The sequence below is a fragment of the Dictyobacter vulcani genome (assembly GCF_008974265.1).
Lineage (GTDB): Bacteria > Chloroflexota > Ktedonobacteria > Ktedonobacterales > Ktedonobacteraceae > Dictyobacter > Dictyobacter vulcani.
On record NZ_BKZW01000001.1, the window covers coordinates 749,731 to 807,401 of the forward strand.

Annotated in this window: 48 protein-coding genes and 1 pseudogene (1 of these 49 running past the window's edge); 25 read left to right on the forward strand and 24 right to left on the reverse strand. The window is 46.2% G+C overall.

The window, feature by feature from the left end; genetic code table 11:
* From KDW_RS03145 to KDW_RS03175, 7 genes and pseudogenes are all read right to left on the reverse strand, one after another.
* Positions 1–3,726 carry the 5' portion of an SbcC/MukB-like Walker B domain-containing protein gene (locus tag KDW_RS03145; RefSeq protein WP_151754615.1) on the reverse strand. It extends 681 nt beyond the left edge of the window, so 3,726 of the gene's 4,407 nt are visible here — the first part of the coding sequence; it begins with the start codon at positions 3,724–3,726; its stop codon lies beyond the left edge, outside the window.
* 25 nt (positions 3,727–3,751) lie between these two features.
* On the reverse strand, positions 3,752–5,047 hold the full coding sequence (locus KDW_RS03150) for a TIGR02678 family protein (RefSeq protein WP_151754616.1): 1,296 nt from the start codon (positions 5,045–5,047) through the stop codon (positions 3,752–3,754).
* Positions 5,028–6,617 (reverse strand): TIGR02677 family protein, encoded by a 1,590-nt coding sequence (locus KDW_RS03155; RefSeq protein WP_151754617.1) that lies wholly within the window; start codon positions 6,615–6,617, stop codon positions 5,028–5,030. The genes KDW_RS03150 and KDW_RS03155 overlap by 20 nt, the downstream gene beginning before the upstream one ends.
* Before the next feature lie 454 nt (positions 6,618–7,071).
* Positions 7,072–8,331 (reverse strand): imidazolonepropionase, encoded by a 1,260-nt coding sequence (gene hutI / locus KDW_RS03160; RefSeq protein WP_151754618.1) that lies wholly within the window; start codon positions 8,329–8,331, stop codon positions 7,072–7,074.
* An 81-nt stretch (positions 8,332–8,412) separates the two neighbouring features.
* Positions 8,413–9,887 (reverse strand): annotated as a pseudogene (gene hutH / locus KDW_RS35745) (histidine ammonia-lyase).
* Between the two features lie 103 nt (positions 9,888–9,990).
* On the reverse strand, positions 9,991–11,646 hold the full coding sequence (hutU, locus tag KDW_RS03170; RefSeq protein WP_151754619.1) for a urocanate hydratase: 1,656 nt from the start codon (positions 11,644–11,646) through the stop codon (positions 9,991–9,993).
* A 50-nt stretch (positions 11,647–11,696) separates the two neighbouring features.
* Entirely contained in the window at positions 11,697–12,998 is a 1,302-nt protein-coding gene (locus tag KDW_RS03175; RefSeq protein ID WP_151754620.1) for a formimidoylglutamate deiminase, read from the reverse strand.
* A gap of 287 nt (positions 12,999–13,285) precedes the next feature.
* Here KDW_RS03175 and KDW_RS03180 point away from each other — a divergent pair, with 287 nt between their 5' ends.
* The 4 genes from KDW_RS03180 to KDW_RS03195 all read left to right on the forward strand — a co-directional run bounded on the left by KDW_RS03180 (position 13,286) and on the right by KDW_RS03195 (position 16,567).
* Entirely contained in the window at positions 13,286–13,987 is a 702-nt protein-coding gene (locus KDW_RS03180; protein ID WP_151754621.1) for an IclR family transcriptional regulator, read from the forward strand.
* A 221-nt stretch (positions 13,988–14,208) separates the two neighbouring features.
* Positions 14,209–14,595 (forward strand): FixH family protein, encoded by a 387-nt coding sequence (locus KDW_RS03185; protein ID WP_151754622.1) that lies wholly within the window; start codon positions 14,209–14,211, stop codon positions 14,593–14,595.
* Positions 14,596–14,744: 149 nt separating this feature from the next.
* Positions 14,745–15,827: a sensor histidine kinase gene (locus KDW_RS03190; RefSeq protein ID WP_151754623.1), complete on the forward strand. Its 1,083-nt coding sequence runs from the start codon at positions 14,745–14,747 to the stop codon at positions 15,825–15,827.
* Between the two features lie 5 nt (positions 15,828–15,832).
* On the forward strand, positions 15,833–16,567 hold the full coding sequence (locus tag KDW_RS03195; protein WP_151754624.1) for a response regulator transcription factor: 735 nt from the start codon (positions 15,833–15,835) through the stop codon (positions 16,565–16,567).
* A 98-nt stretch (positions 16,568–16,665) separates the two neighbouring features.
* Here the strand turns inward: KDW_RS03195 and KDW_RS03200 are convergent, their stop codons facing one another.
* The gene (locus KDW_RS03200; RefSeq protein WP_151754625.1) at positions 16,666–17,127 is read right to left on the reverse strand and encodes an LLM class flavin-dependent oxidoreductase; all 462 of its coding nucleotides are present in this window, start codon (positions 17,125–17,127) and stop codon (positions 16,666–16,668) included.
* A gap of 56 nt (positions 17,128–17,183) precedes the next feature.
* The gene (locus KDW_RS03205; protein ID WP_162004905.1) at positions 17,184–17,999 is read right to left on the reverse strand and encodes a PhnD/SsuA/transferrin family substrate-binding protein; all 816 of its coding nucleotides are present in this window, start codon (positions 17,997–17,999) and stop codon (positions 17,184–17,186) included.
* An 840-nt stretch (positions 18,000–18,839) separates the two neighbouring features.
* Between KDW_RS03205 and KDW_RS03210 the strand changes: the two genes are divergently transcribed.
* From KDW_RS03210 to KDW_RS34810, 3 genes are read left to right on the forward strand one after another with little or no spacing between them, the layout of a single operon-like run.
* A complete protein-coding gene (locus KDW_RS03210) occupies positions 18,840–19,040 on the forward strand; it encodes a hypothetical protein (protein WP_151754627.1) in 201 nt (66 codons plus the stop codon).
* Between the two features lie 47 nt (positions 19,041–19,087).
* Positions 19,088–19,654 (forward strand): putative sulfate exporter family transporter, encoded by a 567-nt coding sequence (locus KDW_RS34805; RefSeq protein WP_162004906.1) that lies wholly within the window; start codon positions 19,088–19,090, stop codon positions 19,652–19,654.
* A 14-nt stretch (positions 19,655–19,668) separates the two neighbouring features.
* Positions 19,669–20,331 carry a putative sulfate exporter family transporter gene (locus KDW_RS34810; protein WP_162004907.1) on the forward strand — a complete coding sequence of 221 codons (663 nt, stop codon included), beginning with the start codon at positions 19,669–19,671 and terminating at the stop codon, positions 20,329–20,331.
* Here the strand turns inward: KDW_RS34810 and KDW_RS03225 are convergent.
* From KDW_RS03225 to KDW_RS03235, 3 genes are all read right to left on the reverse strand, one after another.
* Positions 20,212–21,225, reverse strand: coding sequence for a hypothetical protein (locus tag KDW_RS03225; RefSeq protein ID WP_151754630.1), 1,014 nt, complete (start codon positions 21,223–21,225; stop codon positions 20,212–20,214). The two genes, KDW_RS34810 and KDW_RS03225, sit on opposite strands and share 120 nt — an antisense overlap.
* Before the next feature lie 359 nt (positions 21,226–21,584).
* Positions 21,585–22,271, reverse strand: a complete 687-nt coding sequence (locus tag KDW_RS03230) for a plasmid pRiA4b ORF-3 family protein (RefSeq protein ID WP_151754631.1) — start codon at positions 22,269–22,271, stop codon at positions 21,585–21,587.
* A gap of 23 nt (positions 22,272–22,294) precedes the next feature.
* Positions 22,295–22,921, reverse strand: a complete 627-nt coding sequence (locus KDW_RS03235) for a calcium-binding protein (protein ID WP_162004908.1) — start codon at positions 22,919–22,921, stop codon at positions 22,295–22,297.
* A gap of 392 nt (positions 22,922–23,313) precedes the next feature.
* Between KDW_RS03235 and KDW_RS03240 the strand changes: the two genes are divergently transcribed.
* The gene (locus KDW_RS03240) at positions 23,314–23,532 is read left to right on the forward strand and encodes a type II toxin-antitoxin system HicB family antitoxin (protein ID WP_151754633.1); all 219 of its coding nucleotides are present in this window, start codon (positions 23,314–23,316) and stop codon (positions 23,530–23,532) included.
* Between the two features lie 46 nt (positions 23,533–23,578).
* Here KDW_RS03240 and KDW_RS03245 read toward each other — a convergent pair whose 3' ends face one another.
* The 5 genes from KDW_RS03245 to KDW_RS03265 all read right to left on the reverse strand — a co-directional run bounded on the left by KDW_RS03245 (position 23,579) and on the right by KDW_RS03265 (position 33,127).
* Positions 23,579–25,003 (reverse strand): tyrosine-type recombinase/integrase, encoded by a 1,425-nt coding sequence (locus tag KDW_RS03245; RefSeq protein ID WP_151754634.1) that lies wholly within the window; start codon positions 25,001–25,003, stop codon positions 23,579–23,581.
* A 91-nt stretch (positions 25,004–25,094) separates the two neighbouring features.
* Positions 25,095–26,435 (reverse strand): integrase catalytic domain-containing protein, encoded by a 1,341-nt coding sequence (locus KDW_RS03250; protein WP_151754635.1) that lies wholly within the window; start codon positions 26,433–26,435, stop codon positions 25,095–25,097.
* 1,091 nt (positions 26,436–27,526) lie between these two features.
* Entirely contained in the window at positions 27,527–28,120 is a 594-nt protein-coding gene (locus KDW_RS03255) for a hypothetical protein (protein WP_162004909.1), read from the reverse strand.
* Between the two features lie 29 nt (positions 28,121–28,149).
* Positions 28,150–31,221, reverse strand: a complete 3,072-nt coding sequence (locus tag KDW_RS03260; protein ID WP_151754637.1) for a HEAT repeat domain-containing protein — start codon at positions 31,219–31,221, stop codon at positions 28,150–28,152.
* Positions 31,222–31,225: 4 nt separating this feature from the next.
* A complete protein-coding gene (locus tag KDW_RS03265) occupies positions 31,226–33,127 on the reverse strand; it encodes an NACHT domain-containing protein (RefSeq protein WP_151754638.1) in 1,902 nt (633 codons plus the stop codon).
* Between the two features lie 593 nt (positions 33,128–33,720).
* On the opposite strand from KDW_RS03265, the gene KDW_RS03270 reads away from it, so the two are divergent.
* From KDW_RS03270 to KDW_RS03290, 6 genes are all read left to right on the forward strand, one after another.
* On the forward strand, positions 33,721–35,361 hold the full coding sequence (locus KDW_RS03270; RefSeq protein WP_151754429.1) for an IS1634 family transposase: 1,641 nt from the start codon (positions 33,721–33,723) through the stop codon (positions 35,359–35,361).
* Between the two features lie 284 nt (positions 35,362–35,645).
* Positions 35,646–35,855, forward strand: coding sequence for an LEM-3-like GIY-YIG domain-containing protein (locus KDW_RS35750; RefSeq protein ID WP_371876232.1), 210 nt, complete (start codon positions 35,646–35,648; stop codon positions 35,853–35,855).
* Positions 35,852–36,517 (forward strand): helix-turn-helix domain-containing protein, encoded by a 666-nt coding sequence (locus KDW_RS03275; RefSeq protein ID WP_151754639.1) that lies wholly within the window; start codon positions 35,852–35,854, stop codon positions 36,515–36,517. The genes KDW_RS35750 and KDW_RS03275 overlap by 4 nt, the downstream gene beginning before the upstream one ends.
* A gap of 114 nt (positions 36,518–36,631) precedes the next feature.
* Complete coding sequence (locus tag KDW_RS03280; protein ID WP_151754640.1) at positions 36,632–37,477, forward strand: hypothetical protein; 846 nt, start codon at positions 36,632–36,634, stop codon at positions 37,475–37,477.
* 78 nt (positions 37,478–37,555) lie between these two features.
* Complete coding sequence (locus KDW_RS03285; protein ID WP_151754641.1) at positions 37,556–38,152, forward strand: hypothetical protein; 597 nt, start codon at positions 37,556–37,558, stop codon at positions 38,150–38,152.
* Positions 38,153–38,171: 19 nt separating this feature from the next.
* Positions 38,172–38,390 carry a type II toxin-antitoxin system HicB family antitoxin gene (locus KDW_RS03290; RefSeq protein WP_151754642.1) on the forward strand — a complete coding sequence of 73 codons (219 nt, stop codon included), beginning with the start codon at positions 38,172–38,174 and terminating at the stop codon, positions 38,388–38,390.
* Between the two features lie 279 nt (positions 38,391–38,669).
* Here KDW_RS03290 and KDW_RS03295 read toward each other — a convergent pair whose 3' ends face one another.
* Both KDW_RS03295 and KDW_RS03300 read right to left on the reverse strand, forming a co-directional pair.
* Positions 38,670–39,398 carry a hypothetical protein gene (locus tag KDW_RS03295; RefSeq protein ID WP_151754643.1) on the reverse strand — a complete coding sequence of 243 codons (729 nt, stop codon included), beginning with the start codon at positions 39,396–39,398 and terminating at the stop codon, positions 38,670–38,672.
* A gap of 17 nt (positions 39,399–39,415) precedes the next feature.
* On the reverse strand, positions 39,416–39,928 hold the full coding sequence (locus tag KDW_RS03300) for a hypothetical protein (protein WP_162004910.1): 513 nt from the start codon (positions 39,926–39,928) through the stop codon (positions 39,416–39,418).
* Between the two features lie 357 nt (positions 39,929–40,285).
* Here KDW_RS03300 and KDW_RS03305 point away from each other — a divergent pair, with 357 nt between their 5' ends.
* From KDW_RS03305 to KDW_RS03340, 8 genes are all read left to right on the forward strand, one after another.
* Positions 40,286–41,428 carry a tyrosine-type recombinase/integrase gene (locus tag KDW_RS03305; protein ID WP_151754645.1) on the forward strand — a complete coding sequence of 381 codons (1,143 nt, stop codon included), beginning with the start codon at positions 40,286–40,288 and terminating at the stop codon, positions 41,426–41,428.
* 454 nt (positions 41,429–41,882) lie between these two features.
* Positions 41,883–42,245, forward strand: a complete 363-nt coding sequence (locus KDW_RS03310; protein ID WP_151754646.1) for a helix-turn-helix transcriptional regulator — start codon at positions 41,883–41,885, stop codon at positions 42,243–42,245.
* Positions 42,246–42,494: 249 nt separating this feature from the next.
* Positions 42,495–43,997 (forward strand): tetratricopeptide repeat protein, encoded by a 1,503-nt coding sequence (locus KDW_RS03315; RefSeq protein WP_151754647.1) that lies wholly within the window; start codon positions 42,495–42,497, stop codon positions 43,995–43,997.
* On the forward strand, positions 43,991–44,728 hold the full coding sequence (locus KDW_RS03320) for a tetratricopeptide repeat protein (RefSeq protein WP_162004911.1): 738 nt from the start codon (positions 43,991–43,993) through the stop codon (positions 44,726–44,728). The genes KDW_RS03315 and KDW_RS03320 overlap by 7 nt, the downstream gene beginning before the upstream one ends.
* On the forward strand, positions 44,725–45,000 hold the full coding sequence (locus tag KDW_RS03325; RefSeq protein ID WP_151754649.1) for an AICE-type RepA C-terminal domain-containing protein: 276 nt from the start codon (positions 44,725–44,727) through the stop codon (positions 44,998–45,000). The genes KDW_RS03320 and KDW_RS03325 overlap by 4 nt, the downstream gene beginning before the upstream one ends.
* A gap of 295 nt (positions 45,001–45,295) precedes the next feature.
* Positions 45,296–46,039 (forward strand): TIGR04255 family protein, encoded by a 744-nt coding sequence (locus KDW_RS03330; RefSeq protein ID WP_151754650.1) that lies wholly within the window; start codon positions 45,296–45,298, stop codon positions 46,037–46,039.
* Entirely contained in the window at positions 46,039–46,602 is a 564-nt protein-coding gene (locus KDW_RS03335) for a hypothetical protein (protein WP_151754651.1), read from the forward strand. The genes KDW_RS03330 and KDW_RS03335 overlap by 1 nt, the downstream gene beginning before the upstream one ends.
* A 4-nt stretch (positions 46,603–46,606) precedes the next feature.
* Positions 46,607–47,065: a hypothetical protein gene (locus KDW_RS03340; RefSeq protein WP_151754652.1), complete on the forward strand. Its 459-nt coding sequence runs from the start codon at positions 46,607–46,609 to the stop codon at positions 47,063–47,065.
* A gap of 426 nt (positions 47,066–47,491) precedes the next feature.
* On the opposite strand, the gene KDW_RS03345 is transcribed toward KDW_RS03340, so the two are convergent.
* Genes KDW_RS03345 through KDW_RS03365 form a run of 5 tightly spaced genes read right to left on the reverse strand, consistent with a single transcriptional unit; the run spans position 47,492 to position 55,377 of the window.
* The gene (locus KDW_RS03345; RefSeq protein ID WP_162004912.1) at positions 47,492–48,967 is read right to left on the reverse strand and encodes a hypothetical protein; all 1,476 of its coding nucleotides are present in this window, start codon (positions 48,965–48,967) and stop codon (positions 47,492–47,494) included.
* Positions 48,964–50,589 (reverse strand): AAA family ATPase, encoded by a 1,626-nt coding sequence (locus KDW_RS03350; RefSeq protein ID WP_151754654.1) that lies wholly within the window; start codon positions 50,587–50,589, stop codon positions 48,964–48,966. Before KDW_RS03350 ends, KDW_RS03345 begins: the two co-directional genes overlap by 4 nt.
* The gene (locus tag KDW_RS03355) at positions 50,577–52,532 is read right to left on the reverse strand and encodes an HsdM family class I SAM-dependent methyltransferase (RefSeq protein ID WP_151754655.1); all 1,956 of its coding nucleotides are present in this window, start codon (positions 52,530–52,532) and stop codon (positions 50,577–50,579) included. Before KDW_RS03355 ends, KDW_RS03350 begins: the two co-directional genes overlap by 13 nt.
* Before the next feature lie 2 nt (positions 52,533–52,534).
* The gene (locus KDW_RS03360; protein WP_162004913.1) at positions 52,535–53,827 is read right to left on the reverse strand and encodes a restriction endonuclease subunit S; all 1,293 of its coding nucleotides are present in this window, start codon (positions 53,825–53,827) and stop codon (positions 52,535–52,537) included.
* Between the two features lie 11 nt (positions 53,828–53,838).
* Positions 53,839–55,377, reverse strand: a complete 1,539-nt coding sequence (locus KDW_RS03365; protein ID WP_151754657.1) for an HsdM family class I SAM-dependent methyltransferase — start codon at positions 55,375–55,377, stop codon at positions 53,839–53,841.
* Between the two features lie 561 nt (positions 55,378–55,938).
* Between KDW_RS03365 and KDW_RS35755 the strand changes: the two genes are divergently transcribed.
* From KDW_RS35755 to KDW_RS03380, 3 genes are read left to right on the forward strand one after another with little or no spacing between them, the layout of a single operon-like run.
* The gene (locus KDW_RS35755; RefSeq protein ID WP_151754658.1) at positions 55,939–56,286 is read left to right on the forward strand and encodes a transposase family protein; all 348 of its coding nucleotides are present in this window, start codon (positions 55,939–55,941) and stop codon (positions 56,284–56,286) included.
* Entirely contained in the window at positions 56,249–56,560 is a 312-nt protein-coding gene (locus KDW_RS03375) for a transposase (RefSeq protein WP_126625229.1), read from the forward strand. The genes KDW_RS35755 and KDW_RS03375 overlap by 38 nt, the downstream gene beginning before the upstream one ends.
* A 53-nt stretch (positions 56,561–56,613) precedes the next feature.
* Positions 56,614–57,336 carry an IS3 family transposase gene (locus tag KDW_RS03380; RefSeq protein WP_269822468.1) on the forward strand — a complete coding sequence of 241 codons (723 nt, stop codon included), beginning with the start codon at positions 56,614–56,616 and terminating at the stop codon, positions 57,334–57,336.
* Positions 57,337–57,671: the final 335 nt, after the last annotated feature.

Here is a 57,671-nt window from a genome sequence, read left to right on the forward strand (position 1 = left end):
CACATGATTAATTTCCTGCACCCATTCTTCCGCTTCAAGAATCTGTGTCCGAATGGCCTCAGCAATCTCCTGGAGCAAAAAGTCCTCAAAAAGCTGGCGCTCTTCCGCACCAAGTAAGGTCCGATGTATTTCGATACGTTCGCCGAGAAGTTCTAAGAGTTCAACAGGTCGGCCCCGATTCTCATTTAAAAAGCTGATCTGCCCCTGGTCATCTAGATCGGGACCATACTCGAGCAGGAATGGTTGCTCATGGTTGAATGTACGAACAAGCGCGTTATACGCTTCTCGATATACATGCTCCAATGACTCACGGCGTGCAGCGATATCGCTCTCACGCGTCATTTCTCCAAGCAACAACTGACCGGCCCGGAGATAATCCTCATCCTGAGCCGCAAGATATGCCTCTTGCAACTGCTCAACCGGGTAGGCCGCCAGCAACGTCGAAAAGTCATGCTGCCGCCGCAGGCGCTCATGCTGCACAAGTTGAAGTTGTGCTTCTGTCTCTGTCAGCAACGTCCTCAAGTTCTGGATACGCTCGTCAAGACGTGCATGCGTAAGTCTCTCCGTCTCCAACTCTCTGGCCAATACTCCATTACGTTCACGAAGTTGGGACAAACGAGTCGTCAGCTCTTCAACATTAGAGGAGGCGGCGACATGCTGAAGCTCCGTCAACTCGGCACGTATCTGGACCGCTTGCTTCTTGATCCGATCATACAAATCGGCTACATGCTGCTCATTTTCCTGAGAACGTGTTGCCACAGCGCGGATCTGGCCACACTCTTCCCAGGTCTGCTGCAGTTGAACAAATTGACTTTGCAAGGTACGAGCTTGATTTTGGAGCTGTACCATTGCCAGCAATGTCTGTTGGATCTGCTCTCCACCACGAACCAATCCATCATGACCTTCGACAAGCCTCTCTAACTGACCACGTTGCAGATTGTACTGCTGACGCAATTCCTGGGTTTGTTGATGGGATTTCTGATATCTATCGCGATTCTTTTCCAGCACGGTTCGGCTCTGTGATAATGACACAAAGCTATCCGCCAGACCGCTTTGTGGAAGTACCAACCGCACGTTCATCTGCTGCTCCCGCAAATCAGCCAGGAGATGCTCATGATGGGCAAGTCTGGTGGTCAATTCAGCAAATTCTTGCTCCAACCGGGCTTTCTGCTCTGACAATACCTGCAATGCTTCTTCTCGAGCACGTAAACGAGTAGCCTTACCAATATAATGTGCCTGGCCAGATCCAGCATGTCCTGTCAGCAGCCCGTGGCTCCAAAGACCCTGCTCCTGCATCTGATATGGAAAAGCCTCATCATCACTAAACCGGGCAAGAACCGTGAGCACATCTCTTGCGGTTTCCTGCCATATAGCGAAATCTGCTAGCGTATCCTGACGTTCACGTAACGCTTCATCGAAGCGCAGGTGGCGCAAGAGAGAATTGGAAGTACTGGTTGCTACGTCTGAGGCGAACGATCTCAATTGCAAACGACAGTCACTGAGATCGGTCTGAGCAAGAATGAGATCTGCTTGTTCACATTGCCGGGCAGGAACAACCAGAGCATCCAGTAAACCGGCATCTGTCAACATCTGCTCGATACGTCCAGCCTGCTCTGCCTCAAGATCGGGCGAGAAGTCCAGCAATTCATAGAGCGGCAGTGAAGCAATACCTTGTGCAGACAGTTGGGCACGAGCCGCGATGCGTCGCTCAGTACGAGCAGGAGCATATTCTGGCTCAGCCAGCTTTTGTTCATAAAGCGCGGACACATCCCTGATCTCCTGACCCTTGCCTCCAACGCTCATTTGCAAATCGTGTAATGCGTCCTGAGCCTGCTTTGCTTGCTTCACAAAGCTCTGCTCTAACTGCTCAATTAACTGCCGATATGACTGAAGGGCAGCCGCCACCTGATCCACAATCATCGAGGGGGACGGCTCACCACCAGAATCATCAAGCGCAAACTGGGCATCGTCCAGCATCGAGGACAACCCGGCTCGAGTCGCCAGTGGCTCTAATGTCTGGGCCAGCATATATAACGCATCATCTGTCCGATCCTGGGCGGATTGGAATTGTTGCCGCGCTTCATCAAGCTCTTGAAAACGTGCAGCTTCAAGATTACGCATATACTGTATCTGGGCATCCAGCTTTTCACACTGCTGATGCAAGGACTCAATTTGCTTGAGCAGCTTGACGCGCTCCTGAGCAGGTTCACTCAATAACGTAAAGAACGCCAGAGGAACCTCAGGGAACGCCCCTGCATCCACGGTTAGAGCGGCTATCTGGCTCAAGGCCTCTTCGAGCTGGAATGCCGCCATCTCCCAGACCGCCTCGGTACGCGCGATCGTCACTAATCCCCGCAACTGCGTCACACTAGCGCTCTGCACCTCTCCGAATCTCTGATATTGACGATTCAGGCTCTCGGTGCTGGCCTGCACTGCCTGGCGTGCAGAATTCAAGCTCTGCTCCTGTAACTGTAGCTGGGTCTCAACCTCATGCAAACGTTCACGGACAGCACTGAGCTGTGTCGCAATCTGTAATCCTTCATTGACCTGTAGAGCTGCAATCTGTCCATCCACCTGATATGCTTCGGTCTGAAGCACCTCTATTCTAGCTTCGATGTTAGTCTGATCACGTTCAGCTGCCGTTAAATCCCGGCGCTGCCGCGTTGACCGAGCCTCAACAGTATTTTCAGCCAGACGAGCACCCAGGTAGTCACACGCCGCCAGTTGAGATTGCGCCAATGCCAGTTGCTGGCGGGCCAGATGCAACCGTTGAGCAGCATCATACGCCTCCTGAATTTGCTCAATCTCATGCTGGATACCATCAATTCTCTCAATCGTCCCAATCACATGCGCTGTTGTTTCCGCAGGAATCTTACGCAAAGACATTTTTAGATAATCATGGACCCGCGAAAAGTTTAGCTCAGTGCTCAAATTCGGACGTCTCAGGACCAGCAAGAGGTTTATCAGGGCTCCAAAATCCTTCACTTCCTGATAGCCAAACAGGTAACGCGCAACCTGCCGTTCATAGTCAGCCTGCGAATCACACACTATCCCATGACCTTCCAGTATTTGCTTGAAACGCTGATGATCATAAGCGCGTTTTTCATGCTTAGAGCCCGTCTCATAGAGAGTATCAAACTCATAACCCAGGCGCGACCCGTCTGTAATCAGGAAGCGTAACGGACGTATGCGCTCGGTCGTGTTGACATTGCCAGCGATACTTACACCGATCGTCAGGAAACGGGTCTTCTCACGCTCACCATTCTCCCAGCGCTGGCTGATCTCAGGAGCAATGGGAGGGTGATCAGGATCACACCACTCAAATTCCAGAGCAATATAAGCCGTACGACGCTCATGGTTAAAAGGGGTCGCGGAATCAGCACCACCCAACACATAATACTCGATACGGCGTTCGCGTCCACCAAACGTATCCAGACGATTGGGGCGCAGATCGCCATCCAGAGCCAGTGGTAAGGCGGCCGTCAAAACAGTTGATTTGCCACTGGCATTCTCACCAGCCAGGAAGAGCCGGCCATGGGGAATCTCGAATTCCTGCTGTCCATAGAGCCAGAAATTCGTGAGTATGATACGCCGCAGGCGATAGCCAGTTGGACCTCCATCCAGGTCTTGCAATATATCCACAAAGTTCGTAATCTGACTGTTTCGTGTACTCGGCTTCGCGCCATCAGGAAACTGTTCAGCAATAGAATCAAAAGTGCGTTGCATACATCCTCATCTCTCTCCAAGACTATTATCGTTTGCGATTATTTTTTCCACGATTACGTAGCGTAGTAGTCGTATTTGCCGTTCCCGCAGCAGGCGCTTCATAGGTTGCGCGATAACGAGCTGCAGTGGGAAGCACAAGAACATGGCCAGAATCACCGGGACCACGGATGACCCCCATCTGCCGCATCTTACGGTAGACATCATTTAACAGGCTCTGGGAACTACGGCTACGTGCTTCATTTCCCCAGTTATCACCATAGCGTTCACGTACACTATAGAAAAGAGCGGCCATATCTTCAGTTGCCACCAGAAGACATCCATTGGCATCAGGTCCACTCCAGATTCCTTGCTGAATCTGCTCCCGAATGGCCGTGCAAAGCAACAGGGCAATCTGATCATTCGTTCCATATGGCGTGAGAACGCTTACCGGACCATTATTACTTCCGCTCGCGCGCACAATACAGGCATAGTCATGCCGTAAATCCAGCAGCCAGCCAAACGTAGCTAACAGTTCAGTCGCAAGCCGGTCGGCATGTTGCTGCACAGCCACAAATGCGGCTGGATCATCAAACTTAAAGAGCGCAGGTCCCAACAGTAACGCACGCCATGCCCGTATGAGATCGGGCACGCCGCTGACCATCGATATACGAGACGGCTTCACTATTGCCCCCGCGTCAGCAAGCTCCTCTGCAAGTTGAGTGACCTGGTCAATACGTAGAGAGGCAATCAGAGAGCGACTGACCTCGGTGAACTCGTAGAGTACGTCAGCATCGACCACCTGTGCCACCCATTCACGGGCCTGCCCATCAACGAGTTGTAGTCCTCCCAGACCCTCCAGATAATTCAAAGCCCGTTGAATACTATAACGATCACCAGGACGACGGAAATCAAATGCACCTCCATCTCCCATAGCTTGCTCCTGAATTTGTTCCGCGAGTTGGGATAACAAAAACTGCTGGTCGTTCCCACGTCCACTCAGCTGGCGATTCTCCGCATACCATAAGATCCATGTCAGACAAGCAAAATCACGCGGCTCTCGCAAACGATCATAAAGATAGCCAGGTGTTGTGGCGCTCAGTCGACGCTCCAGGCGAATCACCTTACTACTCCGTTGGATACGCCATCCGGTATGTTGATCATGCCAATTCTGAAGTCGATAATAATGGTGCTGCACCAGACGAAAGAGGTCACCCTGTTTCGCCTGTATCAACTCTCGCTCCAGTAGAACGACATGAGCCTTGATCAGATCAGCCGGCAGAGTTTGATCAGATACCCCATTCAGCCTTCCAGGCACAACCTGCTCATCTATCAACATCTTCATCCTCCCTCTCCTTACTATCACGTGCGGAAACAGCCACAAGTGCAGGCATCATCCGTCGTTCCAGACAATATCGCGGGAGCAAAAGTACACCATCAGAGGCTTTGAGCAATGTATATTCAGCCTCATCTGGATTGAGTAGCACCACAATTGAATCGTCAAGCGCACGACACTGGTGGGATGGTTGACCCAGGCAACTATCAATAATATCCAGCAGGATCGTACGTTCCTGCGCAGTCACTTTCTTCAATGTCCCAATATCCAGGCGCTCCTGTGCAAACAAACGGTTAAAACGTCGGAGCTGTTCCTGCAAGCGTTCCTCATACTGCTCAATAAGATTCTGCGTCAACAGGCGGTTATCAATAATTGGATCTTCTCGTGCCTGCTCGCCACGATTCGTGCGACTCACCGGGCGTAAATATAACGTACTGGCAGGCTCCTCCTGCCACGCTATCGCTTGATCAGGCATATAGAGATCATTGGGGGTACCAGCCAGACCCTCAGAAAGATGGATCGGTAAAGGATGAGCAAAGGCTACCGAGAAGAGTTGTTGCGCGGTCTCACCATCACGAGCCTGTAAAAATGTATGGGCCAGGGATTGCAATTGTTGCGCATAGTTCGCATTGGGGCGGGATGCGGAGGCGAGAGAAGCCGCGCGACGCACAACTTTATCTACTTCCGCCAGTGCATTACGCCGGAAAGAATCCGCATTCTTTCCAGGAGCAAACCAGCCAGCCAGCGCATCAACTTGTTTCTGCGCGTCCAGACGCAATTCATCTACTGTTCGCACCTGGTCTAGCGTTGGTGCAGGCGGATTCAAGTAATTTGCCAGCAAGGACACAAATGGCTCCAATTTACCGAGTGCACGCCACTGCGCCAGTTGCTCACGTATGCGAGGTCCATAGAGGGTCAACGCCTGGGCAAAACCATGCACATAAGCGACTACCGCGGACTTATAGTGCTGATATGCCTCCAGGTCAGGTTTACTGGACTGTGAAGCACTGATCATATTCGCAAGATACTGCGCCGCCTCGCGAGCCATGGTATTCCATATTTCAAACGCACGCTGCCACTCATCAGCGATTTCCTGACACTGCGATGTATTTAATACAGCAAGATCCTGTTGTAGCATCTCATCAATACGTATGAGCATATCCCACAAACGTGATAGATCACCCTGACGAAGGGCACCACTACTGGCATTAGCCCGGGTCTGTTCCGCCAGGAACGTCTCAATTGCCATTGCCTCCGGCGTTGCCTGATACAACAAAGCCGGTGAGAGAAAACTTGCGATCGACGTAGCCCGGCTAGAGTCATAGATCGTCGTCAGGCATCCCCATTCTTTAAGCGCCACTAAATCATTCTGGCACTGCTCTAACGAGTATTCAGGATCTAACTGCTCGCGAAGAGCATCCCGCACTTCATGGGCGGTTAATTGATAGCGATACAACTCACGGTGATGATGCCAGAAAGTACGCATAATCACACGATACCACCGTACACGACTCGAAGATACAAGATAGCTAAAAATCGTCAGGCGATCAGTTAAATTAAAGACGGTGTTCGCCTCAATATGTTAATATTAAAGACTGTCGCTAATATTTCACTATTCTCCATACATCCAATCCCATGGACGCATTTTTACAAACAGATATAATGCGTAATAATACAAAATGCTAACAATCATCTGAAATATTATAATTACTCAGGCTTATGATTACTATAGGAAAAGGGGATCGGGTATTTCCTTCAAAAAGAGAACGGTGGCACAAGCCTGCAAGATCCTGGCGGATATGTTCTTGTGGCAGCATTTGAAACCGGGAGCAAACCATTCAACTCTATTTACGCTCTCAGCTCTTCCCTGGCTTGCTAAAGCTCTTATCTCCTCTTCCATCGTGTTCTTAGTTTACCAGATTTGTCCAATCTTTCGAAAGGATATCTATACAAATGGTACCTTTCTATTGGAAGGTACCATTTACCTGAGCAATTTACAGCTGGTTTGCGGCCGCATCGCCACTTTTCAGCGTTTAGAGCACAAGAATAGATTGAATGAGGTTGGTGCCAAAATGGTAGCCAATTTCGTGATAGTCACGGATTGACCAGAGGGCCAGTTCACAGCATTTGCCAATTTCAATGCTACCCGTCTGGTCCTGCAGAGCGAGGGCACGAGATCCGTTGATGGTGGCGGCAGTTAACGCTTCTTCCAGGCTCATGCCCATGGCAGACATGGCCAGCCCTAGCATCATCTGCATGTTTTCGCTGTATGAGGTACCAGGATTATAGTCTGTTGCCAGGGCAACCGTGAGGCCGTGGTCGAGGAGGCGACGAGCCGATGGATAGGGGCTGCGCAGCGTATATGAGCAGCCTGGAAGCAAGGTAGCGACCACGCCGGACTCACGCATGGCGTCCAGGTCGGCATCGCTGGCATAATCCAGGTGGTCAGCTGAGACAGCTCCCAATTCAGCGGCCAGCTGGCTGCCTCCTGATGGACTGAGCTGGTCGGCATGGACTTTGAGTTGGTAGCCCAGTTCACGAGCACGTGTCAGGATGCGGCGGCTCTCGTCCAGGGAGAAGGCTTCACGTTCACAGTAGACATCGCAGAAACGAGCCTGTCTGGCAAAGGCTGGCAACATCTCTTCAACTACCAGATCAACGTAGGCGGCGCGCCGGTTGCGGTATTCAGGTGGAACGCTATGAGCACCCAGAAAAGTGGGCACGATGCGGATATGCTCATGAGGGGAGGAGGAACTATCATTCAGGTCGTTGATGATGCTCAGGCAGCGCTCTTCCGCCTCCAGGTTTAAACCATAGCCGGTTTTGATCTCAACGGTTGTCGTGCCATGCGCACGCACGGATGCCAGTCGCGCTCGCGCCAGATCCGACAGCATCTCTGTACTGGCATTGCGCGTGGCATTCATGGTCGTCAAGATGCCGCGTCCCTGCCTTAGCAGCTCGCCATAGCTGATCCCTTCGCGCCGCAGATGAAACTCTTCGGATCGATCACCCGCAAACACCAGGTGGGTGTGTGAGTCAACAAAACCAGGTGTCACCACGCAGCCATTTGCATCTACGACTGTGATATGCTCTTGTTCCGAGCAAGCAACAAGTTCATCAATTTCCTGACTGGGACCAATCCAACTAATCTTCCCCTCAGTATCAACCATTATAGCGGCATCATTGAGTACTTGTAATGGACCGCTTGCTCCAGCAATGGGAGCCTGAGCCACGCTGACGAGCTGTCCAATGTTACGAACAATAGCCCTGGCTTGTAGCTGCTGCTGTTCCACTTACCTGTTCCCTTCCTTCAAAAAAGGACATATATGGAGTAGCAGGCATATATAGTTCGGTACTCCATATAGTAGCTTCTCTTATTCGATTTCAGCCACCTGGCCGGATTGAATGAGCTGGACGAGTTTCTCGATATCATAGGAGAGTACGCGGTCCTCTTTCAGGGTTGTGACGTGCTGGCGCACCAGATCTTTGGCCTTCTTCACACCTTCTCCTGGCGCGAGCGGCAGGCGGAAGTCGAGCAGTTGGGCCGCACAGAGCAGTTCTATGGCCAGGACCTGCTGGGTCTGTTCGATGATGCGGCACAGCTTGTGGGCACTGGTGACGCCCATGCTGACAAAATCTTCCATACCAGCTGATGTCGGGATCGAATCGATGCTGGCAGGATGGGCCAGGACCTTGATTTCGTTGACCAGTGAGGCGGCAACATATTGCGCAATCATTAAACCTGAGTGCAGACCCGGATGGGGAGTAAGGAACAGTGTGGTCTCCGCTCCCTTCTCTTCCCAGTCATGGGGGCCAATAACGTTGTAGACGCGGCGCTCGGAGAAACTGGCTAGCTGGGCCAGCGCAATGGCCAGCATGTCCAGGGCCAGGGCCAATGGCTGGCCGTGAAAGTTACCGCCGCTGAGGACATCGCCCTCAGCAGGAAAAATAAGAGGATTATCCGTGACAGCATGCAGTTCGCGCTCAAATATAGTGGCACAATACTCAATGGCATCGCGTACGGCCCCGATGACCTGGGGGCACAGCGCAGCGTATAGGGATCCTGGACGCGTGCGCAGTTCTGGTGACTGGCATGGATCTCGCTATTGCGCACCAGCCGCTTGAGTCGGGTCGCACTGACTATCTGTCCTACCTGCCCCCGCCGCTGGTGGATACGTGGGTCCAACGGCACATGGCTACCAAGCAGTCCTTCCAGGCTCATGGCGCAAGCCACTTCGGCACTACGCACAGCTTTCTGCGCATCGACAATGGCCAGGACTGCAATGGCCTCCATCAGATGTGTGCCGTTGATCAGGGCCAATCCTTCTTTTGTGTGGAGACTGATCGATTCCAGTCCTGCCCGTTGCAGAGCCTGACCACCACTCAGCTTCTCCCCCTGGTAGATCGCTTCACCTTCACCGATCAGGGTCAGAGCAAGGTGTGATAAAGGAGCCAGATCCCCACTGGCACCCACAGAGCCACGTGAAGGAATCACGGGATAAATACCCGCATTGAGCATGGCGGCCAGCAGCACAACAATCTCAGCATGGACACCGGAATGTCCACGGGACAGGCTGGCAGCCAGCAGAACCATCATGGCACGGGTGACCTCCTCTGTGAGCGGCTCGCCGACGCCAGCGGCATGACTGCGAATCAAATTATATTGTAGTTCGACCTGTTGATCAGAGGAAATACGCATTTTGCTCAGGTGACCAAAACCGGTCGTGATCCCATAGACCTTCTTGCTATCGTCCACAGCCAGTCTGTCGATAACCATGCGCGCGGCCTTAATCTTTTGTAAGGCCTCATCGCTAATGCTAATGGGTGCATGACCCCTGGCTACCGCCACGATATCGGCAAAACTCAATGCGTCGCCACTAATACTAACCTGCGTTGGAACTACTGAAAGATAATCTGCGTTCAATGAAACGTCCTTTCTGACACCCGGGAGATTATCCTTGCATCGGGATCTTTACATGATATTTTTGCGCGTGTGTCACGGCCTCTTCATAACCAGCATCAACATGGCGGATGATGCCCATACCAGGATCATTGCTGAGAACGCGGGCGAGCCGTGCCGCTGCTTCTGCTGTGCCATCTGCCACGCTTACCTGTCCGGCGTGCAGTGAGTAGCCGATACCAACACCACCGCCATGATGCAGAGAGACCCAGGTAGCACCAGAAGCGGTATTGACCAGCGCATTGAGGAGCGGCCAATCAGCAATCGCATCACTACCATCCTTCATGCCTTCGGTCTCGCGATAGGGTGAGGCCACCGAGCCACTATCGAGGTGATCACGTCCAATTACAATGGGTGCTTTTACAATCCCTTTCGCCACCAGTTCATTGAAGGCCAGACCTGCTTTGTCACGTTCACCATAGCCAAGCCAGCAGATACGGGCAGGTAGGCCCTGGAACTGAACCTTCTTGCGCGCCAGTGTCAACCAACGTTTCAGGTGCTCGTCTTCGGGGAAGAGTTCCAGCAGGACCTCGTCTGTGCGGTAAATATCCTCGGGATCGCCTGAGAGCGCCACCCAGCGGAACGGCCCTTTCCCACGGCAGAAGAGCGAGCGAATATATGCTGGTACAAAGCCCGGGAAATCAAGGGCGTGCGTTTCGCCTGCCTCTAATGCCTGCCCACGCAGGTTATTACCATAGTCAAACACAACCGCACCACGTTTCTGGAGATCCAGCATCGCGCGCACGTGGACCGCCATCGATTCTTTCGCACGCCGAATATAGGTCTCTGGATCCTGTTTACGCAGGTCTTCAGCCTCCTCCAGGGAGAGGCCAGCCGGAATGTAACCATTGAGAGCATCGTGGGCCGAGGTTTGATCGGTGACCATGTCTGGAATAATATTGCGCCGAACCAGTTCAGGATAGATCTCTGCGGCATTGCCCACCAGGCCGATTGAGATTGGCTGACCCTTGTCACAGGCCTCATGTACCCGTACCAGTGCCTCATCCAGCGTGTAGGCAATCTCATCACAATAGCCAGTGGCAACACGGCGCTGGATATGTGACTCATCGACCTCTACAGCCAGACAGACACCATCATTCATGGTCACCGCCAATGGCTGAGCACCACCCATACCACCCAGACCGGCGGTCAGCACAAATTTCCCTTTGAGTGAGCCGCCGTAATGCTGGCGGGCCGCCTCCGCAAAGGTCTCGAAGGTTCCCTGCAGGATTCCCTGAGAGCCGATATAGATCCAGGAGCCAGCGGTCATCTGTCCATACATCGTCAGGCCCAGAGCCTCCAGACGACGGAACTCTTCCCAGTTGGCCCAGTGGGGCACCAGGTTTGAATTGGCGATCAAAACACGTGGCGCATCAACATGGGTACGCATAATTCCGACTGGCTTGCCCGACTGCACCAATAGGGTCTCATCGTTCTCCAGTTGTTGCAATGAGCGCACAATCATCTCATATGCTTCCCAGGAACGAGCGGCCCGGCCTGAACCACCATACACCACTAGATCGTCTGGACGTTCCGCCACATCGGGATCCAGGTTATTCATCAACATGCGCATGGCCGCCTCTTGTTGCCAGCCCTTGCAGCTAAGAACTGTACCCCGCGGCGCGCGAATCTGTGTTCGCTGTGACATATTTCCAGTTTCCTTTCACTGGTGAAATAACAATGTAGACACAAGTTCTCTCAACACCAAGCCGACCAGACCTTCTGGCCTTGAACCCATGTTTGCTTGATGACCTGGCTTGAGGAAACACCAAAAAAGAGCGTATCTAACACATCTTCAGACGTCCAACCAGCCAATGCTGGCGTATTCAGATCGATAGCAATAAAATCGGCTGCCTGCCCGGATGCAATCTGCCCACTTTGTAATCCTAACGCCTGAGCACCAATTTTAGTGCCATATGAAAAAAGCAAGGAACCAGGTGAGTCCAACTCGTCAGGGACCAGGACACGACGACGCTGATACCGCATGCGGGCTGAATATTCAGCCCAGCGTAGTTCTTCAAACGGATCAAGGCGTGTATTGCTATCAGAGCCAATGGCCAGTGGAATGTTGGCCTGGCGCAACTCATTATACGGGGCAATGCCATCGCCTAGATCACCCTCGGTCGTGGGACAGACACAGACAGTGGAACCTGCTCGCGCCAGGAGTTCTATCTCCTGCGCATTGGCATGGGTGGCATGTACAACCGTTGTTAGATGACTCAGGGCTTCGCTGCGCTGCAACAACTCGATTGGTGTACAGCCCTCAGCAGCCAGGCATTGTTCGATTTCAGCCTGTTGTTCATCAGCATGGATATGGAATGGAAGGTGGTACTGGCGACTATAGTTTGCGATGGCACGAAGCCAATCCGCAGGGACGGCCCGTACCGAATGAGGGGCGACTCCGAAAGGAATACCAGTTACGCGCAAGGCCTCGGCTCGTGTGAGATATGCATCAAGCGAGCGATCACAGAAACGGCGTTGATACGTATCGGGAGGTTGATGAAAATTCCCCTGCGCATAGGCTGTGAGCAGTAAGACGACCCGGATACCTGCATCACGCCCGGCCTGCACTACCATTTCAGACAGGATATTGGAATTCTCATAAGGCTGGCCGTCAGGCTTGTGATGCACATAATGGAATTCACCAACGCTCGTATAGCCGGCTGCCAGCATCTCGCGGTAGACCTGCAATGTTTGCTCGTAGATCAGATCAGGGGTCAGACGCTGAACTGCCGTGTACATCGCATGGCGCCACGTCCAGAATGTATCATTGGCTGAGAGCCGACGATGGGTATGGCCACGCAACGCCCGCTGAAAAGCATGACTATGTGTATTAACAAAACCAGGCAACAATACCATGCCCGGTAACACCTCAGTTACCTCTTCCCCACTCTCTCGATCAGTAATTGAAAGAATGAATCCCTGATCGGAGATATTCACAACCTGGCCGGACATTAAACCTTGCGGCGTATAGACATAATCAGGAGCAAGACGCTTCATTGAACCACTCCATAGCCAAAGACTATAGCTGCTTATCCATACAATTATTCCATTGAGTGAAAGTTAGTGTCACTTAATGAAAATTTAACATGAAGCGCAGGTACCTGTCAAGGTCATAAACAACGCAATCGAGTAGCCGGATTGCTTTCTTGACGCTGGCACAAAATATATGCTATATTGCCGGGGTTGAGATCTTCTTTTCATTCAGTGAAAATCGTACTGTCTCATAGAGAGACGTGGCGTAATGTATTGAAGGACGCCCCTGCTCGCACAACAAGGAGCACACATTGAAAGAAGCCCTGGATATGACCCAGGCCGTTGGTCCGGTCGAAAGAGTTCTTCACCTCCTGATCTGCTTCCAAACCCATAACGATGGTTTATCCCTGACTGAATTAGCAAAGATGACCAATCTTTCTCCGGCAACCGCCACACGCCTACTCAGGGTCCTGGAACGCTATGAATTTATCCACCGGGGTCCTGACCGCCTCTATCGTCTGGGTCCACAGGTCATGCAACTGGGCCTGGCAGCGCTGCAAGACATGTCACTATATGAAGTATCTCGTCCGCACCTGCGTCAACTGGCCGAAGAGACTGGTGAGAGTACCCATCTGGGCATCCTGCTGGGTGAAGGTCGTGTGCTCTATGTTGATCAGGTCTCTAGCCGTCAGGCGGTTCAGGCTGGCAGGTGGGTAGGCAGAACCGTACCGGTCAGCAACACCGCCATCGGCACCGCCATCCAGGGTCATGTTGACCAGCATGGCTATGTCGCCCGCCGAGACGCTGTCGAGCCCGAAGTCTCCTCTGTAGCCGCCCCTATCTACGACCAGACCACGCACATTGTGGGAGCCATCAACGTCATCGGCCCCACCTATCGCATCTCCGACGAACAATTGACCCACATCGGCACCCTCGTCGCCGAGCACGCTCGCCAGATCTCCCTCGCACTCGGTGCTTCAATAGACATCATCACATCAAAAGAAATCATATGATAGTATCTGCAATTCATAGGCTGATAGCCACCATTCTACAATTGGATGCGCGCGAACCATCCGGGTGGGATGGAGGACACATTCCCGACGCGGTTCATATCCCACTATGACTTGTTGAAAGCGAACAACATACTTTCCATTTTTTCACCCGTTTGAGAAAGTGCAAACTTAGTGATACTATTAGGATCGAGGATTTTTTCTTGTAAACATGGTGGAGTAGTATGCACATCAGACCATTTTTCTGGTTCGTGTTGCTGATAGCATGCGTAAGCACATTAGCGCTGGCTTTTTTTTATCAGCCTTACTCACCTGCATTTCTGCAGGTACACATAACACAAAAACAATTTGTATCAACCGGTCAATCAAGCTTAGAATTGCATTTCTCTGATCCTGATGGCTTACCTATCGATCAAGCTCAGGTCATACCCAGCGCGCACATGACAAATATGGATATGACTGCCCTGCAAAGTAACGTGGTGCCCCATGGACATGGGATCTATGAAGTGAAGCTCGCTCTGAATATGTCTGGTCCCTGGTCCATCACCGTCAAGGCACAGGCACAGGGTTTTATACCCCAAAAGCAAACATTACAAGTGACAGTGCTTTGATATCTTTCTTTCCATTGTGCGGCAGCATAGTACACCATTATTCATTCTTATAAACCGTTTCACATCTGTTCTATGATAAAATCAGGGCAATACAAACAATACCCAGCAGGAAAACAACATTGAGGACTAGAAGGTGAGCCATATTTTCAGTGAATAAATTCTTCCATTTCCTGACTCACTGGCTTAAAAGCTGGCACTTATCTTTATTTGAAAAGGTGATTCTGGCGAATAGCTTTATGCTTATTGGAGAGGCGCTGGCTGCTCTCTGGGTTACCAGTCATCAACTTGAGGCCCATCATTATCTCATCGATACAATCTTCATTCTATTAGCTACGCTCTTTACGCTTTTCGTCAATATTTTTTTATTGCGCGCTAGCTTTCAGCCACTCTTTGAATTGCTCAATACGATTCGGGCAATTGAATCCGGCAAAATGCACCAACGTGCAACGATTTCAACCGCTTCCAGGGAGATTGGTGAACTGGCACGATCTTTTAATCGTATGCTGGATCGCCTTGAAGATGTACGACGTGAGCAAACACAAGTTATTTTACAAGCACAGGAAAATGAACGCCGACGCATTGGTATGGAACTACATGACGAAGCAGGACAAAACTTGACAGCATTACTCATTCATGCTGAAGTACTTCATCAGCATTTCCATCAACTTACTACATCAGAACAAACAATACAAACAAAAAAAGAATTAACTACGGAGCTACAACATCTGGTACATTTAACTCAGCTTTCCCTGGAAAATGTACGCATCCTGGCTCAGCAGTTACGCCCCAGTGTGTTGGATGATCTCGGGTTACTGGCAGCCCTTCACTGGTTAGGCGAGGACAGTGGACAGCGTTTACTTCTCCAGGTCGAGTTAGATTTACAAGTACATGAATCGCTCGCTAAACGTTTATCTCCAGCCTATGAGACCGCTCTTTTCCGCATCGCGCAAGAAAGTCTGACCAATGCTGCTCGACATGCCCGGTCTCAAACAGTGTTTATTTCCCTCTATATACAGCAACAACATATTTATCTCATAATTCAAGATGATGGAATTGGCTACCAACCATCCCAAAAGATGGGAAATGGGGTCTTAGGTATGCGCGAACGTGCAACCTCTTTAGGAGGAACGCTTACGATCACCCCTCATCTGGAGGGACTGGGAACAACTGTACAGGCGATTTTACCTCTCGCACCAGATTTTATTGCGGTTATAAAGGATAATAAAGGATAAGATGTATGGCAGGCGAGAACCAAGCACACGCAAAAATTCGGATTCTCCTGGCCGATGATCATGATTTATTACGCCAGGGTCTAAAGTTGCTATTTGAAGCTCAATCAGATATGGAGGTAGTCGGAGAAGCCCGTACAGGCAAAGAAGCCATCTCTCAGACGCGGTTACTAGCCCCTACTGTGATCGTGATGGATATTAGTATGGCAGATATGGATGGGCTGGAGGCCTGTCAGTACATTCGTAAGCATTATCCCACCACTCAGGTGCTAATACTCACTATGCATGAGAGTGAGGAATATTTCTTGCATGCGTTGCGAATTGGTGCTGCTGGCTATCTCATTAAGAGAGCGGCTCCAGGCGAATTGAGCACAGCCGTACGCACGCTAGCACAGGGAGAAGTCTACCTTTATCCAGGCCTGGCGAAAACACTTATTCGGGCCTATATTTCTACCCATAACCAGACAGGAATTCTTCCTACCAGAGGGCAATGCAGTGGGAAAGAAACACACATCTCACTAGGCCATGCATTAGATGTACTCACACCACGCGAAGTTGAGGTACTAAAGTTTGTAGCAGAAGGCAAAACGAATCAGGAAATTGCTGATATGCTGGTACTGAGTGTCAAAACAATTCAAGCTCATCGGGCCAATGTCATGGAAAAGCTTGGCCTTCACAATGTTACTCACCTGGTTCGCTTCGCCATTTATCACAACTTGATTCCAGCAGAACCCTACTTATAACCAGAGAAAACACAATAAAGAGCTATCAATTTCAAAATCACAAAGATTTTGGGTGAGGTAATAAGCCATGGTGGCAGGCTGTCTCCCCTTGGTGCGGTCTACAACCATTTTGAGCCGTGTTTCCTGCAATCACTCCTTCTTTCACGTCGGCAACCTTGTCTACTCCACGTACCTCGCTGCCAAGTTGCATATAACGTGCCGCAAGTGATCGTGCGGCGCGTCTGTTCTTGCGCTTCTCGTTCAGTTTCAGCAGCATAGACAAAGCGTAGGACGGAAACAAAGCCTGATTTCACGCCCAACGTATTCTGATAGCGGCTTATGATTTTTTGATGACGTGAAACTGGCCCCACCCTTGGAACGAGGATCTGACACCCAATCTGTCCCGCTACTTCAGGAGTCCCATTCCCAGCAGCCAACCAGAGCAGTTGACGCGCATTCTGAACGGGCCGGGGATGAATATCAACACCTTTATACTGGTAGTATTTCCCTTCGAACCGGTACAACTCTGGCACCTCTTTACCGGGAAGGATATCAAAATTATAGAAAAGCGAGAAACGCATAGCTTCCCTCCACCAATTCTTCCTCACGTAACGTGCGAATTACAAGTTCATCAACGCTAACCGATACCAATATCTTGCTGCCTAGTATTCAGTAGCATACGAGGATTGCTACCATCCTCAATACTTCTGCGTAAGGATTGAGAGTACATGCTGGAGACAGGATGAAAACGCTCGATCTGTCCCTCCCGCAGTTGCTGCGCGAAGAAGGGGTCCTGATGTATGCTCAGGAGTGCTTCCTGGACTCTGAGCTTTATCGAAGGTTCCAGGTGAGCAGCCAGCACGACAAGGGGACTGGTGGTATAGCTATATGTGCCGATAACATGCAATTGCGCAGCTATGTGTGGGCTGTTACGCCATGTCAGTTCCAGCATCCGGCCCTCGATGGCGCTTGCATCCACCTTGCCATCCAGCACTAATGGCATTGATTGGGCCTGAGAAGTGGTTTCAACCATGTTGCAGAAATGTATCGGCAAGATACCTTGCTCGTCGCGAAACTGATCCTCTACCTGAGACATCCCCACATGATACGCCCAGGTGGCATATTCCAGATCACTGAGCGAGGTGAGGTCACTTTCTTTGCGGACGATAACATCAAAAAAGGTGGGCATGAAATCTTGTTCGTGCTCGCTCGGCTGCAGCGGCATGGCAATCAACTCGGCCGACTTGGGATAGAGGCTCTGGAGTTGGAGATAAGCATTCGCACTCATAAAACCGGCATCAGCATATCCTCCCTCGAAATCATCCAGGCTCTCTCCGTTCAAAAGAATAGTTGGTATGTGTAATACACGTTCAATGTATTCTGTAATGTACTGATAGGTCTTGTACATTGTCGGCATCAGAAACGTCTCAAAAATAATAGTGGTATCATTCATCGGCTGTCTCCAGGAGAGAAAGAGCCAGACACTCTTTCTACTGCAAAATTTATGCAAGAAGCGTCTCGCAAACATATCTTCTCAAACAGATTTTCGGGTTCCGTCAAGCTCTTGCGTATAGAACTGAGAAAAAGCTATACATTCGCTAAAAAACGATGGCGAAAGTAAAAGCGTAAGACGGTCAGCAGGAGGGAGACAACTACCAACAACAGAGACAAACGAAGTAATAATGGCAGTTTTGACGAAGATAAAGTGTAGCAACAATGCATGCCTGGTCCCATAAACACCAACACTGATGGGGGCGATGCTCCATAGCGGACGTGTTCTTACCCACGGTAACATGACACGATGCATGTGTAGGTTCAAACGATACCGTTTCATGTTCAAATCCTGCTCTCAATGCCTCTGACAGTTGTTTTCAATGTGCCGGGCAATTATTTCGATTAAATTGATCAACAATGTCAAGTATAGAAAAGAAAAAAGATTCTGTCAAGCTTCTTGCGTGCATGCGAATAAGAAGATAGACAGTATTTTTCATGCTCACGTCATTCATCCACCACTCAAAAAACAGTAGCAGTGGCATATACAAGTGGATATTCAGTGTAGCGCAAAATACACATGACCAGATTCATCATGGAGAAGATTTACCTGATAAAACGGGTTGACAAGTCAGCAATTATACGTACAATTATATATATGATATTCTTGATCTATAAAGTCAGGAATACCAGGTATACTGGCTTTCGATTCTCATGGTGATGATGGGTATCATTACAGATATTGGACCATCCTGGCCACATCCATGTTTTTATCTGGTGACACCTATGAAGGAGTGAAAAAATGACAACAGAAAGCACTGATGACAAGACAACAGCGCCAGTAGATGAAACAGCTCAGGTGCAAGAAGGCACAGGCGCAGCAATCCACGTTCCAACTCAAAACACCTGGTACAGGTATTTTAACGAAGATTGGCTGGCGACCCTATTTGGATTGCTGCTGGTCATTCTACTCGTCGTCGGTTTACTTCATTCTATTCCTTAATCTTTTTGTTGGCTCGTCCATCTGACAAACCAGTAAAGGAGAAAACTTTGAGCACACAACTCCGTGCTGAACCCGTTGCTAGCGGCCACCCGGCTGCGCGTGGCCTGGAATTTGTTATTTCGCTACTGATCGTCGTTGCTTTGAGTGTGGCAGTCTGGTGGTTGACGAAACAATTTCCACTGCTCTTCACCGGAAATCTAAACCGTATCTTGAAAACCATTGATTTCCCGGTCTATGCCATTATTCTCGGTTTTGTGGCCCGCAGCCTTTTGAGTCTGCTAGGTTTACAGGACCGGCTGTCGGGAGCCTTTCGGACCGAATTTTTTCTAAAAACCGGCGTTATTTTATTGGGTGCCAGTATCAACCTGGTCAATCTCGTCAAAATTGGTGTAGGTGGTATCATTCAATCGATTATCTTAATCATTACCGTTTTTTTCACAGCCTGGTTCCTGGGGCGTCTTTTTCGTCTGGATAATGTCTTGCGAGCATTGATCGCATCTGCTATCTCAATCTGTGGTGTAAGCGCATCAATTGCAGCAGGCGCAGTAGTACAAGCGAAACGTGAGCAACTTGCCTACGTGGGTGGTCTGGTTGTCATCTTTGCTATACCCTGATATTTCTTCAACCATTGATTGCCCATGTACTTCATCTCAGCCAGCCAGTGGCAGGTGCCTGGATAGGTGGCAGCATTGACACCAGCGCAGCGGTTGCAGCCAGCGGGGCCATTGCAGGCAATGTCGCGCTGGTCTATGCGACATCAGTAAAATTGGTTCAAAGCGCCTTTATTGGGCTAGTCGCCTTTCTCCTGACAATCTATTGGATCACCCGCGTAGAGAAAGGGAGCACACGTGAACGCCCTGCCGTGAGCGAGATTTTTACACGCTTCCCGAAATTTGTCATTGGCTTTATCGTGGCCTCCATTGTCGTAACGCTCCTGGCAAGCAATCATCTGCTTGGCTCAAGTCTGCACACAACCGCTATTTATGCTGATATTACATCTCTGCGCGTCTGGTTCTTCACACTGGCCTTCGTCAGCATCGGCCTTTCGTTCAAAGTGGCCGGTTTGAGGGAAGCAGGTTGGCGTCCTGTCGTTGTCTTTGGGTTAGGCGTTCGTTGGAGGTTAGAGATAGCTTATGAGGCAGTCCATTGCCTCATAAATAATCTTACCCATTCATGCAAGAGACAGGTGCGCAACGATCATCATCAGATTCATCTCAAAGCCCTTGAGGGCTTCTTTCCCAACAAGAAAAGAGATGAAGAATATGGAGAGGAGCCAGCGTTCTTCTACTAAGATTTTTCGTGAGGCAATGCGCAGTCGAGATGATGACGTTTGAGGGGATGTGAGACCCGCATCATCCAATGCGAGAGGAAGCAGATGTTCGGCACCCAACTGATGTGCCCAATACGTAAACCGTACCAGATCAAACCGGGGTCCCTGCACTTTCAAGATGCCGAGCAGGTCATTCCATTCCCCATCGTTGACCATTCCATCAGGACGAGTAGCAAGCTCGCGAGCACAACGTACGAGCTTCCAGACCGCCATTTCCAGGGCAGATGCCACCGGGAAGGGCTCGTAGCGTTCGTCAAGGGGTAGAGAAACAAGCGTCACTTGCATTGCTTCGTCGAAACCAGATGTTTCAGGAAAAATGAGATCCAGTTTCATCAGCGTTCCCAGGTGGAGCAGGGACACTGTTCTTTTCTCCATAAGTGCCTGCTGAATCTCCTCAGGTTCAACCAGATAGGTTTCAGAGAGTGGAGCGAATATGGTGTCGAGAGAGAGCGAGCGGCTCTGCTGCCCAATGAGCACCAGGTCTATATCACGAGCACTCTGTTGCATTCCGTGCAAGGAGCTAGCGATAGAACCGCCGATATAGGAGGAGATGCCTGCTGCTTTGAGTGCCTGCATCACTGGCCAGAGAATAGCCGACAGATCAACCGCTTGCTCATGCCACAAGGGGTACTGCGTTAGAGCTCGTTGCACTCGTTGGCCAATATGATGCCCATAGCCACACGTGATGGTATGAATAGCCTCCATGCGGGCATCCTGTTTTGCATGCTGACCACTGAGCATACGTTGGGAGAGCGATTGGATCAGGTGAAAATGCTTCGATGCAGGAGCCTGCCGAATTCGCTCAATCAGATAGCGTTCTGCAGCCAGACTGGTATCAGGCGATTGTGTGCGCATGCTCTTCCTCCTTTTGCTCAAAGTGTACGCTGTTGTTGGTCGTGTGTCAATAACGAAAAACCATTTTTGTCTCTCTTGTATTTTCTCTCCAGATATAGTATGTCAAGACTTTTTGTATGTATTTCACTCTATTGAGGAAAAATATCCCAAAAGAGCAAAGCAATTAAGTGCTGGTGCCCAATGGTGAATGGGCATGGTCCATCTCTTGGCGATATTGAACATAGCCAGGTACACGACCTTGTAGACCACTTCCTCCGAGGGAAAAATGCGGTGATTACGCGTCACTTTGCGTAACGACATGGCCTTGCCCCGGAGAAATGGAAAATATAAACAGAGGCGGAAGAGCAAGAAACCGTACTTTACAACCCAGGCCCATCATACCCACACATTCCTACTCGCGGTGAATTTACCACTGGCAACAGCATCTCCTCGCCACATTCATGTTGCGGAGCACACAATTCACACAACCAGCCTCCTTCTTCGTAGATACATTGTGAGCAGATTTGTGTGGCTGGCTTGCCACAGATATCACAAGGAATCACAGGCAGAATATTGTGTGCCAGCAATTCGACAGCCTTTTTTTGCGGCACGCCTTCTCGTTCTGCTAGCACTTTTAAGCGCAGCTCCGTCGTTGTGCCAAAATCATACTCATGCACAAATTGGTCTCCGACTTCTAGAATCTTCCCTACCTGCGCACGCATACTTTTATCCCCAAACTCAGGATCGATATAGGATGAGTATGAGGTTCCATGGATCTCAAAGCGGCTCAGGTGACCACAACATTCCAACCAACTCTTTCGGAGAAAACTGTCGAGTGTTTGGAGTGATGCATCCGCGGGAATTTCCAGATGCATCCAATAACTCGGTACATCCAACCCCTCTGCTCGCAAATGGAAGAATCGGGCTGGCCCCGCTGGGGTTTTCCCGTGAGATGTCGCAAAAGATACGGCTCTCTGGGGACACGTTTCGAGATGTCGGGTCATGGCCGCTTTGCCAAAAACCTGCTGGCAGAAATGACAGGTGCCTTTTGTTGTTGTTCTCGCCATTCCTTCAACCTTCCTTCTTACCTCTAGCGATTGGCGAACCACATCGCATAATCTTCCACCAACTGTTGGGTTTTGATAGGCGCATCCGTGGCCTTTAGATCACACAAAGGAAGTTCACTGACTCCCTGTTTCATCTTCACCATCACAGTAGTGCCATACATCTCATCCAGGGAGGAGATGGCCACTACAGTGATCCGAGCTCCTTGACGAATCGGACCACGTTGATATTCTTGCACTATGGCGGCAAAAGGAAAGACCAGATGTTTCTCCAGATAGGCATGCCAGCTGCTAAGTACTGCGAAGAGGTCCTGACTTTCTGCCCGATTGACGATCGCTTGAATCCTCTGGCCTTGTGCTCCGCCCAGGTGCAACCAGTTCGACTGAGACGCAATCTTCGCGATCGTTGCGGTCACATCGCCCGGGTTGTCACGTACTGCACCTGGTTCTACTTCCACTAGAGACAGATTCATTTCTGACCAGGACAGTCCTTCTTCTTCACACCAAGCAATATGCTCTGGCGGTATCTTTTTGAGTGTGACACTATCCCATTGGATTGTTAACGTCTCCTCCTCTTCAAAGATGGCACTGATTCGTCCCTGCCACCCGCCAATATCGTTGCCTGTATCTGGATCGGCGACGCCAGATTTCACAACGATACTCTTTCCAATAACCCAATTGCTGCTTTCCATAACGCTTCCAATATTTCAATAGCGGTATTTTCCCTGATTTGGAATATTTTCTTCAAGTATACCATACAGGTGATTGTCTGGATTGCCTGTGCCAACAATAACTGTTTGATTGAACACTTTATTACTTTATTAAAATTTCAAAAAGTGAATACAGATTAGTTATGACTCAAATGCTTACTACCATATAACAGCTATATAACCTTCACTGATCCATAATATTTTTCAAAAGTTGACTTGAGAAAAAAAGAAGAAGCGGTTATACTGAAAATGATGACGCATCAAACGTTGAAATAGTAAGGGTGTGGGAATGCCTCTCAAAATCAAAAAGCTCAAAGCAGCAAGTGAGAAATCTCATGAAAACTGAGCCGCTGCGCTACTCCATGAACATCCAATGGAGCGAAGAGGATCAAGCATACATTGTCACAGTTCCAGAGCTTCCAGGATGCAAAACCCATGGAAAAACATACATTGAAGCCGTCAAACAAGGGCAGGATGCGATAAAAAGTTGGATTGAGGCAAACAAAGCATGGGGGCGTCCGATCCCTGCGCCAAGGATTACCATGACCGCATAAAATGCATACCACATACGATCAACAAGAGGCTGAAGAAGGAATTCCCTCAAGGTTTCTTCGCTTTTTGTTCTCTCTTGCCATCACTCATGCTCAGATATCGTTTGACAACAACACTTTCTTCTTGGCCTAACTGCTCCCGCAACGTGAACAGATCGCCACCTGCCTGCAGATAGCGCACCGCAAACGTATCACGTAACAGGACAGGGCCAACCTCTTTTCTCATGATCCCTGCTCGTTTCCTGAGTCGCCCAAACAACAGCGCAATGCCATTGCTGGTGAACGGGTGCCCTGTCTCAGAAAGAAACAGAGGCTCCTCTCCCACTCGTCTTCGCTTCACATCTTGTCCATTCTTCAGGCGATAATGATCCAAATACACGCATAGATGATGGAGTCCCTCATGCCCCAAAAGGACCCATCGCCGCGTAGAACCCTTTCCTCGTACTTTGAGTTTGCCTTGTTCACGATCTACATCTGAAAGGCGCATCCCGCAGACTTCTGCAGTACGCATTCCGGTCTCAGCAAGGATCCAGAGCACGGCTTGATTACGCGCCGCCACCTGATCTGCTCCTGTTGCCTTCTTCCCTGCAGGCTGACAGGCCAGCAACAAGCGTTCCCATTCCTCCGGTTCTACGAGGTGAAGAAGCCCAGGTTCCTCGTGGGGCACGTGCAGATGCACAAAAGGCGTCCGCTTCAGATATCGTTGCCGCCCCAACCACTGGCAAAAGGCACGAGCCGAGCGAGCATACGATGCGATAGTTCCAGCCGCGCGGAGCGTTCCCGTTGCCGTTGGTTGCTCACGAAGAAACGTGAACCAGTTCTGTACCGCTGCCGGGGTCATCTGATGGATGAGATCACACTGGCACTCGGTGAGCAGATACTGTTGGAACAAACGCAGAGCCGTCTGGTGCCATTCCAGCGTTTTTGGCCGTCGTTTGCCTCTGCGTTGTGCCTCAAGATAGTCCTGAATGGCTTGCTCAATGGAGAGCGACGCCCCTCTCTGGCGCGATGCACTACGGCGAACAGCGTTTTGTGATGGTAGACCTCCCTGCGCGTGCTCCTGGTCTGATAGAAGCGTATGCGGCCCGTTAGCGCTGACAGTTGTTTCCGGTACCGCCTTCGTTTTATCCGCAACTGGACAGAGAGAAGGTGTCTGTGGTTCTGGCGTTTGCTCCTGCAACACGGATCTCGCAAGAGAAACCGTGGCAACACGAACCGGTAGGTCTGGTTGGCCAACCGCTCCATCAAGCCTCTCTCGTACCGAAAGAGGACATCCATCTTCATACAGTATGTCCTCTTGCCATGGTCCACCACGTGTCTCTTGCAGGCAAACTCGTATCTTGCGCACACCTCGCTGCAACGTGCGCAGATGGAGTGGCTGGTAGCGCTCGGGAAACAGGCGCTGCAATTCTCGAAACATCTCGCCACAGTTACGCTCGGGTGAGCAATTATCCAGGATACGATCAGTTCCCACACGTCCTTGAATGGATCATGGCGCGTTCGCGGCCAGTCAAGGAGCGTCTGCAGTGAGGGTGGCTCATGCTCCTGCTCGTGCTGCTCCAGGATCAACGCCGGGGAAGGACATCGGATCCAAGGGATGCTGGAAGACAGCGTTTGACACAAAATCTCCGCACAGGAAGCGTCTCTTCCCCTCCAGAAGCGCCCTCTATGCAGGTAAAGAGCGCCTGCTGCATCTCTTTCACCTGCGCAAAGAGCAACACGGGATCGCATGCCTCAACCATCTGCATCAACGCGTGTTCCTTGGAGGCTGACAACACCTTGGAACGCAGAAGGCGTTGTAGTGGCGTCCTGGCCACATCGTAGACCAGGTGGACCTTTCTTCCATCGACCTGTTTCGCTTGTAATTTCATCGAAGGCTGAAAATAATTGACATAAAAGTGTAGCGCTCGGTAGACCTCACCCAGTTGCTGATAGGCCTGCATTCCAACCAACCGATCATACCCAACCACCTGACGTACGATAGAGCCATTTTTCTGCTCAACATAACACTGATCATTCTTGAGCGCCGGGCGCCCTCTGGTAAAGGTGATCTGCTCCTGCTCACAATAGCTCAGGACCGCCTCATTCATGAATTCTCCTCCATTATCTGTATCGAGCCCCAGGATGGGAAAAGGAAGGAACTCGCGTGCCTGTCGCAACGCGTCAAGAACACTATCCTGGCACTTGGACAGGAGGGGAAGGCATTCCGTCCATCCTGTGGCAATATCCGTAAGGGTCAACGTGTAGAGAAAACTTCCCCTGGTGTCCACACCGCCATGGGCCACCAGATCTGCTTCCAGAAAACCAGGTTGGGTCTCATTCCACTGTCGAAAGGTCCGGATGGGAATCTGTTGCTTGAGCAGTGTTCCTGGACGCGTCGTGGAGAGAGCAGAGGGACCACGCCCTCGATGCATACGCAGCAAGCGATCGGCCGTAGCGACACTCATCGTGAGGAGTTGGCTTCGATCTGTGTCACTCAGATGCAGGTGTCCGTGCCGCTCCAATGCTTCGACGAGCGTCGGCAAAAACGGCATAAAGCGCTTGGCAGCTATCCGATTCGCGGCATCCCACACCTGAACCAATGCCTCCTGGACCTCTGCGCCATACCGCCGTGGACGTGGGCGCACCGGAGCTGATTGCCCTTCCTCGGTATGATTCAACAGCCACATGGCATATGTACGATGATAACCTGTGAACTGGGTAAACTCGTCAAGGATGATTCGCTTCTGCGCCGATGTGGCCTGCCGATAGTGAGGCAACAATTGTTTGAGCACTTCACGCCTGGTGTGTAAACCCAGCCCGCCCCCCATCATCTTCCGTCCTTTGTAATTAAACCAGGTGGGCATGCTGGCCATTGACACGACAGCGTTATTTGCCTCACCGAAAAACTTCCTCTTGATAGACATTGTACTGGATCCTTTCCTGGCAAAGAAAGAGGATATATGAGAGGAAAAAATCGCTCAATAGGCAGAAGAAAAAATCGTATGAGGCCAGGCAAAGAGGAAGATTTCTAGTGGGGCAATGCGCCATGGTGGCAGGCTGTCCTCCAAAAACGCGGCAGGCTGTCGTTAGCCACATTTTCGGACAAAAAAAATCGTTTCCCTCAAGGACCCATCACGCGCACTTCTCGTGAAGTGGCTTGCCATCGGGCCTGAGAGAAACGTGAGTGCTGCTGGAGCGGGAGACGAGACTCGAACTCGCGACAACCTGCTTGGAAGGCAGGGACTCACAAGAACAACGCCCACTTGCTGTAAACCAGCCTCTCAGGCCAATCCATGTATGCCAATGTTCATATGAGCTTCATTGACATAGTATTTCACGAGAAATATGCCATTTTCAATTCTCTTATACATGAGCTTTTGAAAAAACCAGAGAAAATATTTCATCAAGCGAATCTTCTTATGCATGAGCTTTTACACCCAAGTAAAGTATGTCGCCAAAAATCCTACCCCTATTCGAGTTAATATATTTCCCAAGCTTTTTTGCCACTCAATGGATAATATATGTTCCGAGCTTCTATAGGCAGTATGATCTTCCTCAGAAGACTCTAGAAGCACTATAATCGATCACTCGCCTAATTTCAAGGCAGGCAGTATTTCCCAGGAGGACTTTTTGAAGAAAATCTTTTTTGGTCCCTCCATCACGATATACTTGTGATCCCCAGTTGGCAAACAAGAAGCAATATCACCATAAATAGCTTCTCGTTGCGATATACAGAGAGAATCATAAAGGCGTGGATAATCTAACTACGAGCAAAACGATTACCCAGTTTTGTTTCGCTTTTCTAGACAGTATAATGCATCCATTTCTGTAGAAGAAAAGAATGTATATAAGAAGAAAAATTCGCTCAATAGATAGAAGAATAGATTATGTGAGGTAAGGCAAAGAGGAAGATTTTTGGAGAGGTAATACGGTGCAACAGGAATAGGAGACACGCCATCGTATTCCATCCATATCTTTAGAACACAGCTATATAATATCAATTTCTCACATGCATTTATTCAAATATATCTTCTCTACTCCAAATCTGCAAACCATTCAAATCCAAATTCTTAAACTCTTCTTTTCTTATTAAAAATTGTTTAAACCTATCACTCGTAAGATCAAAACCTAACGCAGGGTGTAGTTTCCTAGATCCTCTTTTATGAGTAAAAGTATTATAGATTGCTGCCAAACCATTTTTTGGTAAAACTACTACAGCTTTAGGTATAAAAGGAGCATCCATGTTTTTACTATCGAAAAACACAACAGCATAGCGGTCCCAATTACGTTCTTTATCTTTTTCGGTTTTTGTTCTGATACTATGCGTATTTCCATCGTTATATATATATTTTACCTGTATTTTTATGTTCTCATTCTTATCATTGACTATAACATCGTAGTCAGCATTATCTTCTTTATCAACAATATCACCATCACATAGTTTTGCCACTAAACGTTCGCTAAACTTTGCAAGTGGATCACATTTCGATTGTGAACACTTTAAAGTTCTGAGGAATGTTAAACGCTGGGGCAAATATTCACTACAAGCCCTCATAAGTATATCTATATCTGGTATGTCTTCGTTATTGATTTTTTTGATCGGGTGCATATTACTACCAACTTAGAAAAACTAATTAATCAATCAAAATACACATCAAGATGCCAAATTATTTCGTCCGCTTGGTTTACTATTTTCGCATTCCCTTGGCGTGAATTTGTAAGCAGAATCTCGCCTTCTATTCCTTGATCTACAGGAATAGGTTTTTCAGCAAGAAAAGTTCCCCACCAATGACAAGAATCAAAGTTATCCTCAATTTCATAGGGATAGAGAAAAAATGTTCCTTTGATCCTCTCAAGTTTTTCAAAAGAAAAACATCCTTGTTCATACAAAAAATCGCCATTCCAGGCAAACCAAGATTTTGGCCACCCCTTGATAGTTTTTTCCCATTGTTCCTTGAGATGCTTAAGCATCCAATGGATCCATTGCCTCTCATAGGGAGCTAAATCTTTGGAATCAAGATCTGACTGTAGTTCAGCAATAACGGAATCGTTGCCGATCTGGGTAAGAGAATGAGCATACCGCCAAGCAAGTAGGCGCTGCTTATTATTTTTCCCATATGCTTTTCGTACGACTTCAAGATATTCATGTGACCATTTTCTCCGTTGCAATGCTATCCGTCCATTTGCTGCAGCTTCTCGCACTAAGGGATCAGCATCATTTGCGAGATAAATAGTAAGAAGTTGATGTGTTATTGTCTCATATATTTCTGCCAATGGAACCCACGCAAGAGCCTCTGCTGCTCTTCTACGCCATTCCATAAAGGGCGAATGGGCCCAAGTGATAGCCATCTGAAATAAAACATTTGGGGCTATCTGAGCCAAACTGCGGTATACAGCTCGCCGAACCAGGTAATTTGCATCACCAGTCAGGCGTAACAGGTGATTCGTTCGCTGTTGATGAGCGTAAAGTGGCAAGTGCTTTGCCCATCCAAGCACCTCTGCCAAGGTACGTCGTGTTTCTGGAGAAAACCTCTGCCATTGCCTTTCCCATGGCCATTCAATAAATGCATCGGGAAGGAGGTGAGCATAAGTTTTTAGCAATTCGATGGAGGGATCAAACATTGTTTGATCTATGAGTGTTAACCGAGAATCGAGTGCATGGCGCACCTCTTCAGATAGAGGATGCTGCTGATGAACATGAACCTCGTTGAGCGCACGTAATACAAAAGAGAACGCAACCCCCTCTCCTTGTTCTATCAAAGAAGCTATTGCTGGAGCAAAACTATGAGGATTTTGAGTGTAGAGCGAACAAAGTATGCTTACGGTCCCATATCCCATCCCCCTTTTTGCTTGACAATTCCACTGATCACCTACTGGATAGAGAGGTAGATACTTTTCAAGCAGTGATGGCATTTTGAACAGCACCCTTATATGTGTCAATGCCTCAATTGCACTTGTGGCAGTGTGCGGTTGGCCAGATTCAGCAAGGTGCCGCAAAAGCATAACAAGCTCAGGAGTAAACGACTCTGGTGTCAGGCTTCCAAGAATATGAACAAGATAACTGCGTTCAAGATCATTTCGCTCATCCTCATCTAAAATAGTGACGATTTGTGATTGATACTTTGAAGGCAATAGGTCACTGCTAGCAATCCCAAAAAGTGCTTGTAGAGCGACAATGCGATGACGCTCTAATTTTTCTTTAGCAATAGAATCAATAAGCATTTCAACGATGCCTGGAGTGTTGCGTTTCAAAAGACCTAAGGCAACGCTGCTTAGCATTTCCGATGTCTCTCGAGGTATTTCACCATCAAAAGTCATTCCGAAGTTGAGCAATGCATGAAATGTTTGAAGTGTTTCTGCGCTTTTTGACAGATTTACTGCACTACGACGGAAAGCAAATTCCTGACTACCAGTTTCTTTCGAGAGATTAATTGGTTCTGTAATCCAGGTAATTACTTGCTCTGGCAGACTTCGCCATTGAAAACAGGCAAGAAGATCCATAATTTCTTTGCGAACAAAACCACTCGTTTCTCGTACAACAGCTGTCTGAAACGTCGTATTTAAAAGAGCTGTTGAATCGCCAAGGTAAAGAAGCAAATCCCAAGCACGTTCTTTCTTATATGTTGTACTTGTCGCCCAGTAACTAGTGTTCTCTGTGTCCTGTTGTGCATCCTGATAAAGTAATTCTAAGGAAGTGGGAATATGCGAGAGTGGTATTCCTGCCAATTGCTGCGGTCTGATACATTCCAAAATACGAAGGTAGAATAAATACCGTATATGATTAGATTGTTCTCCATCTTCAACATAATATTTAAGCCATTGAAGAAGTTGCTGAAGAACACGAGGCTCATTACAACGTGATACAATTTTGCTACCCAAACAGATATCACCAACATACTTATCTGGATCAGATTCATATAAAGAAACGATTGCATCCCATATTGCCTTCTGTATTTTATTGTCAGTGACATAAGCATTTGCAATCTCAGTCAAAATTCCAAGAGCCAGCGTACGTGCAAAAGGAACATTATCTTCATTTACTGATGATAGGTGTTTTAAACTTTGCGTAATAACAGAAATAGTAGTAACATCCACAAGGTCAGAAAGGGCTCCAAGCAGTGGCAAAGTAATACGTAGAACAATCCGACGATGAAGTTCATTGAGCAAAAGCTGCCGATCGGGGCCCGGAATGCGCAAAGATCCTAGTGTTCGTAAGGCAGTATCCCCAAGCTCATCATCATACAATTGGGCAACCTTCCAAAGCTCGATAACTAAATCCTCACGTCTATACCCCAATGTGCTTATAATCCAACATATAAGTCGGGTTGGGTGTAAACGCAAAGCCATTACTAATCTATCGAGACTCGCCTGAAGTAGTTTTTGTCTAATATGATCGGGGTATTGATCGATCCATTCTTGAAGAATTTGATAGCAATCTCTTTGAGTTGTGGCTGCATTCTCTGGTAAATCTGGGGTAAGAATCCAGGGCAAAAGCTGCTGCATAATCAAACGAAATGCCTGTTCAGGCTCATCTCTGGTTATACTACTTAATTTTCGAAAAATATACTCTAATAAAACAAAGCTTTCTTGAGTTGGGTATTCCTTTATCAGGCCATAAACCTCTTGCAAAATATTAATAAAATGCTCGCTTATTTCTTCTTGAGTAATTTGTAATTTTACTGTTTGTATACGCTGCTCAAGGTTATTCATTTCTCTACTCCTTTTCCAGCGCAAGTCGTGCAAGGTAAATCCCAACAAAGGGATGACGCCACGTCCAAACTTTTCTCGGTTCCCATTCGCTAATTAAACCAGCAGACTGAGCTTCTTGATATAGGTCCTCAGATACCGCTCTTCCTTCAAGTCGGCAACCTTTTCGCCCAACTTCTTTCCAAATACGATAATCAAATTGAGCATCTCGGGTCAAATATGCAATTCGTGCAATTTCTTCAAGGGCTTCAGAGATGTGTTCCTTTCCCCATTCAGGTCTACGTTTCTGTACTTTAACTGAAAACCACTCTAGAAAAAATTTAGCTAAACAGAGGAAAGCATGTTCTTCTCCATCAAGGAGGCAAGCCTGTTGTGCTTTAGGGAGTTTGCGAAGAGCATACCACATTGCAGGATGCCTCAATGCATCAAGCGTCGCATGGTGGATAGGAGGTTCAAACGCCTGAAAGTTAAGAGGTAAAGTCATCGTAGGATGAGATTGATCGGAAAGTGTCTGCTTAAAACGCTCAAGATAAGGGAACAAAACCTGCTCAACAGCTTGAAGCAGTTCATTTGTTGAATAATCACTAACAGAAAGAATATGCGCATCATTTTCTTTCATCTCCGCCCACAAACTAATATTCAGAAAATTATCTAATAAACTACGTTCACGGCAGGTAACGATAAGTGTAGCATCTGGCGGTTCGATCTTTCCCGTTTTTGCCTGTTGGAATTGTAACTCTCTTTCTTTTTTCCAAAACCAGCTAATAATCTGACGCAGAGGCTCGTACCCATGAGTCATTTCATTTTTTTCATCTAGCCCATCAATTCCCAAACATAATACAGGATGAACATTAGGGTTGGCAATCATTATTCTCTGAATGACTTGCTCCATTGGTTCAGTCCGTTTTTCCTCTGGAACACCCATCCATTCACCAACGATCCACGAGAGAGATTGTACAGATCGCAACGGAATAAATGCGGTAGCTGCACCTCCTTTCTCATCGACTTCTTCTAAAATATTTTGTAATACATGCCAAGCAAGGACACTTTTTCCACTCCCACCAGGTCCCTGAAATATGAGAAATGAATGCTGTTTAAGCATTATCATAGCCTTCTCTAGGAGTGCAGTTCTCTGAACAGGCATTTCTCGTAAGCCAAGTATATGCATCACATCCTTACGGCTATACGAAGTGTATTCTCGAATAGCCGTTCTGGTCAATTTTCGAAGATGAGCATAGCTACAAAATGCCTTGACGAGATCTTCTTCATAAATCGGCTGGGCGTAATGCTTTGTTGCTCGCTCGACAAGCATTCCAATAAGTCTATATAAACCTCGTTCGAATTCCTCTTCGCTAACACCATAGTCATTAGCAAACGATCGTAGAGCAGCTTCAAAAGGTGAAAAGTCATATCTTTCAAGAATCTCTGTTTTTTGTAAAATATCATGCAGTTCGGCTTGTTCAAAAAGCGGATGTTTACGTCGTCCTTCAGGCTGAGTCAGTACTGGGTATAAAGTGGAGCTGATAGAACGATTTGTAATCACACGGAAAAGAAGCTTATGTGCTCCAGCAGGCCATTGTGCTAAACCACGGAGAAAGCCTTCACAGATCTCGGCAAGTTTACCTGGCGTAATAGGATCTCTTTCTGGATTTTGTGAATATTTAAATTGTATCAAAACATATGTATCAGGTTGATCAACGCCCAAACGGTGCGCTAAAGCATCAACATCATTTCTCTCATGATAAACTTCTCCATCATGAATAATTGCTAATAATGCTTCTAAATTATCATGCTCAACTGGCACCTTTGGGCTTTCAGCCATTGCAAGGAGGCTTAAAGTACCAACCACTTGATAAAGAAAACCAATGAGAGCAACTTGTCCACCGTCAAACTTCTGCATATTTGCCATTGAGCGATCTCACCTTACTTGATCAAGTATCACTAGTTACCTGTGTCTCAAGCAAATTATAAAAGAAACATTTCTATCGTTTTCTATTTTAAAATATTTAAATACAAGAATATCATAATAAAAAAACAAGTTCAAGAATGAAAACAAAGTGGAGCATACACCGCACCAATAATCAAATTGACAACACTACTTGAGTATTTCTTAAGGATTCATAAAATACTATCTATTGCCTATCTTAAAGTGCATCACTGAGGTTTAGCAAATTGTGTATCTCATAAACCCTGTTTCATTATGATGCTTTACTAGAAAAGAAAGGCTATGGTATATTATAGCCAAAAAAACTTTTTGGCTATAATATACCATAGCCTTTATACAGGTGGCACAAGCAAACGGTCAGGCAGAGAAAGGCTTGGCATACGTATTTTATCACCACATACTTTCAGTGATATACAAACACTAAAATAGATCGTATTTCAATTGGGGCAAAGCAAAAAAGAGCATAGAACATTGGATCCCACATTCCGCAGGGTAATTGACAGGAAATCTAAAATTCGATAAGGTAGTCTCAGCACAAAAAGGAGCAGAAAAAGAGCATGCAACGAGCTGAGGATTACCAGAACGAACGGTTGGATCATTTGGGTATTGTCGCGGGAGTCTGTCAGGAAATAGGCTTGGCCGCGTGGTTGGATGCCTTGGAACCGAAACAGCAACGTGTGGTGAGTTATGGAACTGCAACCGTCGCCATGATTCTCAACGGCTTGGGTTTTGCCAATCGCCAACTCTATCTGGTCCCACAATTCTTCGAGAACAAGCCGGTTGCCCACCTGCTGGGAGCAGGTATCAGCGCTGATATGCTCAACGACGATTGCCTGGGACGTACCCTGGATTGGCTCTACGCGCAAGATGTGACCACCGTGTTCGCTGGCATCGCCCATCAGGCCCGCCAACGCTTTGGGGTGAAAGCACGGCATCTTCATGTGGATACCACTTCCTTTTCGGTCAATGGAGCCTACGAAACCAACCAGGAAAACGAGCACGTGATTGCCATTACCCATGGCTACTCGCGGGATCATCGCGAAGATCTCAAACAGTGGATGTTGGCACTGGCGACCACGCATCAGGGAGATATTCCGCTCTTTTTGCAGCCTCTTTCGGGGAACAGCAGCGATAAAGAGAGCCTGGTTAAGGTTATTGCGGATCTGCATGCTCAATTGCGGCAGCAAGAGCCCGAAGAAAAAACCATCTACGTCTCCGATAGTGGTCTCTACAGTACGGCAAATGTGCGCCAGCTCAATCAAGCTGGGGTGAGGTGGGTCAGTCGTGTTCCTGAAACCAGCAAAGAAGCCAAAGCTGCCGTGATCCAAGCCGAGGATGCGTGGCAGCCCAGCGCTGATGGGACACGCAGCATGATTGTGCAGCAGATGGATCTGCCGCAAGGACCGGAGCGTTGGATCGTGGTTCGCAGTGTCGATGGGGTCAAGCGCGCGTTGCAGACGGCTCGCAAGCAAGCTGACAAGCAGGTAGACGCGTGGGCAAAGAAGTTGTGGCATGTGAGCACCAAGTCGTTTGCCTGTCGAGAGGATGCGCAACAGGCCTGGGAGCAGAGCTTGAAAGGCCTGCCGGAGTGGCTGGAAGTCTCGGTGGAACTCAAGAGCCAGGCGGTCTTTGAAGGACGAGGCCGTCCTGCTCGGGATGCGGAGCCAAGCGGGCTGCGCTGGAGTGTCACATCGCAGGTCATCCTCAACGAAACGAAGCTGCTGGCCTACGCTCAGCGCAAAGCCTGTTTTGTCATCGCCACCAATGTCGTGGATGAAGCGGACACCTCCAATGAGGAGGTGATCAGCCTGTATCTGGAGCAGGGCAGCGTAGAACGGGGCTTCCGTTTCTTGAAAGATCCCTTGTTTCTGGCCTCCTCGGTCTTTGTAAAAAAACCAGAACGCATTGTGGCATTGAGCTTGATCATGGTGCTCGCGTTGTTGGTGTACCGTCTGGCTGAACATCGCTTGCGTGAGCAATTGCTGGCAAGCGGGCAAACGATCCCCAATCAAGTCAACAAGCCTACGGCTCGACCAACGATGCGCTGGGTGTTCCAATGCTTTGAAGGCATTGAATTGTTGCAGATCCGCACAGGAACCAGAACGGAGTCGGTTGTCCTCCGCTTGCAGCCACTGCATCAAAAGATCCTTTCGTTACTGGGACCAGCCTATCAACAATTCTATTTTTTTTCAGATTGAAACTGCGGAATGTGGGTTGGATATGAAGGCCAAGATATTAAAAGTCGAAGTCAAAAAAATCCCTACCTCATGGGCTGCGCGCTTCATTCATTACTCTTTCTCTTGGAGGTGAGGCAACACTGACCCCAAGTACAATATGCAGCCAGGCACGACAACCCATGCGCAGCCGAACACACTCAGAAGCACAAACTCAGCCTAGATGATAATGCTATCAATGATGGTAGACCCTATCCTCGTCTTTCTTCTCGTTAAGTAGCGCACTCTATGGAAGGAGATCCATGCTAATGACGTACTTCTCGAAATATTACGTATACACATTAGCCTATCCAGACGGTCACATTTTCTATGTAGGAAAGGGACAAGGAGATCGCATCCATCAACACGAGAAAGAAGCTCAGCGATATCGGTATTCCTATACTGCACATCCCACCGGGATAACAAGTGATAAAATTCATGCCATCCTCCAGATTTGGGCTTCGGGGGCACTGTTGTGAAACAGAAAATCTTTGAAACAGATGATGAACACGAAGCAAATGCCTATGAAAAGCAGTTCATCGCCCAATGTGATCAACAGTACCTCACCAATCGTACAAAAGGTGGAGGACCAGAATTTAGCAAGCGTGATCCCTATGCCAGGATCAAATACCGCCACTTGTACTACTCCCCTCCTGAAGCGCGTGAAAAGTTAGGGATCTCGTCTCATGTCTGGGTTAATCTCGCTCACGCCAATGTCCTCAAATTCTATCAAGTCGAAGGGTGCACGCTACCAGTTCTGAGTCGTCAAGAAATTGATGCGTTTGCAGAACGTATTCAGAAGGAAACATATCCCATTGAAGTTTGGGAAATGCCGTCACGCACACAAGCGGTATCTTCTATAAATGATACGCCTTCTCTCCCTACACCGAAGGAACAACCCTACAAAAGTCGATTAGAGATGCTCCAAGATGCGAAAACGTTCGCGCTAGAGCAGGCACAACAAACAGAGCCATCGTATCTCTGTTATATGATTGGTGCATATGAAAAAACAGCCGAGGGACATGGACAACCTGTACAAAGGTGGGAAATACACATACAGGTACATGAGGAACAGCTTATCTACACAGTAGAATTCCAACAAGGTCGATTTGTGCTCATCAAGATATCCATCACACCATAATTGCATGCTATAAATACAAAACAATCTTTTTACCGATAAAGAAATGCTGACACTTGACATGCTTGTCAACTTTCTGTATCCTTCGAGAAAGAAACCTATGTCGGAGCAGATACAATGAGAACACAATCGATTGATACCTCCCCAGAATTCGAGCGGATACAGATTGATCGCATCCGTGCATTTTCCGCCGCCAAAAAGTTCAGATCGGTCTGCAGTTGGACACAATCCATAACATACGCCAATCTTGAGACAACTCATGGATCTTCTCTTCAGGATCGTATGGTGGCATTTGTTGCTCGCGAATATGGGAATCACCTTGCACACATCTTTGCCAATGCGATTGAAACGCAACAAACCTGGAACCTCCAGGCACCTGACATTCAGGAGGCTGTCCGCCCGATCATCGAGATCGCAGAACAGCTCAAAGTTCCGACCCTAATGATGGGCTCTGTGGCAAACTCAATCTACGGCTTGCCCAGATCCGTACAGGATGTCGACCTCCTAGCCGATTTCAACGGAGACCACCTTGCTTTTCTCTTTGAGCACCTAACACACGATTATATTTTCGATCCAGACACAATCACCCTGGCTCTCCTCCAGCATACACCTTTCAGTGTGCTGCATCTCTCGCGGCTCATCAAAATCGATATCTTCCTACCCTCTACAGTGCTTGACAAAGCGGTCTTAGCACGTCGACAGCCCCATGTACTCATCGAAGGAAGAGCCCCATTTTTTCTCGCATCTCCTGAAGACGTGACACTGCTCAATCTCTTAAACTATCAAAAACAGGGAAACACCGCCGATGATCAATGGAACGATATTTTGGGTCTCCTCAAGGTGCAAGCACCAACCATAGATGTCACCTATCTGAGTCAACAAGCAGCAATGCTAGGCATTGCAACCCCTTTATCACAAGCGCTTCTCGACGCTGGCATTCATAGTAACACATCAGCCAGATAGTCTCACGCAACATCATGCGCACTGCAGTTCTGTAGAAGGTCTCGCGGAAAGATTCCGCTTCACAGGAAGGAAACACGAATGTCCTCGGCTTCACCAATGAATACTCCAGAGATTATTCAAGCAATTAGCCCTCTCATTGATGCCTTTGATCGCTTTAACATTCCCTATTTTATTGGCGGATCAGTGGCGAGTTCAATTCATGGAAGACGGCGAGCGACCCAGGATGTTGATATCGTGGCGGCCATTCAACGTCACCATGTCCAAGCGCTCGTGAAAGTGCTTGAAAATGACTATTATATCGACGGTACGATGATCCGAGGAGCCATTGTGAATCAATCTTCATTCAACGTGCTCCACAACGATACGGGCGTCAAAGTTGATGTGTTCGTGTTGAAGTCAAGCGAGTTTGCACGTCACGAACTCGGGCGTGCGCGGGAGGAGGTAATTGAACAGGGGAGCCGCCCTTTCTATGTTGCCTCGCCAGAAGATGTCATTCTCACGAAACTTAATTGGTGGAAAATGGGAGGGGGAATATCTACACGACAATGGAATGATATTGTTGAAGTCATCAAGCGCACGGGAGATGCTCTCGATATAGTGTATTTGAGGCAATTCGCGCCCCATCTTGGCGTCACAGATATTCTAGAGCAAGTACTCATTGATGCTGGGAAATAAACCATCAGAGAGAAGCCTCATGGGAACCAAGCCACTGCGCTACTCAATGAACATCCAATGGAGCGAAGAGGATCAGGTATACATTGTCACAGTTTCAGAGCTTCCAGGATGCAAAACCCATGGAAAAACATACGTCAAAGCCGTCAAAAAAGGTCAGGATGCAATAGAAAGTTGGATTGAGGCAAACAAAGCATGGGAGCGTCCAATCCCTGCTCCAAACATTATCATGACCGCATAAAATACATACCACATACGATCAACAAGAGAGGCTGAAAAATAATTTTCCTCCATTATCTGTATCGAGCCCCAGGATGGAAAAAGGGAAGAACTCGCGTGCCTGCCGCAATTTTCACTCAAGCAGTAAAATCTTATGAAGTTGCTGTAGAGCAATATGCGCAACAACTCATTCAGACCTGCAAGCGAATGTATGCCCTCGAAGAATAACACAGAAAGTATGCCTCACCAGAGACCCAGGGAGAGCAATCTGAAATCACTCCTTGGAATATGTCCAAAGGCTCTACATTATGAGAGGCTTTTTACTATCCTTTTTGTTTCCTTTAGTATTTGGTGTAGCCTTAATAGCAGGACGCCAAGTCAAAAAGTCTCTATGTACTCCTTCTTCATCTGTAAAGCTAGTAACTCTTGCATGTTTATTTGCAGGTTTCTCAACTAAAGAAAATTCTTTTAAATCTACGTGTACAATTTCTCGTACACATATTTCTCCCATATAAGGCTTCCCTACTAAATGGTCACATTCACCATACTCTTGCTTACAAATAGAACATCTGGCTTCTTTGATTATCATGCCAGGGCTAGCAAACATTTGTTTAGGAAACAAGTGATGTTCCAATATAGAGAGGTGGCTACTATAATTGTCCAGATGACTCGCTACTGAATGGGCCTGCATAGCAGTTTTAACAGCCATCTGAGCATTTACAAGGCAATCCCACGCGAGGCCTGCATCATCATCCTTTAAGGCAATCCACATACTCAATTCATTGCTGATAGCATTTATTATTTCTTGGAAACTTAATAACTTATTCGCTGAATCTTCAACTTCATACGAAACAGCTTTCTTTTTCAATGTCTGCGCTTTTGCCTCTAGCTCTTTCAATTTTTCTCGTGCCTGGGCTTGAAATTCTTTCGCCCTGGTGGCAAAGCAAAAATTTTGGCACTCGTTTAGCAAAACTCGCCATTCATTCTCAAATGCATCTATCTCTTCAGAAATTGTGATTTTTCCATTCACATTAAACTCCTCTTTAGCTACTCATCCATAAGATTAATTATATCTTCTGGTTTTATTTCCCTTAACTCTTTCGGAGAGCATTTTATAGTTAGGCGCCTGAAAGTCTTTTTTTTGCTCTTCTTATTCTTTTCCACTATTTCAGAAACAAAATCGAGTGTTACTTCCCCATCATCATGTTGATGTCCTTTTAAAACATCGTAAAGATAGCTAGAAATAAGATTGAGAGTTATGGGGATTGCTGTATTTGTTAGCATCCACGTGCTTATATATATGACAGGGCCTACCCACTCCCATGACTTTCTCGACTCTAGAGGTATTTTCGTCCCTTGCTTTTCTATCCTAGTTTCCACTATTCCATTTTGCCGCCAAAGGCTTCTAATTGTTGGGGTTGAACTTTCATTTACAAGTTCTTCAACAGAAATAGCAGTATCGAAGTTTTTAGGTAAAATAGCAAGCTCGGTTGGAGGCGTAAGGCCGAGTTCTAAAGCCTTTTTCTCAACATCTACATAATCAACAACCTGGACCTTCATAGTGTTCGACCTTTCATGAAACACAATATCTGTGGCATCATAGCCTAAATTGTTCTTGTTTTCCACCCACATAATTAAAAGGACGTTATAGGTAAGCTAAGTTCAAACGTAGGAGCCATAACAAATGTGTTGCAAAATAAACAATACCCATCATTGAGATTAAAAAGGAGGGCCTCTTGTTTGTGCCCTCTAGATGTAGCATGACGAAAATGAATTTTAATTCACCTGTCGCTCCTATCTCTCTTTCTCCCGCTCTATCCAATCACATTTCAATCCACAAATATAATATAAAGAAGAGATGTGTATCTCTCCACAATAAAACAAAAACGAGTTCATTTCATATAAAGGATAGGATGAATGAAGCAGCGAGCAAACGGCGAAGGCACTATCTATCAACGAAAGGATGGAAGATGGGTCGCCTGCATTACCATTGAATATGGCAAACGGAAATCTCTCTATTTCAAAACGCAAAAGGAGGCAATACAAGCACTCAAGGATCTTCCTCATTGGAAAGGTCAAGATCCGTCTTTTATAGGAAAGGATCCAACCATTGAGTTTTTTCTCAAATTATGGCTTGAGGATATAGCCCAGCCACGCATACGAGAACGGACGTACCTTCGCTATCAAGGACTCGTTGAGCAACATATTATCCCTATGATTGGCACAATAAAACTACAAAAATTGATGCCGCAGCAACTTCAACAGCTTTATAATGAGAAACGGAGAGAAGGTTACGCCCCCCAAACAATCAAACATATTCATCGCGTGCTCCATCGAGCATTCCATGACGCACTTCGCTGGAACCTTATCGAGCGAAACGTATGCGATGCGGTCGATGCTCCTCGTGTTCCCAAATACGAGGCTCAAGTTCTCAACCATGTCGAAGCTTGTACATTTTTGCAAGCCGCCCAGGGCGATCCGTATGAAGCCATCTATGTCCTTGCGCTTACGACTGGCATGCGTCAAGGAGAATTACTAGGATTACAGTGGAAAGATCTTTCTCTCAATGGAGACAGGCTTCAGATCAGACGTACTATTGGTCGTATTGGAAAACAAGGCTTTATCATCGGTGAACCCAAAAGTGCAAAGAGCAGGCGGAACATCTATCTCACGGAAATGGCCATCAAAGCTCTCAAAAAGCATAGAGAACGACAGCAAGAACAACAACGCCTCGCAGGACCAGCCTGGGATGATCAAGGACATAGATGGATATTTTGTAATCAAATTGGTCGCCCTATAGAAGTGGGAAACATCATCCGACGATCATTCAAACCACTTCTGAAAAAAGCAGGAGTCCCAGAGATACGTTTTCATGACTTGCGGCATAGCACGGCCACACTGCTCCTCTCTATGAACATTCATCCAAAAATCGTTCAGGAAATGTTGGGGCACAGCAGCATCCATCACACCATGGATACATATTCCCACGTTCTCCCCTCCTTACAGAAGGAGGCAGTGACACAATTAAACTCCCTCTTTTCTACACAAATGCCCACCTGATTAGAGAGCCAGTCAAAAAACTGTATTTACTATTATCCGGATATTTTATAGACTGAGCCCGGTCATTACTCTTTGATTGGAAGTGAGGAGCAACATTCTTGTGAAAAAACTGCCGTTACAACCAGGACAAATTTCACAATCTCTAGTTTTTCACATCAATGAATAGGAGCAGAGGCAAGTAAAAAACACTTGATGTTTACATTATCAGAAGTTGCTGAGTTCTTAACGATTAGCCTGCAAAAAAACTCGTTGAATGATACACCAATGTGAAATACCCTCATTTTATCTCGGATCGCGTCGCGTTGTGAGCTTGGATGCACTGTAATACTACATTCGCGAACGAGAGATTGAGGAACAACAAAATTTATTGTCATTCCTCGAACGGTATTATGGCTCTTTTCGCTTTGGTAATCCACATCCAGAGATCCAACAAGCGCAAGAGAGGTTGAATGTAATGAAACAACTGCAAGGGCAAATACCATTAAAAGAGCAAGAGAGAGTGCCAATCGAGGCTGCTCTTTATCACATTACAATTACTGAGTCTGGGCGTTTAGAATGCACTCCACGCTGGTTGCTAAGTATGTCAGAGGTGGCGCAATTGCTCGGCATTAGCCGCTCATTCCTATGGGAACTAGCCAAAGAAGAAGGTTTCCCCTCATTTCACATTCATAATCGACAATATGTTCGTATTGAATCGCTTCTTGCCTGGATTCGTACAAAAGAGCATCCAGAGAGCGAACAATCGACACCAGTACCAAAAACCCAGAAAAAGAAAAGGTCTCAAAAAACTGAAACAAAGAGTCGGCACAATATCTAGGGAAGACTATTTTTCTCATCCTGAGTGGTCATGAAGGCTTGCTCAATATAATATTGCGATCCCTTAGGTGCTGCCTCTCTTTTTTTGATTCTAGTGATGATCTCCTGTTCAAATTATCAAGCAGGAGTTATCTAGCCATGTTTTCATCACCTATACATCAGTCACCATCAAAAGGGTATTGATCCTTCTAGCCTATAATTCGTGTAGTAGATCAATTAGCAAGCTAAAGCAAATAATAGGAGCATCTCAATGAATATTACTTCACTCATCCCTGATGGCTACAATGGGCCAATTAAGCAATTGCCCTGCCGCATCTGCAAGCATATCTTCTACCTTACCATGCTTGATTATCGTCAATTAGAGGATGTTTCCTACTGTCATGAGTGTAGCCTCATTCTTATGAAGGAGCTTGAAAAAACGCAGGAGAAGCCAGGCGGAATGTTTTCAACACGAGAGCCTATCTCTCCAATTCCTCCAACGCTGCCGCAGCTTGAACCAGAGATTATCTCTCCTCATCCGTCTATTCGTATCCCACAACCGCGAACTCTTAATCGGGAGAACATGACCATCGACCAATTGCTCGAAGAAGCGAAGATACTTGACAAAACCTGGCGCTATCAAGCCGCATTGATCTCATATGAACAAGCACTCCAGCGTGATCCCAGTTGCCTCACTGCTTTGTATGGCAAAGGCAAAATGTTGAAGAACTTATGTCGTCTAAAGGAGGCCTTAGCTGTTTATGAGGAAATTCTGTACGTAGATTCCTCTTCTGCTCAAGCATATATAGAGAAAGGTTGGACGCTCATCTTATTGAGAGACTATGAAGAAGCGTTGCCTACATTTGATTGCGCTCTTCAACGTGATCCATCTGCGCGTTCAGCCGAGAGTGGCAAAAACTTTATCATCACTCATATTTTTCATCATCGAGAACATGACAAGCTTTCCACCTCTCCCAAAAAACAAGCTTCTAGCACAAAGATTGAGACGAAATCGTGTCAATCCGCTCGTGATTATTTCGAGCAGGGCTGTGATCTGTTCAAACGCAACCGAGATGACGAAGCCTTTCGTGCTTTCACACGTAGTTTAGAACTTGATCCACTGGACCTCGATGTCTATGAGCACGTCAGTAGCCTGCACTTCGTCAGGGGGAATCATGAGAAGTCATTAGCTCTTTACGATCAGGCACTTCACCTCTTCCCTGAGTGCACCAAACTGCATGTAATGAGGGCGGATACCCTGCTTCTATTAGAACGCTATCAGCCAGCTTTAGAGGCTTGTAACCGAGCCATACAACTCGATGGCAAGTATACACATGCTTATAGAGTTAAAGGTGAGGCTCTTCATCATATGAAACGGTTTCAGGAGGCGATTGATGTCCTCGATCTCGCAATCAACCTGGAGCCAAACAGAGGAAAGCTTGCCTACAAACAGAAGGCGAAGGTGTTAGCAGACATCAGGAGGTATGATGACGCGATTGCGACGTACGATCAAGCGATCTGTCAGGACCCCTATGATTTGTTTTTGTACCAGGACAAAGCCAGACTGCTGGCACAAGTAGGGCGTGACGAAGATGCGCTGGAGACCTACGATCAATTTATCGAGCGCACTCCCTCGAGCTTCGAGGGATATCAGTGGAAGCTCTTCTTCCTTTCAGACCACAAACGATATGCAGATGGATTAGCAGCATGCGAACAGTGTATCGATCTTCATCCCCAATGGGCAGAGGGCATGAGGAACGAGGTCGCATGTTGAGTTATTTGGACCGCTATAATGAGGCCTTGGCCGCCTATGAGCAAGCGCTACGATTAGATCCTCAAGATGAGGATCTCTATCTCGCTCAAGCCCGTGTCCTCGTCTACCTGAAACGCTATGATGAGGCCTTGGCCACCTGCCAACAGGCCCAAGAGCTCGCCCCGACCAAACCATCTGTTTATAAAGAGAAGGGCAACATCCAGACCTCACAGCAACAGTACAAAGGCGCACTCGTTGCCTATCAAAAAGCGGCCCAGCTTGATCCGAAGGATGTCCTGGTGAATGAAAAGATTGGCGATACCTTCTGCGAGCTTAAGCGGTTCGCTGAGGCCACCAAAGCGTACGATCGTGCCCTTCATCTCAATCCAGATTTTATCAGGGCGTATAGTTCTCAAGCCCACGCCTTCAAAAAATTGGGGCGATATGAACAGGTACTCTCTATCTATAATAAAGCGCTGAAGAGGAGCCCGAAAAAGCCCTCGCTGCTAGTCGGCAGAGCCAGTGTGTTGAAGAAATTGCTCAGGTATGAGGAAGCCAATGATGATTATTCACGGGCAGAGCTTCTTAAGCCCGAATCTTTGTATGCTGTCATTTGCATCTTAGGAAAAGTCGACCTCAGGCAGGTGGACGAAGCAAAGACGCGACTGCAAGCAGCAGGCAAAGAACTCAGTGATGAGGCAATAGGTGCCGAGATCACGCTGATGCACCAGGAAAAAAGGACGCAGAGTTGAAAGCCTCGTTGCGCGCCTCCCCTCTTTTTCAGCCCGTCTGTTTATTGATGCAAGAGAAGCGGGAGTGGTCTGGAACAGCCAAACAGTTCAAGGAACTTCTCTCTAACCAGTTCCCCGATGCGTTTGCGAAGTGGTATCGGGCACCATCCAAATTTGTTGATGAGCTAAAAAGGATCGCCCCCGAGCTCCAGCAAGAAGGCGTTGAGGTTCGCATCCCCCCTGAGGCGATCTTGTTTACTCTGAAGAGAATGAAGACGAATACAACATCCTAAGCAAGATAAATGACGTATATTATTCCTGATTATCTTCACAGCGAGGATACATGAGAGGAAAAATTCGCTCAATAGGCAGAAGAACAAATCGTATGAGGCCAGGCAAAGAGGAAGATTTCTGGTGAGGCAATGCGACTTATATCCCTCGCAAGAGCTAATTAGCTAGAGCTAGGTATTATTGGTGATAGCAAATATCATTCTTGGCAGAGTATAATGAGATCACACACATTATATTTTTGAATGATAATTTCATATCCCAAATCAAATCTCAGGAAAGGCAACATCAGAGGTTATTATGCAGGAACAACGGCACTATCCAAATGCGCCTATCACAGAAGCTATTATTGATTTTAGGGTTACTTTGCCTGAGGATTTTTCTTTTGATCGTCTCTTAGCCATTCAAGACGAGATACAAGAGCTCTTCCCGACATCAGAGATTCTCCAAGCAAACACATTCCTAATTGAACCTGGATCAACTATGTCGGTAAATGCACAATCCCAAAAGAATGGTTTAGCATTTACAGGTAAAGATCAAAGAAAAAAAGTTCAAGTCACTCTAAGTGGTTTCACATTTAGCCATCTGGCTCCTTATTCATCTTGGAACAATTTTCATAAAGAGGCAAAACTATTATGGCAGATATATAAAAATATTTGCCAACCTATAAACGTGACACGAGCAGCAGTAAGATTTGTGAATCAAATCAATATTCCGGTACTAGAAAAAGTGGAACTCAATGACTACTTACGAACAGTTCCAGACGTATCTACTGATCTCACACAAGGAATGTTAAGTTCTTTCTTTATGCAATTGCAAATCCCTCAAACAGATCTGAATTGCATTCTTATTATTAATGAGGCTCTTGCGCCACAAGTCACTCCTGGGTTCATGAGTATCATTCTTGATATCGACTTATACCGCGAGCAACTATGGCAAAGTAATGATGAAAGTATCTGGACTTTTTTAGAGAAGCTTCATCTGAGAAAAAACCAGGTATTTGAAGCAAGTATCACAGACAAGACAAGGAGGCTATTCGAGTAATGATACAAATCGAAAAGGAAAAGAGTCCCTATACTAGAGCTATAAACCTAGGAGGGCTAACTACTGGCACGAGTGCATCAAGTGAAAGACTTCGAGAATCAGTCTTGTCTTCAGCTTTAGAGTTCTCTTGCGGCTCGTCAAGTTTTTTGACGGGTAACACTTTTTTATCACAAAGAGACTTTAGAAAAGTCTTTGAGAGAACCGTATCAGATACTCTCGCTGATATTAGCAAATTAGTTACTTTACAATCTGTAAAGCATAACTATGATGCATTACCTCCAACCTGGGATTCCGTGGCACATGCGCATAGCTGGATTCAACAACTACTTTGGGATATAATGTCTTTAAGGAAAGAGTGGATTAAACCAAATGTAACCGCTAGTGAAGATGGAGAAGTCGTATTTGAGTGGTGGAATAAGGAAAAGAAACTCACCATTTATATTGACGATCGACATGCGGAATACATAAAAGTCTGGGGCATAAACATAAACTCAGAGATGTCTGATGGCTCTGCTGATAGTATTAGTACATGCCAGTCACTCTGGTTATGGTTGATAAGCTAGTAGAATGAAAAACATACATATAGAGGACCACGAAGTCTTATTTCGTCGTGTTCCTAATACTCCAGATTATATTGTTCGTCGGGAGGGAATGGTTAGAATTAGCTCTCAAGCCTTTTCTGATCGATATTATAGGCCATCTGTAGATCGGGCGATATTACGAGAGAATAATCCGAAGCTGTGTCAGCAAAACGCAACAGATGCAGTCGTAAGCATAATCGCTAGGGATGTCCGTGGGATAGAGGGTATCCTCAAAAACAATGGTAATGAGCCTCCACAACAATATATTATTGATATAGAGTATGTTCCTATTGAGAATGTTCCAGGAAAACCAGATAATATTGCTCATGCTGAAATATTTACAGATCCTATATGTGATAAAAATATTTTCCGCAAGCTCAAAGAACGTTTAGCACAACTCGCTAATTTGAGGCTATGGGATGTTGACCCTCCTTCTACATTCTAGCTTATTGAAGAAAGCCGATCTTATTGCATGTATAAGTTAGTGTAGATAAATAAAAACTCAACTAATAAAAAGCCTTTGGATCAACACCAGAGGCTTTCTTTATTGGTGAGCATATTTACCTTGCATAGCTAATAAGTATACAACACTCCCTCCATCGCAAGGGTTTAAACCCACTCTAGTCCTGCAAATTATCTAGGCCAAATTTTGCATGTTGCCTAGCTTCTGTTTGTCGCAAGCTTTTCAAATATCCCTCCATTGTATCACCCCTTGTATGCATCAAAAGCGGCAATACATCAAGTGTTGTGTAAAGGCGTAGGATCTGTATGAGCAGGCAATGCCAATGTCATATTGAGTACATTAAAATTGAGGCTGCGAATGACAGCATAAAAGAGGAGCACACCACTCAAGTATATTGCCCTAAGCTTTCTAAGCTTCATCTACCTCATCTCTCATTGAAGAAGAGTTGCTTACAGTCCCTTTTACAAAACTTTTCAATTTTTGAGCTCTTTCAGAACGTTCTTTTTTTGTTCCACGATTATATCTCAGCCAAGTTTCAAGCTCATCTAATAGTGCCTGGTCTGGTACTCTATTGGATTTAGATTGTTCACCAACAGAAGGAAAATATTCATTAAGAATGGCTGCTAGTAACCATGTCATGACATATGCAAAAGGATCCTTCCCTATATCTTCATCATACAAGTTGTAGAGAAGTTGATCTAGAGTCTCAGTAATTGTAGTTAACATTTCGACATTTTGAATAGTTCCTTCTGCATCTCGTAAATATTGACGCACCCGACGAAAAAGCGTTTCACCAACCTTATTCGTCCATTCATATTCATTCCATCTACCAGGAATATCATACATATCATGCAACACCGTGGTAAGTTTATGCATATCAGTAGCATCTTCATTATCAGGTCTGGGTTTGAAATGACCAATTTTCACGTATGCAAATTCTATCTTTCCCTCAATTTTTCGTACAGGCACTTTTTCGAGTTCAATTTCTAAATATGCAGCAGAGCGTATTGCTTTACTATTACTACGATAGGGAAGAAAGACCTCGCTGAGTCGGCGTCGATTTCCATATTCCTTATCTTCAAAGGGATCTTTGTCACCATGAATACTGTTACATTGTCCGCAGATTGGCACAAGATTAAATGGATGAATAGCTAGATGAGGGTAGATTGATTTTGGAAGGTAATGCTCTATTTCTGTATGTATTTTCTGCCTAGAAACTGTATAATAGCCAGAGCCATCACAAACTGCACAGATATAGAGGCCACGATTCTGCTCTAGAAACGCGTCCAGAAAATCTTGCCGACCAAAGGCGGTTGCATCCGGTCCTGAAAAAAGCCCCCGACGAAATTTAGTATCACTACGTAAGTCTTTATAGAACTGGATAAGAAATGTGGCCCCTGCATCCTGCCATTCTATGCCTTTTTGATATAATCTATTCATAACTATATCAGTGCCCAGCATAAAGGCTTTCATCTGTTTTTGTAGTTGATCGCACCACTCAATCTTTATATGGGGCTTGTGTTTATCAACCTGCCCTGCCATTGCAAACATTTGTAGTGGGCCTCTCCTTGTCTTTGCAGACCAAATCCAATCCGCAATTTCAGCCTCTCGCCCACGGAATAATTGCTGAGGATACGCTTCTAAATATTGCTGGCACTTTGTCTGCAGAAATATGCGGCGCAGATCTTCCTGATGGCTCTTTTCTACATTCTCCCTAACCTTATCCGTCCGATACACTCTTGCTTTTTCTTGCAAGTACAGGTCATACTCATCCTGATGTATAAGTAATTCCGAAGCAGCATAATAAAGGAGAGCAATTTGTATATCCAGTAAATCATTTAGTCTCTTAAGAGTGATAGTGGGTAGTTCAATAGCATGTATCATGATTGTTGCCGCTCCAATTGCTGCAAACGACGTACTTCGTCTAATTGACGACGCACCAGAAATCGCCAATAACCAGGAGCTACATCCATAAGCAATACTTCTAAGGCTTTTACTCTGTCTTCTAGTTTTCTCAGTGCAAGAGCTCGGCTAATTTCTTTTTTGACACGCAAAATACCTTGTGCTCCAGTTGCTTGAGGTGCTCCAAAAATATTGATAAGTATATCACTAGGATCAGCAGCCAACGTCTCCATCTGAGGAAAAAGTGCTTCTTGTGTATAATCAGCATCACGGTATAAAACATGAATATTCTTACGAGGAACGTCGGTTAATGTGATGCTTGAATGAGAAGTAATCAATACATGGCTAGGACGCCCATGTAATACGTCATCAAGCATATGCACGATTTCTCGTTTCCAGAAGTCATTGAAATGCACCTCTGGCTCATCCAGCAAGATCAATGCTTCTTGATCACCTAACAAGGAAAAGAGGCAGAGACGACCAAGGAAACTTCGTTCACCGTCGCTGAACCACTCCAAAAGATGAAGTGGAGGAACAATATCATTTGTTACAGAACTAGTTCGTTCAAGGAACAAGTTAACTTCGCGTAGAATAGGCTCATCATCATTGGATTCACTCAATGCGGCTAGCTTTCTGAAAAGATTCAGTCCTGTACCTACAGGAGCAAAAATTTTCGCGATAGACGTGATAGGATCTTCTGAAAGATCATAAATGAGCAAATAATCAGTGCCAAAACGTAATTTCTGGTCTGCACCTTGTGCCAGTTGCGTGATAAAATTCCGCTGATCATCGCTAATCACACCAGTAATCATACGAAATTTCAGCGAAAAACCGCGTAACTCTTCAATACTAGCTTCGCGCATAGCTTGTTGAAGTCGGGCGCCTCTATTTGCTCGTAGTCTATTTTTATCACTAATGTCGGTAAGCAGCCCACACAGAATGACGAGCGGTAACTGCAATGTCTTTACGAAAAGGAATCCCTTAGATGTCAACGCCTGATCTTCCTCATTGGCCCTAATTTGGTTATCTTCTCTGCTCTCTTCATTGAAGGTTGGCACACCAGGCAGTTCTGTAAGATAGAGATCTGTCAGTTGCTGAAGATCTTCAGGTCCGAGTGTTTGTATCTCATTCGACTCTTTCTCAGTGACTGAATTTACAACGTTCCCTGTATCATTTACAATCTCTTCTTGAACATCTTCTAGCAGTGCCCATTCTCGTTCACTACCAGTAGTAAAGGCAATAATCAATTTAGGTAAGTATTCCAACGGAATAATACGCTTCTGCCATGTATTTTGCGTATTTTCTCTCAGAAGTAGATATGGCAACTGATCTCCAATTCCTTCAGCAAGATTGCTGATAGAAATCACTAACCCTTTACGTAGTTCATATGTGATTCTAAAACCAAATGGAAAATCCAATCGATCTTCAAGGCGTAGGAAAATTTCAGCAATGGTGCGTAAGAGAGTCGATTTGCCCGTTCCATTGACACCCACCAGAAAGTCGAGTGTATAATGGTTCTCTGCCTGTTCCGTAAAATCTATACTCAGCTCGTTTAAAACACGCATCCTTTTTAAGTAGAGTTCTATCAATCTCAAGGTTTCCACACATCTCTTTCTGTCACCCTACGATAATAGGAAACTTGCTTTTCATTTTCTAAAACTGTCACCTGTACAATCAAACCCATACCGAGTAATAACTCTAATGTTGATCTGGTATTTGCCTTATTTACAGCATGGACCATATCAGTAGTAAAATACGAAGCTGTAATATAGTCATCTACTTTATATATTTGTTTGCGTACCTTGGCCCATACAGCTTGTTGCTCAGGACTGAAAAACTTGTTATCACCTGCATCTTCGATTAATCTTGGTATTTTGCCTGCTTTCCCTTTTTGCTCATGAACTTGGTATAAATTTGGCGGTAGCTTTTCCTCCAGGATAGGCTTCAGTTCTAGCCTTCCCATAAAGGTATCTACGTGCCGATAGAATTTGCGGTTGTCCTTTCGGATATTACCTAATAGAACGCCTGGATGATCAATAACAGTAGGCTGTTTATCATCAGCTAGATCGAGATACATAGATGGAAGTAAATTCATGTTAGATGTATCTAATTCCTGGTAAGATACTGCTCTTCCTAAAACCCGTCCGTTAATATCCAAAGCAACGCGCTGGATATATGAATCCTCCTTGAATAATAGCTTTCCAGGAGGAATGGGTACATTTTCATCCAGTTCAATACCATAGCTCTCACGCAATAATTGTTCGGGCATGGCAACATACTCTGCCCTCAGTGATACATTATCCTCTCGATACAACTCGATCATAGCGGTGTGAGTGCACATTCCCAAATCATCTACTATGTGGACAAGGAGAAAACGAGATAATTTTTTAACGTTCTCCATTTCATGGAGGTACACTGAGCGTATATGAGTATGTTCCGTGCCTCCTAATATTACGCCGAGTTGTTTTGCTTTCAATGATACCCATTGTACCTGCAAGCAGGAAATGCCTTCCAACGTGATGACCTCAAGCAATGGATTTGTAGATGTTAGCGCCTGAGTAAGAAATTCTATATCATTGCCCTCTATCGGCGGATCGGTAGGGTCACGATGTGCTGAATAACCTGTATTTTCTACCTTGCAAAACCAAGTTGATAACTTCTCTGTTGGCGTTCTCTTGCGCACAAATAATAGACTGGTAACGACATCACTAAAGTATAGTGCCTGCGCAGGCAAGGATATAACTGCTTCCAGTTCATTGGACACAACTAATTCCCGACGTAATTGTTCCTCATCAGGGTTATTACTCATCAGAAGAGTCTCGGGTACTATAATCGCCGCCCGACCATCCACCTTCAACTTGGCTAGAGCCAACCATGGAAGGACAACCTCGCTACGATGCCCAATATCTCGCCCGAACACGCGATGAACAAGTTTGCTACTTATAGGCAAATTAAATGAAGGGGCCATCATTACACGGTCAAATGTTTCTTCAGCAAGGAAGCCTAAAGAAGCAACTATGTCCAAGACATTGCCTTGCTCAATATGAACATCTAAATCATGTAAAATTGCATTTGCCCTTGCAATATGTGCCCAAGATTTATCGATTTCAACACCGACCATCCTGCCCACAACTCCTGAAATACCACGTTTTCTTCTGATAAAAAATCCGCCACTCCCACATGTAAAATCGGCTAGCGTATCATCATGACCTACTTTTGTGATAGCGAGCATCATATCAACGACATGACGCAGGATAGGGAACGCTCCCTTACTTGCATTTCTAGATAAATGAAAAACTATATAGGGATCAAACAATGTAGCTTTGTTACTGTATTGTGATAATTCTTGCTGGATCGCCGATAGATCTAGTTGTTCTAGCAATGACGACTGTAGTGAGTATGATGCCTTATCGGGGTATGGGATATCATTAGTCAAGAAGGTTGCAATGTACTCAATAATTTCAAGGTCATTCTCTATTCCAGCTCTTCTGAATATTGACCAAATCCTATCCAACGAGTTCCGTATCGCATTACCTGTCTCAGTCATACCTACAATTTCCCTTTAAGAAACGCCTGATCGAGGATCGACATTTCAAGTTGCTCGATCGCTGTTTTCTCTTCAGCTAAAATCACTTGTAATTCGTTACAGTTGGTTAACACAAGTTCCAGATTACTCAAAATACGTTGTTGATCATCTTCATCAGGAAATGCAATTTTATAGTCAAGTAATTTCCTTTTATTTAGCCTGGGTCGCTTTTTTCCTTCACCTTTGCTCTCATCTTCCGAATTTTCTATCGCATATTGTGTAAAATGAGGTGTAAGGAGAAGCCACTTAAGAAAACGTGGCGATAATTTTACCGTTGATAGTATACGAAGAGGATAAATATCTTCTCCATGTGAACCATCAAAATTGACGTAAGCAACCCTACGTAGATCGATATCCCTCATTTGGTATAATACAGTTCCAGCTGCAAAGAGATAGGGCGGTCTCTGCACGTTGCTCTCATTCCATGTACGATTTCCTACAAGCACCCCTGTTCCTTCAGCTATGTCGCTGCCTATAATATATCGTAGTAATTTAATATCATCGATTCTGTCTATTTTTACTCTTTTTTCTACTTTTTCAAAACACTCCACAAAATCTCGAATTCTCCCTTTATTCTTCCATGTATTTCTGCTACTTTCACTAAATATATCCTCTAGTGCAGCCTCTAGTAGACGATCAACACTTTTATTCATACGTTCGTGCAGATTACAAGATATATCTAGATCTTTCATACGTGCTTCAAGACGTTGAAGAAGGAGATGTTGCGTTACTAATGAGCGATCCTCACCAGGATATGGAATAGGAATCGGAAGTTCAGCAATATCATTTTTAGTTATATAACGTTGGTTCGCTCCTTTGAGAGCATTTGCAAAACGATCTCGAACATATTTACTTTTGAACCACCAATAAATATATGCCACATCAACCTTTTGCTGGTTAAAACGTGCCCCAAAGATCTGTGCATTCGCAGATGCTTCTTCTTTCAAAATACTTGATTGTCCAGCATATGAGCCAATACGCTTAATTAATAAATCATAAGGAGCAAGCTGATATGTTGACTTAAAAGCTTTTTCGGAAATACTTCTTGTGGCATTTTCAAGAAATTTACGACCCTTGACATCTCCTCCTTCATAGAATGGTATTTTCCCTTCAATGTACTCAGTTAACCCAGATGAGGGATTCTTCCCTTGCCTAATATCTGTATCTCTATGTCCCTCGTACAATAAATCTTCAACTTTTTGCCACTTCCAACCAGACGGCAACGATACAAGCTCGCCTGCTAACATTTCTATCATCAAAAAACCTCTTACTCTATATCTTTATGAAAAGCAGATAATTGTTGATGGAATTCTTGGCTGTATTTTAACAACTGGCTTGTAAGCTCAACAGGTAACGACAAATTATCGACAGTGTGATAAAAGCGGTGATTATATTCCAGTAATATGTCGATGGGAGCCTCTGGTAAAAGAGGTTCTTCCATAGGAACATAAGAACAATGAGTTCCTAATCTATATTTGTTCTCTCGGAACGTCTCGTTATTAAAGGTCTCAATCCAGCTATTTTCAATGGATTCAGGACGTCCTTTTCCGCTGATACGATATTGTTGCCATTTTCCGCAAGCTTCCACAGCCTGAGAAAGGTACTGATCCAAAAGTGGATGCTCGTATTTCAAGCTTTCTTCAGAAGGGCACGCATTATAATAGAATGTTTCTCTAGTAGGTCCAGGCTTTCGAAAAAATAAGATTGAGGTCCTAACATCTGTATGAGGCGCAAATACGCCCGGAGGCAAGACGATAACCATCAAAAGATCACATTCTGTAAGCAATCTTTCTCGCACATCAACAAATGCAGCGATATCTCTTGTCAAGGTAGTAATTGATACAATAACGCTGGAGGTGCCACCTTCTTCAGAGATTGCATCAATAAAACTTTGTAATAGCAGAGGTTCATAATAAAGCGTTTTAAAAAAAGGATTTTTTCTTGCCTGTTCATCTTTAATAATTCCAAATGGAGGATTAGCAAGAACATAGTCAAACCCTTTAGGGAAATGATCTGGATATCCCTGCAACATATCACCATGATAAATATGCTCGACTGGCTTTCCGATAGATGCCATATTTATCGCACTGATAAGTGCACCAGTGCTATCTAATGCCTGACCGAATAGTAACATCGATTGAGAAGCCTTTTGACCATGATGGGATTTTATGTACTCATATGCTTCTATAAGCATTCCTCCCGTACCACAGGCAGGATCAAAAAATGTCTGATTTTGTTGAGGTTTGAGCATTTTTAACATTGTGTTCTTTATTTCACGGGGAGTAAAAAAATCGCGGGCGCTTGTAACCGAAATCTCCATGTCTTGAATATAGCCTTCATAAAGAGATGCAATGGCATATTGATGCTCCAAATCAAAGAAATTGATATCGTCTATTAAAAATAGCATTTCTCTTAATATATTTGGAGCATCACAAATAGGTATTTCCTTCCACCCAAAAATACTGCACAAAGTATCGTGTATTTTTAATTTAGAGGATATAGCTCTCGGCAAGGCTAAATATGTGAAGAGATCATTACGTAGAAACTCTACAATTTCCTTCCCATCGACACATGAAGTAGAGAGTGCCTTGGGAACCCATGTTGACCAGCAATAATTGCTCTCCAGAATTGGCGTGTAAAATTTCCCGTCATGTTGTGACGTTGATTTGAGAACAACGTCATAATTGTCTATATATTTGAGCAAGAGGAGCCAAGAGAGATGGGCCAAGCGATCAGACAAGGACTGCCCTTTCATCTCCTTATTCAAAAGTTGCCATGCACGCTCGATTTTTTCTTCGGGGGTCATATATACTTTTCTAGCAGAGTGATATTGCTATCATCTGACAATCATTTATAGTACTCGTTTTTTATTATATCAGATGTTCAGTTTAACGTATATCAGTACACCTAAGATCAGTGTTGGTACAAACTCTTCTATCTGCTTCAGATCACCAGATGAACAAATTTATGGCCAAATTGATCGTCAAAAGTACATGTTATACTTAGAGATGGTTGATCGGCCCTTGCCATAGAAACAGACCAATGGCAATATTGTTGAGCAAGACAAGCAGATTAGGACACTTTCGGCAAATACATGAGCTGCAACAAAGCAATGATTTTCTCTTGATGTGTTCAGCAAATGCACTGAAAAGTGCTCATATAGATAGAGCGATAGAGCAACATTAACTGATGAAGGTCACTTATTCCAATCTGTTCTAACTCTTCACTATTTAGTATAGCTCTACCTTTATATCGGTACAGCTATACTGGTTCTCCCGCACAAATAGTGCTCAGCAATAACAGGAACTGCAACCGTCCTTCGTACAAAGAAATAGAGACATATTTTTACAGACAAGGATGTATTCCAATGGTTGCTCTTCCTTTTTCTCTTGCTGATCTTCTGATCACGGATATTCCTTCTACCAATAATCATATCCTTGTTACCGCCACATCACAGCAGGAGACGGCGATCTGTCCCTCCTGCCAACACACTTCTTCTCGTATTCATAGTTGGTATCAACGTTTTCCCTACGATCTTCCCATGAGCGGGAACGCGGTCCAACTGAGGTTACGCGTCCGACGCTTTCGTTGTCTCAATACCTTGTGCCAAAAGACCACATTTACAGTTTGTAACGTACCTGGTAAAATAGACAGTGAAAGAAGAGAGGTACGGAAACATGACAGGGAAACGAAAAACCTACACACCAGAATTTAAATTCAAAGTCGTGATGGAAAGCTTTCAGCGTGAGACGACCCTGGAAGAAGTATGCCGGAAATTTGGTCTGGCCAGCTCAGTGATCAGCCGATGGCGGCAAGAATTTCAGCAAAAAGGGCCAGAAATCTTTGCCGATCAACGCGACCACAAAACGCGCAACCAGGCACAGGGCTATGCACCAGGAGAATCACCTGAGGAGTTGAAACAGCTCATTGGCGACCTGGCGGTTCAAAATGAACTGCTAAAAAAATCCCGGGGGCTACTAGGCAATTAAGCGCACATGAGAAAGTTGAGCTTGGGCGTACGCTCTGCGCTTCTGGTGGTCCGATCAATAAAAGTCAACTCGCCCGCGCCCTTGGCATTGCTCGCAGCAGTCTGTATCTGCATCCCAAGCGGCCTCACCTGGATAAGGCGTTGGTTGTCAGTATTGAGCAGTGGCATGAACACGATGATACCCTTGGACATCGTAAGCTTGCTGTACTCATCAAGACTGGAAAAAATCGCGTCAAACGGGTGATGCAGAAATATGGCATCGCCGCCCGACGCAAAAAGAAAAAGTACATCTATCCAGGCAAGGCGACGCAAACGGCTCCCAATCTTGTCCGAGAGATGACCGAGGAGAGTCTGCAACAGGTGGTATTTTCCGACATTTTTGAAGTCCATCTCGCGGATCAATCACGTGTGCGAGGGTGTTTTGCCCTCGAGAAGCAGACGCGCCAGATTCTCGGACTGGCCTTTGATTATCATATGCGGGCAGATCTGGTGACCAGTGTCATTGTTTCAATGACGTTCCACGCTCCAGGAGCCATTTGGCATAGCGACCAAGGAAAACAATATGGGGCGCAAAGCACACGAGAACTGCTGTTACAGAAAGGGTTTCTTCAATCGATGAGTCGTGCAGGAACGCCGACAGACAATGGGTTTGCCGAGCGTTTCGTTGGAACCTTCAAGTTAGCGGTAGCTGAACGCCGTTCCTATCGAACGCTGGGTCATTTCTTGCGAGCAGCAGAATCGTGGGTCAATTTTTTACAATACGATACGTCCTCATGAGGGCTTAGGAAATTGTTCACCGTTACAGTATGCTCAAACACATCAGTTGCATATGGCTCCTTTAATTTCCTTATAGGAGTGTCTCTTTTACTGGGTACTTTCAGTTGATGTGTTTGCACTTCTGGTTGGAGCGAGCTGATCTCGATCTTCTCGCATATGGATACAGATGAGTCCCGATACATGGTACGTCGAGCAAAGGCATTTCAACTTCCATTGTTTCAACGCCGAATTCTTGGTCGATCACCAGTGGACAGGCTCATCGACCCTGGACCGGAGCAAATAATCCGGATATACATATGCTCTAATCAAAATGATCGAGTAACGCCCTGAAAAGT

Excerpts from the sequence above, each read along its gene's own strand:
- KDW_RS03150 (WP_151754616.1), bottom strand. The coding sequence starts at position 5,047 with ATGAAGATGTTGATAGATGAGCAGGTTGTGCCTGGAAGGCTGAATGGG.
- hutU (WP_151754619.1), bottom strand. The coding sequence starts at position 11,646 with ATGTCACAGCGAACACAGATTCGCGCGCCGCGGGGTACAGTTCTTAGC.
- KDW_RS03175 (WP_151754620.1), bottom strand. The coding sequence starts at position 12,998 with ATGAAGCGTCTTGCTCCTGATTATGTCTATACGCCGCAAGGTTTAATG.
- KDW_RS03185 (WP_151754622.1), top strand. The coding sequence starts at position 14,209 with ATGCACATCAGACCATTTTTCTGGTTCGTGTTGCTGATAGCATGCGTA.
- KDW_RS03195 (WP_151754624.1), top strand. The coding sequence starts at position 15,833 with ATGGCAGGCGAGAACCAAGCACACGCAAAAATTCGGATTCTCCTGGCC.
- KDW_RS03200 (WP_151754625.1), bottom strand. The coding sequence starts at position 17,127 with ATGCGTTTCTCGCTTTTCTATAATTTTGATATCCTTCCCGGTAAAGAG.
- KDW_RS03205 (WP_162004905.1), bottom strand. The coding sequence starts at position 17,999 with ATGAATGATACCACTATTATTTTTGAGACGTTTCTGATGCCGACAATG.
- KDW_RS03210 (WP_151754627.1), top strand. The coding sequence starts at position 18,840 with ATGACAACAGAAAGCACTGATGACAAGACAACAGCGCCAGTAGATGAA.
- KDW_RS03225 (WP_151754630.1), bottom strand. The coding sequence starts at position 21,225 with ATGCGCACACAATCGCCTGATACCAGTCTGGCTGCAGAACGCTATCTG.
- KDW_RS03230 (WP_151754631.1), bottom strand. The coding sequence starts at position 22,271 with ATGGCGAGAACAACAACAAAAGGCACCTGTCATTTCTGCCAGCAGGTT.
- KDW_RS03240 (WP_151754633.1), top strand. The coding sequence starts at position 23,314 with ATGAAAACTGAGCCGCTGCGCTACTCCATGAACATCCAATGGAGCGAA.
- KDW_RS03250 (WP_151754635.1), bottom strand. The coding sequence starts at position 26,435 with ATGTCTATCAAGAGGAAGTTTTTCGGTGAGGCAAATAACGCTGTCGTG.
- KDW_RS03255 (WP_162004909.1), bottom strand. The coding sequence starts at position 28,120 with ATGCACCCGATCAAAAAAATCAATAACGAAGACATACCAGATATAGAT.
- KDW_RS03260 (WP_151754637.1), bottom strand. The coding sequence starts at position 31,221 with ATGAATAACCTTGAGCAGCGTATACAAACAGTAAAATTACAAATTACT.
- KDW_RS03265 (WP_151754638.1), bottom strand. The coding sequence starts at position 33,127 with ATGGCAAATATGCAGAAGTTTGACGGTGGACAAGTTGCTCTCATTGGT.
- KDW_RS03270 (WP_151754429.1), top strand. The coding sequence starts at position 33,721 with ATGCAACGAGCTGAGGATTACCAGAACGAACGGTTGGATCATTTGGGT.
- KDW_RS35750 (WP_371876232.1), top strand. The coding sequence starts at position 35,646 with ATGACGTACTTCTCGAAATATTACGTATACACATTAGCCTATCCAGAC.
- KDW_RS03280 (WP_151754640.1), top strand. The coding sequence starts at position 36,632 with ATGAGAACACAATCGATTGATACCTCCCCAGAATTCGAGCGGATACAG.
- KDW_RS03285 (WP_151754641.1), top strand. The coding sequence starts at position 37,556 with ATGTCCTCGGCTTCACCAATGAATACTCCAGAGATTATTCAAGCAATT.
- KDW_RS03290 (WP_151754642.1), top strand. The coding sequence starts at position 38,172 with ATGGGAACCAAGCCACTGCGCTACTCAATGAACATCCAATGGAGCGAA.
- KDW_RS03300 (WP_162004910.1), bottom strand. The coding sequence starts at position 39,928 with ATGAAGGTCCAGGTTGTTGATTATGTAGATGTTGAGAAAAAGGCTTTA.
- KDW_RS03305 (WP_151754645.1), top strand. The coding sequence starts at position 40,286 with ATGAAGCAGCGAGCAAACGGCGAAGGCACTATCTATCAACGAAAGGAT.
- KDW_RS03310 (WP_151754646.1), top strand. The coding sequence starts at position 41,883 with ATGAAACAACTGCAAGGGCAAATACCATTAAAAGAGCAAGAGAGAGTG.
- KDW_RS03315 (WP_151754647.1), top strand. The coding sequence starts at position 42,495 with ATGAATATTACTTCACTCATCCCTGATGGCTACAATGGGCCAATTAAG.
- KDW_RS03320 (WP_162004911.1), top strand. The coding sequence starts at position 43,991 with ATGTTGAGTTATTTGGACCGCTATAATGAGGCCTTGGCCGCCTATGAG.
- KDW_RS03330 (WP_151754650.1), top strand. The coding sequence starts at position 45,296 with ATGCAGGAACAACGGCACTATCCAAATGCGCCTATCACAGAAGCTATT.
- KDW_RS03335 (WP_151754651.1), top strand. The coding sequence starts at position 46,039 with ATGATACAAATCGAAAAGGAAAAGAGTCCCTATACTAGAGCTATAAAC.
- KDW_RS03340 (WP_151754652.1), top strand. The coding sequence starts at position 46,607 with ATGAAAAACATACATATAGAGGACCACGAAGTCTTATTTCGTCGTGTT.
- KDW_RS03345 (WP_162004912.1), bottom strand. The coding sequence starts at position 48,967 with ATGATACATGCTATTGAACTACCCACTATCACTCTTAAGAGACTAAAT.
- KDW_RS03355 (WP_151754655.1), bottom strand. The coding sequence starts at position 52,532 with ATGACTGAGACAGGTAATGCGATACGGAACTCGTTGGATAGGATTTGG.
- KDW_RS03360 (WP_162004913.1), bottom strand. The coding sequence starts at position 53,827 with ATGATAGAAATGTTAGCAGGCGAGCTTGTATCGTTGCCGTCTGGTTGG.
- KDW_RS03365 (WP_151754657.1), bottom strand. The coding sequence starts at position 55,377 with ATGACCCCCGAAGAAAAAATCGAGCGTGCATGGCAACTTTTGAATAAG.
- KDW_RS35755 (WP_151754658.1), top strand. The coding sequence starts at position 55,939 with ATGGTTGCTCTTCCTTTTTCTCTTGCTGATCTTCTGATCACGGATATT.
- KDW_RS03375 (WP_126625229.1), top strand. The coding sequence starts at position 56,249 with ATGACAGGGAAACGAAAAACCTACACACCAGAATTTAAATTCAAAGTC.